We start from the raw sequence: 56184 nt of genomic DNA, 5'->3' as shown, positions 1-56184 counted from the left end.
GCAGGCCGAGCTTGGTCAGCGCCTGGCGCAGGCGGCGCTCAATCGCTATCCCGACCCGCAGGGCGGTGGTCTGAAGGAAAAGCTCAAGTCGGCGTTTGCGATTCCGGCTGCGGCCAGTGTGATCCTCGGCAATGGCTCGGACGAGCTGATTACCCTGATCTGCCAGGCCCTGGCCCGGCCCGGCGCCAAGGTCGTGGCGGCCGAGCCGTCCTTCGTCATGTACAAGCTGAATGCCGTGTTTAGCAAGCTTGCCTATGTGGGCGTGCCCTTGAAGGCCGACTTCAGCCTGGACCTCGATGCCATACTGGCCGCGATTGCAGCCGAGCAGCCGGCTGTGGTCTTCCTCGCCTATCCAAACAACCCGACCGGCCCGCTGTACCAGCGCGCGGAACTCGAGGCGATTCTGGCCGCTGCGCCCGGCATGGTGGTGGTCGATGAGGCGTATACCGCCTTTGCCAGCGATAGCTTCATGGGTCTGGCCGGCAGCCACCCCAAGTTGGTGGTTATGCGCACGCTGTCCAAGCTTGGCCTGGCGGGCATTCGCCTGGGCTATGCGGCGGGCCCGGCGCACTGGATCAATGAGCTCGACAAGGTGCGCCCACCGTATAACGTCAATGTGCTGACCCAGGCCGCCGCGCTGTTCGCGCTCGATCACCTTGCGGTGTTCGATCAGCAGGCTGCCTTGCTGCGCAGCGAGCGCAGCCGCGTGCAGCGGGCCCTGGCGGTCTTGCCGGGGGTGACGGTATTCCCCTCGGAAGCCAACTTCCTGACCGCGCGGGTGCCCGATGCGGACAAGACCTTTGCCGCCCTGAAAGCGGCCGGCATCCTGATCAAACGCTTGCACGGCAGCCATCCGCTGCTGGAAGATTGCCTGCGCTTCACCATTGGTAGCCCCGCCGAGAATGATGCGGTGCTGGCTGCCTTGCCGAACTGCCTCTGAGACCTGCCATGCGCCAAGTTACCGTTACCCGTAACACCCTGGAAACCCAGATCACCGTCACGCTCAATCTCGATGGTTCGGGCAAGAGCCGCTTCGATACCGGCGTACCGTTTCTCGATCACATGATGGATCAGATCGCCCGCCATGGTCTGATCGATCTCGACATCGTGGCCAAGGGCGACTTGCATATCGATGCCCATCACACGGTGGAAGATATCGGCATCACCCTGGGCCAGGCCTTGGCCAAGGCGCTCGGTGATAAGAAGGGCATTCGTCGCTACGGCCACGCCTATGTGCCGCTCGACGAGGCCTTGAGCCGCGTGGTGATCGACCTGTCCGGTCGGCCCGGCCTTGATTACGGCGTGGAATACACGCGCGCCAGCATTGGCCAGTTCGATGTCGATCTGTTCAGTGAGTTCTTCCATGGCTTCGTCAACCACGGCATGGTGACCCTGCATATCGACAATCTGAAGGGCAAGAACGCCCACCATCAGGCCGAGACCATCTTCAAGGCCTTTGGCCGCGCGCTGCGCATGGCGGTCGAATACGATGAGCGTGCCGCTGGCGCGATGCCTTCCACCAAGGGCACCCTGACCGCCTGAGCCAACCAGCGAAAGCCAATATCATGCAAATCGCCGTCATTGATTACGGCATGGGTAATCTGCGTTCGGTCATGAATGCTCTGCAGCAGGTTGCCCCGGATCACACCCTGACCCTCACCAGCGATCCAGCCGTGATTGCCGCCGCCGACAAGGTGGTCTTCCCCGGCCAGGGCGCCATGCGTGACTGCATGCGCGAACTGACCGAACGGGGTCTGCGCGAGGTGGTGTTGGACACCGCCAGCAAGAAGCCCTTCCTTGGCATCTGCGTGGGCGCCCAGCTCTTGTTCGAGATGAGCGAGGAGGGCGGTAATACGCCGGCGCTGGGCGTGTTCCCTGGCCAGGTGCTGCGCTTCCCGGCCGAGCGCATGCAGCTTGAGGGCGAGCGTCTGAAGGTGCCGCATATGGGCTGGAACGAGGTCCACCAGACTCGCGCACATCCGCTCTGGGCGGGCATCCCGTCCGGCGAGCGTTTCTACTTCGTGCATAGCTACTATATGCATACCCCGGATACGTCACTGATCGTGGGCGAGAGTGCCTATCCGTTTGCCTTCACGGTGGCGGTGGCCCGCGCTAATATCTTCGCCACCCAGTTCCACCCGGAAAAAAGTCATGCCGCCGGGCTGAAATTGCTGAGCAATTTCGTCGCCTGGAATGGCGTCGCCTAAGCTGATTCCTTTACCCCAACCAAACAACCGCCATGCTGATCATTCCCGCCATCGACCTGAAAGACGGTCAGTGCGTCCGCCTCAAACAAGGTGAAATGGATTCCGCCGATATCTTCGGTGACCCGGCCCAGATGGCCCAGCGCTGGCTCGATGCCGGCGCGCGTCGCCTGCATCTGGTCGACCTGAACGGCGCCTTTGCCGGCAAGCCAAAGAATCTGGCCGCCGTGAAGGCGATTCTCGAAGTGGTCGGTACCGAGATTCCCGTCCAGCTCGGCGGGGGTATCCGCGATCTGGAAACCATCGAGCAGTATCTGGATGCCGGCTTGCGCTATGTAATCCTTGGCACCGCCGCGGTGAAGAACCCGGGCTTTCTGCATGAAGCCTGCGATGCCTTCCCCGGCGCCGTCATCGTGGGTCTGGATGCCAAGGACGGCAAGGTGGCCATCGATGGCTGGAGCAAGATTACCGGTCACGATGTGGTCGATCTGGCCAAGCGCTTCGAGGACTACGGCGTCGAGTCGGTCATCTACACCGATATCGGCCGCGACGGCATGCTCAGCGGCATCAATATCGAGGCCACCGTGCGCCTGGCACAGGCACTGACCGTGCCGGTGATCGCCTCGGGCGGGCTGACCAATCTGAATGACGTCAAGCAGCTGTGCGAAGTGGAGCGCGAGGGCGTGGCGGGCGTGATCGCTGGTCGCTCGATCTACGAAGGCACGCTGGATTTCGCCGCCGCGCAGACCCTGGCCGACGAGCTGGGCGCCTGATCGCCTTGGGTGAAACGTGAACAGCGAGTGGTGGAACGCGCTGCATCGCGCGTGACCGCCAATCGCCACATTTCATCCTTCACGTTTCACTTTTCACTAGGCTTCCCCGTGCTTGCCAAACGCATCATCCCCTGTCTCGATGTCACCGATGGCCGCGTGGTCAAGGGCGTCAATTTCGTCGGTCTGCGTGATGCGGGCGACCCGGTCGAAATCGCGCGCCGCTACGATCAGCAGGGCGCCGATGAGCTGACCTTCCTCGATATCACCGCGAGCTCGGACAACCGCGACCTGATCCTGCACATCATTGAGGCGGTGGCCGAGCAGGTATTCATTCCGCTGACCGTGGGTGGCGGCGTGCGCAAGGTGGAGGATGTGCGTCGACTGCTGAATGCTGGCGCTGATAAGGTCGGCATCAATACCACCGCGGTGACCAATCCGCAGGTGGTGGAGGACGCGGCCGGCTACTTCGGCTCGCAGGCCATCGTGGTGGCCATCGATGCCAAGCGCGTCAGCCAGCCGGGCGAAGCACCGCGCTGGCAGGTATTCACCCATGGTGGCCGCAATGCCACCGGCCTGGATGCGGTGGAGTGGGCGCTGGAAATGCAAAGGCGCGGCGCGGGCGAGATTCTGCTGACCAGCATGGACAAGGACGGTACGCGCTCGGGCTTCGATCTGGCGCTGACCCGGGCGGTCAGTGATGCGGTGCAGATTCCGGTCATCGCTTCGGGCGGCGTGGGCAAATTGCAGGACCTGGCCGATGGCATCAAGCTCGGCCATGCCGATGCGGTGCTGGCTGCCAGCATCTTCCATTTCGGCGACCACACCGTGGGTGAGGCCAAGCAGCTGATGCGCGAGCAGGGCATCGAGGTGCGGCTATGAACTGGCTGGATGAAGTGCGCTGGGACGAGAAGGGCCTAGTGACCGCGATCGCCCAGGATGCCAAGACCCAGCGCGTGCTGATGGTCGCGTACATGAATCGCGAAGCGCTGACCCTGACCGCACAGAGCGGCATTGCCCATTACTTCTCGCGTTCGCGCCAGAAACTGTGGAAGAAGGGTGAGGAGTCCGGGCATCTGCAAACCGTCAGCGAACTACGCCTCGACTGCGACGGTGATGTGATCGTGCTGCAGATCGAGCAGGCCGGCGGTATCGCCTGCCATACCGGGCGGGAAAGCTGCCTGTATCGCAAGCTGGTGGGCGAGGCCTGGCAGATCACCGACCCAGTGCTGAAGGACCCCGCCGCCATTTACCAGGCTGGGCACGGGCACTGAGACGCGCGCTTGCGCACAAATTGCCCACGCTCTGCGTGCGCATGCAAGACTTGTAACCCAACTGTCTTTTTCCCCGCCTATAATCGCCCGTCTTTCCAGAGCCCTGACCATGGTCAACGCCGATATCCTTGCCCGACTTGCCGATACCATCGAAGCCCGTAAAGGGGCCGATCCGAGCACGTCCTATACCGCCAAGCTCATGCACAAGGGCCTGGACAGCATACTGAAGAAGGTGGGCGAGGAGGCGGTGGAGACGGTGATGGCCGCCAAGGATGGGGACAAGCTGCACCTGGTGCGCGAAGTGGCCGATCTGTGGTTCCACACCCTGGTGCTGCTGGCGCAACAGGGCCTGGGGCCGAACGATGTGCTGGCCGAGCTGGCCCGGCGCGAGGGCATCTCGGGTATCGACGAAAAGAATGCACGTCCGGAGTAAGCTGCCATGAGTGATAACTGCATTTTCTGCAAGATCGTCGCCGGGCAAATTCCGGCCAAGAAGATTTACGAGGATGAGGACGTGATTGCCTTTCACGATATTCATCCGATTGCGAACGTTCATTTCCTGATCGTGCCCAAGCGACATATTGAGTCGCTGCTCACCGCGCAGGAGGCCGATCAGGCCCTATTGGGCAAGCTGCTGGCCAAGGCGCCGGCACTGGCGCGCGAGCAGGGCCTGGGCGAGGGTTTCCGCACCATGATCAATACCGGTGCGCAGGGCGGTCAGTCGGTCTTCCATCTGCATCTGCATGTGTTCGGCGGCGGCGGCAAGGCGGAAACCATGATGGCGCAGCTGATCCAGTAAGGGTCACTTCATTTTCCGCGGCCTGCACGGCAGGCCGCTTTATCTTCAGGAGTTATGGCAATGGGTTCCTTCAGTATCTGGCATTGGCTGATTGTTCTGGTGATTGTGGCGCTGGTATTTGGCACCAAGAAGCTGGGCAATATTGGCAAGGATCTTGGCTCGGCAGTGAAGGGCTTCAAGGAAGGCATGAAGTCGGAAGAAGAGCAGCCCAAGATCGCCGAAAAGCAGGTGGATGGCGCGCGCGTATTCGACAACGACACGGCCAAGGACAAGCGCTAAGCCGTGTTCGACATCAGCTTTGGTGAACTGATGGTGGTAGGGGCCGTCGCGCTGGTCGTGATCGGCCCCGAACGTTTGCCCAAGGTGGCCCGCACCGTGGGTGCTTTGCTCGGGCGTCTGCAGCGCTATGTGGCCAATGTGAAGGCCGACATCAAGCGCGAGGTGGAACTCGATGGCCTGCGTCAGCTGGAAGCTGAAATGAATGAGGCTGGCCGCAAGCTCGGTGATGACCTGCAGGGCGGCGTGGCGCCGATCGAGTCTGGCGTCGCGCAGGCGGTGCAGGACACGCAGGCGGCCTTGGCCGAGCCCGCTCCCCCTCGCCCGGATGAAAAGCAGTTCGACCTGTTCTCTCCGTCTGCCGGCCCCCGCCCTGAGCGCGATCAGCGCTAGTTAGGTTTTCCCCGTGTCCATGAATGCCGACCTGCAACCGCTGATCGAGCACCTGATCGAGTTGCGCAGCCGCGTAGTGCGCGCAGCCGGTCTGCTCTTGCTGGTCTTCCTGATCCTGTTTCACTGGTCGGGCGATATCTACCATCTGCTCGCCCTGCCCATGCTCAAGGTGCTGCCGGCCGGTAGCAGCATGATCGCGACCGATGTGACCGCCACCTTCTTCGTGCCGCTGAAGATCACCGGCATGGTGGCCTTCCTGATTACCTTGCCGCACACGCTGTACCAGGCCTGGGCCTTTGTGGCGCCTGGCCTGTATCAGCATGAAAAACGCCTGGTTATCCCGCTGATCATTTCCAGCGTGCTGCTGTTCGCGGTTGGCATGGCCTTCGCCTACTTCCTGGTCTTCCCGGTGGTGTTCGGCTTTATGGCCGCCGCTACGCCGGAAGGGGTGGCCATGATGACCGATATCGATAAATACCTGTCCTTCGTGCTGGGTATGTTCATCGCGTTCGGGGTGACTTTCGAAACCCCGGTCATTGTGATGGTGCTTGTGCGCATGGGCCTGGTCAGCATCGCCAAGCTGCGCGAGATTCGCCCCTATGTGATTGTCGGTGCCTTTGTGATTGCCGCCGTGGTGACGCCGCCCGATGTGCTGTCTCAGATCATGCTGGCTGTGCCGCTCTGGCTGCTGTATGAATTGGGCGTGGTGCTGTCGGCCTGGTTGATCGTCCCCAAGCCCTTGGCTAGCGAAGAGGGCTGAACCGTACCTCTGCGCAGCAGACAATAAAAAACGCCATCGTTACGATGGCGTTTTTTATTGTGCGTGCTGACCTACTCTTCCTCATCCGGCTGCACCTGCGCAGCCAGCTTGGGGCGCTTGCCTATGGTGACCGCCAGCGCCAACGGCTTGCCACCGCGCACCAGTGCGATCTGCGTGCTGCTGCCTGGCGCCTGAGCGGCGATCTGGTTGAGCATATCGGTGAAGTCGACCACCGCCTTATTGTTCACCGCCACCAGTACGTCGCCTGGCTTCACGCCGGCCTTATCGGCCGGACCGCCACGCACCACGCCATTGATCAATACGCCATCCGTGCTGTCGAGCTTGAAGCTGCTAGCCAGTTCCGGCGTCAGGTCCTGGGTCTCCACGCCTATCCAGCCACGCGTGACGGCGCCATCCTTGATGATCTGCTCCATCACGTTCTTCACGGTGCTGGCCGGAATCGCGAAACCGATGCCCATGCTGCCGCCGGTGCGTGAATAGATCGCGCTATTGATGCCGACCAGGCTGCCCTGGCTGTCCACCAGCGCGCCGCCCGAATTGCCAGGGTTGATGGCGGCATCGGTCTGGATGAAGTTCTCGAAGGTATTGATACCGAAGCCGGTGCGACCGAGCGCCGAGACGATGCCCATGGTCACCGTTTGGCCCACGCCGAAGGGGTTGCCGATGGCCAGTACCACATCGCCCACATTCAGCGTATCGACCTGGCCGAAGGTGATGGCGGGCAGTTGGTCGAGCTCGATCTTGATCACGGCCAGATCGGTTTCCGGGTCGGTGCCGACCACCTTGGCCTCGGCCGAGCGGCCATCGGACAGCGCCACCTGGATCTCATCGGCCGACTCGACCACATGGTTATTTGTGACGATATAGCCCTGCGCGCTGACGATGACGCCGGAACCGAGGCTGGAGGTGCGCTGGCTCTCATTGCCCTCGAAGCGGTCGCCGAAGAAGCGTCGGAACAGCGGATCGTCGAGCAGCGGGTGGCGTTTGCTGCGCACTGCCTTGCTGGTATAGATATTCACCACGCTGGGCATGGCATGCTGAACCGCATCGCGGTAACTGCCGGTTTTGGCCAATTGCTTGGGCGGAACGGCTGGCGTCTGGGTCAGGGTGACAACTTCGGCCATGCGCTGCGGCAGCCAGGCAGGCTTGAGCAAGGTGGCGAGAAACCAGAGCGCCAAACCCACGGTAGTGGTTTGTGCGAAAATCAGCCAAAGTCTTTTCATGGATGGGGCGCTTGCGAGAGAGCCTTAGAAAACTGCGCTATGTTATTGCGTGAACTGGAAAATTATACCGGACAACTGCTGGCAATCGACCGTTTCAAGGACTATGCCCCCAATGGGGTGCAAGTCGAGGGTCGTACCGAGCTGCGCCGGCTGCTCTGCGGTGTTACCGCCAGTGAGGCCTTGATCGATGCCGCGATAGCCTGGCGGGCCGATGCGATCCTCGTGCATCACGGCTATTTCTGGAAAAACGAGGATCCGCGCCTGATTGGCATGAAGAAGCGCCGCCTGGCCAAGCTGCTGCAGCACGATATCAGCCTGCTCGCCTATCATCTGCCGCTGGATGCCCATCCTGAGCTCGGCAATAACGCCCAGCTGGGGGCGAAGCTTGGCCTGCAGGCGGATGGCCGTACCGGCGAGCAGGACATGGTTTGGTTAGGCACGCCCACACCGGGCGAGACGCTGGCCAGCTTTGCCGCGCGGGTCGAGCGGGCGCTAGGGCGCAAGCCTACTGTGATCGGCAACCCAGACCTGCGCTTGGGCCGCGTAGGCTGGTGCAGCGGCGGCGCGCAAGGCTATTTCCAGGCCGCGCTGGATGCCGGTTGCCATTGCTATCTGACTGGCGAAGCGTCGGAACACAACTACCATGCTGCAGTGGAGCTGGGTGCGGGCTTTATCGCGGCCGGCCATCATGCCAGCGAGCGCTATGGCGTGCAGGCGCTGGGCGCCCATCTGGCCGAGCGTTTCGATCTCGACTGGCGCTATGTCGAAATCGACAACCCGCTTTGAGCCTGATCAGAGCAGGCGCGCCGCTTAGCCGGCATGCTTGATCGTGAAGGTGGGCTGCGCTTCGATCCAGATTCGCTGCCTAGGCACCATGCAGCCGGCTCGCAGCGAATAACCCCATGCCGGTAAAGGCTTATGCAAGCGGGGGGAATCGGTTAAAATCGCGCAGTTTTGGTTAGACCATTATTTAAAAAGTCAGAAAGTCAGGGACTGGGTATGACGAATCAAGTGGACAACAGCAAGCGGCGCTTCCTGACGCTCGCGACCGGCGCCGTGGGTGGCGTTGCCGTGGTCGGGGTCGCTACGCCCTTCATTGCCAGCTTCTTCCCGTCCGAGCGCGCCAAGGCTGCCGGCGCACCGGTTGAGGTCGATATCAGCAAGCTCGAACCCGGTCAGAAGATCGACGTCGAGTGGCGTGGCAAGCCGGTGTGGGTAGTCAACCGCACCAAGGAAATGCTCGACAATATGGCCAAGATCGAGGGCCAATTGACCGACCCGAATTCGGATGGCAGCGACCAGCCCGAATACGCGAAGAACAAGACCCGTGCACGTGCCGACAAGGCCAATGTGCTGGTGGCGCTCGGTGTATGTACCCACCTGGGCTGCTCGCCAACCTTCCGCCCGGATCTGGCACCGGCCGACCTCGGCCCGGAATGGGTTGGCGGTTTCTACTGCCCCTGCCACGGCTCCAAGTTCGACCTTGCCGGCCGGGTGTACTCCGGCGTACCGGCCCCGAAGAACCTCGATATCCCGCCCTACAAATACGTCAGCGAAGGCGTACTGCTGGTCGGCGAAGATAAATAAGCGGGAAGGCCTGAGATGAGCAAGCTACAAGCCCTGGCGGGCAACGTGATGAACTGGGTGGATGATCGCTTCCCGGCGACCAAGATGTACAAGGAGCATCTGTCCGAGTACTACGCCCCGAAAAACTTCAACTTCTGGTACTTCTTTGGTTCGCTGGCCCTGCTGGTGCTGGTGATCCAGATCGTGACCGGTATCTTCCTGACCATGAACTACAAGCCGGACGGCAACCTGATTCCAGGTACCAATGTCTCGGTGGCTTTCATGTCGGTTGAATACATCATGCGCGATGTCGCAGGTGGCTGGCTGATCCGCTATATGCACTCGACCGGCGCCTCGATGTTCTTCGTGGTCGTCTATCTGCATATGTTCCGCGGTCTGATCTACGGCTCCTACAAGCAGCCGCGCGAGCTGATCTGGATCTTCGGCATGCTGATCTTCCTGTGCCTGATGGCCGAAGCCTTCCTTGGCTATCTGCTGCCATGGGGCCAGATGTCCTTCTGGGGCGCCCAGGTGATCGTGAACCTGTTCGCTTCCATCCCGGTGATCGGCCCGGACCTGTCGGTGTGGATCCGTGGTGACTTCGTGGTGTCCGACGCGACGTTGAACCGCTTCTTTGCCCTGCACGTGATTGCCGTGCCGCTGGTGCTGCTGGCCCTGGTGGTCGCGCACATCGTGGCGCTGCACGAAGTGGGTTCGAACAATCCGGATGGCGTCGAGATCAAGAAGAACAAGGATCCGAAGACCGGTATTCCGCTGGATGGCATTCCCTTCCACCCGTATTACACAGTGAAGGACATCCTCGGTGTGGCCGTCTTCCTGGTGGCGTTCAGCTATGTGGTGTTCTTCGCACCGGAGATGGGCGGCTTCTTCCTCGAATACCCGAACTTCGACCCGGCTGACCCGCTGAAGACGCCGGCGCATATTGCACCGGTCTGGTATTTCACCCCCTTCTACGCGATTCTGCGTGCGATCCCGTCCTTCCTGGGTACCCAGGTCTGGGGTGTGATCGGCATGGGTGCCGCCGTGGTCATCATCGCCTTCCTGCCTTGGCTCGATCGCAGCCCGGTTAAGTCGATCCGCTACCGTGGTCGTAACTTCAAGATCGCCCTGGTGCTGTTCATCATCTCCTTCATCTGCCTGGGGATCTTGGGCGCCAAGCCGGCCACCAATCTGCGCACCATCCTGTCGCAGGTGTTCAGCGTGATCTACTTCGGCTTCTTCCTGTTCATGCCGCTGTACACCAAGAACGATGTGGGTACGACGCCGGTTCCGGCCCGTACCACCGACACCAACACCCAGCGTCAGATCGGCTTTGCCGTATATGCGCTGCTGGCCGTGCTGGGCGCCTTCGTGTTCGGCAAGCTGGTCTGATCGGGAGAGACAAGAAGATGAAAAACAAGATCGTCAAAATCCTCGCCGCTTGCAGCCTGCTGCTGCCCCTGGCTACGCCGGCTCTGGCGGCCGGTGCCTCTGTTGCGCTCGACCATTCGCCCAGCAATGTGCGCGATGTCGAGTCGCTGCAGCGCGGCGCGCAGCTGTTCGCTAACTACTGCCTGTCCTGTCACGGTGCCAGCGCCATGCGCTACAACCGACTGCAGGACCTTGGCCTGAGCGAAGAGCAGATTCGTACCAATCTGATGTTCGCTTCCGAGAAGGTGGGTGAGCCGATGCGCGTGGCCATGCAGGCCAAGGACGGCAAGGTCTGGTTCGGCGCTACGCCGCCCGACCTGTCGCTGATCGCCCGCTCGCGTGGTGCCGACTGGCTGTACACCTATCTGCGCAGCTTCTACCGCGACCCTAGCCGTCCTACCGGCTGGAACAATACCGTGTTCGACAAGGTTGGCATGCCGCATGTGCTGTGGCAGCTGCAGGGCGACCTGGAACTGAAGGTGTTGGATGGCAAGGTGGAAGCCAAGGGCCCGGTCGTGCGTTCCTGGGAAACCGTTGAGCACGTGAACGGCAAGGAAAAAGTCAGCACCCATCAACTGGTGCTGACCCGCGCTGGCGAGCTGACCCGTCTGACCGATGGCAAGGCCAATACCTTTGATTACGACAACAAGGTGGCGGACCTGACCAACTACATCGTCTGGATGGGTGAGCCGGCTCAGGTGACGCGCGAGCGCATCGGCTACGGCGTGCTGCTGTTCCTGATCTTCCTCTTGGTGCCGATGGCCTATCTGCTGAAGAAGGAATACTGGCGCGATATTCACTAAGCGCTGCCAGCTGCCAGAAAACGGAGGGTAAAGCCCTCCGTTTTCTTTTTAAAATCATTGACTTATGCATGTTTTCTGGCTTTTGCCTAGGGCAAAATGCTAAAATCACGCCTTATCTGACCTGTATTGCTGATGGAGACCCCGTTCTTATGATGACTTTGTACTCAGGCACTTCCTGCCCCTTCAGCCACCGCTGCCGTATTGTCCTGTTCGAAAAGGGCATGGACTTCCAGATCGTTGACGTGGACATCCACAACAAGCCCGAAGATCTGGCCGTGATGAACCCGTACAACGAAGTGCCGGTGCTGGTCGAGCGAGATCTGGTGCTGTACGAGTCGAACATCATCAATGAATACATCGATGAGCGTTTCCCGCACCCGCAGCTGATGCCGGCCGACCCGATCATGCGCGGCCGTGCCCGTCTGATGTTGTTCAACTTCGAGCGCGAGCTGTTCGTGCATGTGAAGACGTTGGAAACCAGCGGCACCAGCAAGAAAGATATGGAGAAGGCGCGCAACACGATTCGCGACAATCTGGGCCAGATCGCCCCGATCTTCTCCAAGCAGAAGTTCATGCTGGGTGACGAGTTCTCCATGCTGGATGTGGCGATTGCCCCGCTGCTGTGGCGCCTTGAGCACTACGGCGTGGAAGTGAGCAAGCCGATGGCGCCTATCCTCAAGTACGCCGAGCGCCTGTTCGCCCGTCCGGCTTTCATCGATTCGATGACGCCGAACGAAAAGGCCATGCGCAAGTAAGCCCGTCCAGCCGGCTGCTTGCGCGGTCGGCAGCGGCCACCTGCTTGTTCACCTTCCCACTTTCTTTGCGTAAAGCGTATGAACTCTGCCCCGATCAAGCCTTACCTGATGCGCGCCATTCACGAATGGTGCTCCGACCATGGCCACACGCCTTACTTGGTCGCGGCCGTGAAAGGCAAGATGCAGGTGCCGATGGAGTTCGTGAAGAACGGCGAGATCGTGCTCAATATCAGCTACAATGCCACGCGCAATCTGCAGCTTGGCGATGACTATGTGCGCTTCTCGGCCCGCTTTGGTGGCGTGTCGCGCGACATCATTGTGCCGATTGGTGCGGTGGTATCGCTGTTCTCGCGCGAGACGGGCGAGGGCATGGCCTGGGAGCCCGAGTTTGCCGAGGGGGGGGGGTCGGAGGGCGAGCGTGGTGGCCTGCGTGCCGTGTCGCTGGAGCCGGTGGCCTCTGAAGTCGTGGATGCGCCCGAATCGGCACCCGAGCCGGTCGCCGCGCAAGCTGAGCCTGAGGATGAGCCGCCCGTGCCGCCAGCGGCCGGTCGTAGCCATCTGCGCGTGATCAAGTAGCGCGCAGATCGCCAGCATGCAAAACGGCACCCTCGGGTGCCGTTTTGTTTGGCCGTCTGCAGCTTACGCTGCCGTGCCGTCCTCAGTCGGGGCGCTTGCTGTGCGTGGCTTGCGCTGCAGCACTGCGGCAAAGAAGCCGTCGCAACCCTGGGCTTGCGGGCTCAGTTGCAGATAGTCACCGGTATTGAGTGCCACGCGCTGCTCGGCCAGCACGGTATGGGCGGGCAGCAACTCGAAGTCCGGGTGGCTGGCCAGGAAAGCTTCCACAATCCCCTGGTTCTCGCGTGGCAGGATGGAGCAGGTTGCATAGACCAGACGGCCGCCCGGCTTCACCAGGCGCGAGGCGGAGGCGAGGATGGCGGCCTGCTTCACATTCAACTCATCGACCGATTGCGCGCTCTGGCGGAACTTCAGATCAGGGTTGCGGCGCAGGGTGCCCAGGCCCGAGCACGGTGCATCGACCAGCACCCGGTCCAGCTTGCCGGCCAGGCGTTTGACCCGCGCGTCGTTCTCGCTCTCGATGCGCTGTGGCTGCACATTCGACAGGCCCGAGCGGGCCAGACGCGGCTTCAGATTGGCCAAGCGCTTCTCGGACACATCGAAGGCGTACAGGCGGCCGCTGGACGCCATCAGCATGCCAAGCAGCAAGGTCTTGCCACCGGCGCCGGCACAGAAGTCGGCCACCATCTCGCCGCGCTTAGGCGCGACCAAGAGGCCGAGCAGCTGGCTGCCTTCGTCCTGCACCTCGATGGCGCCTTCGTTGAATAGCGTGTGCTTGTTCACGGCAGGCCGACCTTCTAGGCGCAGGCCGAAGGGTGAATAGGGTGTTTCACTGGCTGTCAGGCCCAGGGCAGCCAGTTCGCGCTGGACGGCCTCGCGCTTCATCTTCTGGGTATTCACGCGCAGATCGAGCGGCGCGGGCTGGGCCAGCGACTGGCCCAGGGCCAGCACGGCTTCATCCGACATACCGCTCGCTTGCAGCTCGCTGGCTACCCACTCGGGCAACTCGGCGCGCTCGGCCAGGGTCAGTGTTTCCAGCTTGAAAGCCTTGACGCTGGCCAGGAAGGCACGCTCGTCCTCGCGCGATACGATGGGTTCGAACTCGCGCAGATTGCGTCCGCCGCGGATCAGCCAGGCCAGCAGCATGCGGCGCGGCGAATTGTCGCTGCCGCAGATGCGGTCGAGCACGAATTTCTGGCGCAGCACGCCAAATACCGCCTCGGCGATAAAGGCGCGGTTCTGGCTGCCCAGCTTGGGGTTTTCGCGGAAGTAGCGCGACAGCACGGCGTCGGCGGGCGCGCCAAAAGACAGCGCGGCGCGCAGTGCGTCGAGGGCGGCGTGGAAAGCGTCTTGATTAAGCGGTGGCATTTACGGGTCCAGTTGGTATTCGATGTTCTTAGCGACAAGCTGCAACTCGCCCTTGTCGTCGTGGCGGATGATTTTCACCGGCAGATTGCCCAGTGCTGGCGCGAGCCAGATTTCAGTCGATTCCTCGCCCTCCGGGGCAATCCACACTCGTGCGGGTTGCGATTTGCCCATCAGGGTCAGCTTGCTCTGCGGGCCTTCGGCAAACTTGTCCTGGCGCAGCTTGCGCCCGGTCATGATCTGCATGCTGGGCACTGGCTTGCCGGCCAGCCAGCTGAGCTGGAAGGGCAGCGCATTCAGGTCCTGGGCGCCGGGGGCCAGCTTGCCGGTCTGCTGCGCTTCGCTGCGCCCGTAGCTGACTTCCAGCTTGTTCCAGTCAAAGCGCGCGCGCGTCTTGGGCTGGCTATTGCTGCCGCGATATTCGGCATATTCCTGCGGCCGCAGGCCCTGCTCGGTCAGACTGCCGCTGCTCTGGTAGCGGATGCGCGGGCCGAGTATGGGCTTGAGCTCGGTGCTCAGCTGGTATTGGCCGGCACGGATGCTCCAGCGCTGGACCGCTTCCCCAACCGGCAGGCCACCCAGGCGCGCCTGGTAGACGATGGTGGCCTGGGCCGGCAAGGGGGCGGCCTGCGCAGACAAGGTCATGGCCAGGGCCAGCAGGGTGATCGACTTCAGCATGCGCAACTCCTGTGTTCAATCATAGCCGCCAGTCTGCCCGGCGCCGCCTGAGCGTGCGCTGAACCCGGTTTGAGGCGGCGGCGCATCAGCGGTCTCGCTGCAGGCGCTGCGGCTGGGCCAGCACCAGCTCACCATCAATGCGGATTTGCTGGGCGCGCAGATCGATGACACGGTCGCCATCGCTCATGCGGATGCGGACGGGCAGATTGTGCCAACCGGGCGCCAGATAAAACTCGAAGCGACGTTGCTTATGGCTACCGGCCAGCACCAGCGTGGTCACGCTTTGATTGGACAGCTTGAGCTCGGTTTCGCCCTTGAGTTCAAACGGCACCTGGTAGCTGTGCCGCCCGCTCAGCACCTGCATGGTGAAGCTAGGTAGCTGGTCGCCCTGCAGGGCGAACTGGTAAGCGGCGGAAAACATATCCTGCGCGCCGTCTTCGAGCGCCAGCTCGGTCTGCTTGCCTGGCTCGCCCAGGCGCACCGTCTTGCTGCCCCAGTCGAACTGCGCCTGCGAAGTCGGCTGAGGACGGTTATCCCGCTTGTCGCTGAACAGCGCCGGGCGCAGTCCATAGCGGCCGATCTCACCCACACTGCGCAGCTCACGTTCCTCGAGCTTGATGCGCGTACTGATCTCATAGTGCTTGCCCTTGGCGCGCCAGCGATGTTCGGCCTCGACAATGCCGAAGGCCACATAGTCGATGTCCACGCTGCGCGGAAAGCGCGTATCGACCTCGGGTCGGGCCGGCGCGGTTTCGCTGCTCGGTTCGGTAGCTGCAGGAGCGGGGGCTGCCTCGCTGCTGGCTTGGTTGTCCAGCAGCTGAGCCAGCGCGGCGGCCTCGTCTAGCGGTGCGTCCTCGGCCAGTGGCGATTGAGCGGCTGCGCCCAGCTGCGCGCCAGCGGGCGCGGTGTTGCGGCGCTTGGGGCTGGGGTGGCCCAATTGCACGCTTAGCACCCCATCGGGTAGGCGGTCCGCGCTGTGCTGCTCGTCCAGCGCCTGCGCCTTCAGGGCCAGACTGGTCGCCTTGGCCGGCCCTTCATCCTCGATGCGCTCAGCCAGCCACCACTGCCAGGCGCTATCGCCAAAACCAATCAGCAGATGCAGCAGCAGGGAGAAAGACAGCGCCCAGAACAGGCGACCGGCGAAACGCGGCATCGTGGGCGGTTCAGTCCTGGATCTGCACGCGCAGGCCGTTGATCTGCAGCTTGCCGGCGACAAAGGCGGCCACCACGGCCGGGTAGATGCGATGTTCTTCCTGCACCACGCGGGCGGCCAGGCTGTCCGGCGTGTCGTTATCCAGCACGGGCACGGCAGCTTGAGCGGCGATCGGGCCGTGGTCCAGTTCGGCAGTCACGAAGTGGACGGTACAGCCGGCCAGCTTGCAGCCCGCCTCGATGGCGCGCTGATGCGTGTGCAGGCCAGGGAAGGCCGGCAGCAGCGAGGGATGGATATTCAGCATGCGCCCCGCGTAATGGCGCGTGAAGGCCGGGGTCAGGATGCGCATGAAGCCGGCCAGCACGACCAGATCGGGCTGGAAGGCATCGATAGCGGCCTGCATGGCGGCATCGAAGTCCTCGCGGCTTGCGTATTGCTTGTGGTCGAGCGCCAGTGTGGCGATGCCCCGTGCCTTGGCCCAGGCCAAGCCGGCGGCATCCGGGCGGTTGGAGATCACGGCGGCGATCTGCGCGCCAGCAATCCGGGCTTCAACAATCGCCTGCATATTCGAGCCGCGGCCCGAAATCAGGATCACGATCTGCTTCACAACATTCTGCTCCTGGGCACCTGGCCCGGCTTGGAAATTACAAAGGACACGAAGCGGTCAGCTCCGTGTCCTTTGCGGGGCAGGCTGAAACTCAGGCGACCTGGGTCTGGTGTTCGTCGCCGACGCGGGCGCGGATGCTGCCCAGCGTGTAGACGGTCTCGCCTTCGGCGCGCAGCAGTGCGGTAGCGGCTTCGGCGTGCTCGGCCGCTACGATCACCACCATGCCCACACCGCAGTTGAAGGTGCGGTACATCTCCTGCGCGGCCACATTGCCTTCTGCCTGCAGCCATTGGAACAGCTTGGGCAGCTGCCAGGACTTGGCATCGATCTGCGCCACGACGTTGTCGGGCAGCACGCGCGGCACATTCTCGGTGATGCCGCCGCCAGTGATATGGGCCATGCCCTTCACGGTGAGGGTTTCCATCAGCTTGAGCATGGGCTTCACGTAGAGGCGGGTCGGCGCCATCACCACATCGGCCAGCGAGCGGCCTTCCTCGAAGGCAGCGTTATAGTCGGCATTGGTCAGATGCAGAATCTTGCGGATCAGCGAGTAACCGTTCGAATGCGCGCCATTCGAGGCGAGGCCTAGCACCACGTCGCCGGCCACGATGCTGTCGCCGGTGATGATCTTGCTCTTTTCCACCACGCCAACCGCGAAGCCGGCCAGATCGTATTCACCGGCCGGATACATGCCGGGCATCTCGGCGGTTTCGCCGCCGATCAACGCGCAACCGGAGTCCTCACAACCCTTGGCGATGCCCTTGATCACCTCGGTGGCGCTGGTCACATCGAGCTTGCCGCAGGCGAAGTAGTCAAGGAAGAACAGCGGCTCGGCACCCTGCACCAGGATGTCGTTCACGCTCATGGCCACCAGGTCGATGCCTACCGTGTCGTGACGGTTCAGCTCGAAAGCGAGCTTGAGTTTGGTGCCCACGCCATCGGTGCCCGAGACCAGCACCGGCTCCTTGAACTTCTTGCTGATTTCCACCAGGCCGCCGAAGCCGCCGATGCCGGACAGGACTTCGGGACGCATGGTGCGCTTGGCAAACGGTTTGATGTTTTCGACCAGCTGATCGCCGGCGTCGATATCTACACCGGCGTCGCGGTAGGAAAGGCTTTGGCGCGGGGTTTGGGTCATGGTGCCAACTCTTGGTATGGAAAGCAGCGCTGAGGCGCTGGCGATGCGGTTACAATGCGGCGCTTGAACCTGATCCGGCTGGCTTGTGGCCAGGCGGAAAACCGTAAGCACCGGAATTCGCGCGCATTTTACCCGAAATGAAACGCTATCGCCCGAACAAAGCCCGCTGGATGCAGTATTGGCCGCTCGCCCTTGCCGTGCTGGGCCTGGCGCTGCTGTATCTGCTCGCGCCGGTGCTGACTCCCTTTGTCACCGCCGCTGTGCTGGCCTATATCCTCGAGCCCCTGGTGGCCAAGCTGTGCCGCCGCGGTTGCTCGCCCGCCTTTGCCACCAGCCTGGTGCTGCTGGCAGCCACCCTGCTGCTGATTGCGCTGGTGCTGGTCATCGTGCCGCTCTTCGTACAGCAGCTAACGGCGCTGGCCGGCTATTTGCCTGCCTTGCTGACCTGGTTACGCGATTCGGCCGGCCCCTGGCTGAATGAGCGCTTTGGCCTGCAGCTGGTGCTGGATGTCGACTACGCCAAGACCTGGCTGACCGAGCATGGCGAGCAGGCTGGCAAGCTGGTGCAGGCGCTGCTGCCCTCACTCACTTCGGGTGGCTTGGCGCTGATCGCCCTGGTGGGCAATCTGGTGCTGATTCCGCTTGTGCTGTTCTATTTCCTGCGCGATTGGGACGATCTGCTCGCCCGCTTGGCGGTGCTAATTCCGCGCCGCTGGCTGGGTAAGGTGGACGAGCTGGTGCGCGAATCGGATGCGGTGCTCGGCCAGTTCCTGCGCGGCCAGCTGTCGGTGATCGTGATCATGGCGCTGTTCTACAGCATCGGCCTGTGGATGACCGGCCTGAAGTCGGCGCTGCCGATCGGTATCGTGGCTGGCCTCTTGGTATTCATTCCCTATCTGGGCGTCATTGTTGGCGTACTACTGGCCAGTCTGGCGGCGCTGTTGCAGTTCCAGTCGCTGGGCGGCCTCTTGCCGGTCTGGGGGGTGTTCCTGCTAGGCCAGTTGATCGAAGGTTTCTATGTAACGCCGCGCCTGGTTGGCGAGCGTATTGGCCTGCATCCGGTCGCCGTCGTGTTTGCGCTGATGGCCTTTGGTCAGCTGTTCGGCTTTGTCGGTGTGCTGCTGGCCCTGCCGCTGGCCGCCATGCTGCTGGTTGGCCTGCGCCATCTGAAACGTCACTATCTCGATAGCGCGCTCTATCGCAAAAGCGCATGAAGCAGCTGGCCCTCGATCTGCAACTGCCCGAGTCCTTCGATTTCGACGATTTCCTGATCGGCCCGAATCTGGAGGCTTTCCTGGCGCTGAAGGCGGCGGCTGAGCGCGAGGCCAGCGATAGCTGCATCTATCTATGGGGCGCGCAGGCGGTCGGTAAATCGCACCTGCTGCATGCCACCATCAGCCGTGCGGCCAGTCTGGGTCTGTTTGCCCGTTACTGGGATGCGGCGCAGAGCGCGCTGGATGAGAGTGCACATGGTTATGAGCTGCTGGCAGTCGACCATGTGGACGCGCTGGATGCCGACGGTCAGATCGTCTTGTTCGGCCTGATCAATGCGCAGCGCGAAGCAGGCCGCGTCATCGTCAGCGCCGGCAGCTTGCCGCCCGCGCAGATGCCGGTGCGGGAAGACCTGAGTACGCGGCTCGGTTGGGGCCTGGTATTCGAGATCGGCGAGCCGGCCGACGAGGACAAGGCCATTCTGCTGCGCCATCGTGCCCGCGCGCGCGGCTGCGATATTGATGAGTCGGTCTGCCGCTGGCTGGTCACCCACCAGAGTCGCGACCTTGGCTCCTTGACGGCCTTGCTCGACCGGCTGGACCGGGCTGCGCTGGCCGCGAGCCGACCGCTGACCTTGCCCTTTGTGCGCGAAACCCTGCAAGCCGGCGAATAGCGCCGGGCGGGTATCGCGATAATAAAAACGGCCGCATAGCGGCCGTTTCTTTTTGGGGGAGCGGGCTGGGGCGGGCGCTAGGCGATATCGCCCTGGAAGGACACGCGCTCGAAGTCCTGGCCGCGATCGACCAGCTGCTCGAGCCGGGCTTTCTTGATCTGCCCCTCGATATGCACCTCAATGATCTTGCCGGCCTTGAACCAACCCGTGGGCAGCAAGAGGCTGGCCGTGGTATTGAGCGCCGGCATGGCCGGCAGCAGCAGTGCCTGCGAGAAGCGGCTGCTGAAGCTGTTCACCCCGGTGGTGCGCACGGCTACCGCGCGCGGCTACCGCGCGCGGCATGCCGGTCAGGAGGCGCACGCCGATAATGATCTCGCCATTCGCACCTTCTTCCAGCCAGCGCACGCTGCCGGTCACGATAGGTTGCTCGGGGCGCGGGCGTACCGCCACCAGCTGACCGTGCGACAGCCGACCACCTGGCACGCTGCGCTGCAGGCGGAAGCCCATCGCGCTTTCGTTCTCCATCGCCCATTGCTCCAGCTCGGGCACCGGCTCCAATTCCTTGAATACACCGGTATTGCTCAGATGCTGGGCCTGGCCGCCGAATAACTGAAAGTCGGCAATCGCGCGCCCGCGTATCTCGTGCTTTTCTTCCGGCTGCGTGAAGTGGCTGCCGCTGATGGCCATATGCGCGGCATTCAGCCCCAGGGCCACCATGGCTGGCGCCGCGTCGCCGCGCGCCTGGCGGCGTGGCATGCCTCTTTCCTGCGGCGTATCGCACCATTCCTGGAACAGGCCGACCAGAAAGCCCTCGGCCGTGCTGGCTGCGTACTCTTCACCCAGGCCCAGCTGGACTGGCGATTCACCGGCACGCAGGTATTTGATGCGCTTCTTGATGCGCTTGCCGACCGGATCGATATCGATATAGCGCCAGCTGACACCGACCGGAATCGGGTCATAGCGCTTGAGCTCGCCCGGATGTTCGAAGTCCAGCGCCAGCGCGCCGCGCTCGGCCGGGTGGGGCGGTTCGACCAGCAGGGAGGTCTGGTTCGACCAGCGATCGAGCAGGCGGTCGGTCCACAGAATCTGCCGCACCGACATGCCGCTTGGATTGGCACCCGCCAGCAGCACGCCTTGCAGGAAGCTGGCCATGCAGGACGACAGCTCGGTCTGCTTGTTCAGGCTGTCCTTGACGATCTTGCTGGCCACGCCGGCATCGGCGGCGATCTGGTACAGCGCATTCAAGTCGGCCCAGCGTTCGTTCGGCACGGTGCGGTAGGCGAGATGATGTTCGCGGATGGCCAGCGCTGCGTAGCGGATCGCGCGTTGGCCGATCAGTGCGCAGTGTTCGGCCACGGTGACATCCTGCTTGAGCGCGGCCTGCCAGCAATGCCGGTAGGCGAGGCTCATCGCGCTCCATAGCTGCACATTCGACAGCCAGACCGTGTCTTCATTGAGCGAGAGCGGGAAGGGCTTACCGAAGTAACGCTTGGCGTTTTCTTCCTGCAGCATGCTGACCGGCTCGCGCAGCAGCTCGAGCATCTTAAGCCGTTCGATCGGCAGCACGGGCGAGACATTCAGGCGCGCCAGCGCATCCAGCACCTCGCCATGGGCCTGGCGCACATTGATCATCGGTACCAGCTTGAGCCAGTCCTTGAATCCGCGCGCATCGGCAAATTCCAGTGCCTGCTCGAGGTTGAATGGGGGTAATTCCAGGGCGTGCACGTGCTACTCCTTGGCAAAGGACTCCAGCATCAAAAGCTTGGATGCCAGCGCGGCCTTGAGCCAATTCAAATCGGTGATGCGGGATGCGCTTTCGCGCACCGGCGTGGCCCAGATCGGGGCCGGGAAATGCGGGTCGTCCTGCCAGCGCGGGATGATGTGCCAGTGCAGATGCGGCACCACATTCCCGAGGCTGGCCAGATTGATCTTGTGCGGTTTCAGCTCCGCGCGCAGGACTTCTTCCACCGCCCAGACGGCATTCATCAGCCCCATGCGTTCCTCCGGGCTCAGCTCGGTCATTTCGGCCTGGTGCTGGTTCAGGATCACGCGGCAAAAGCCCGGATAACCGGCTTCATTGACCAGCACAACGCGATAGAGCGCGGATTGCCAGATCAGTTCGCCGCCGGCTTCGGCGCATAGCGGGCAGGTGGGGCTAGTCATGGGTGGCTTTGTTGGCTGAGTATTACATTGGCATTGTGGCGGCAGCGGCCGCTTTACTCAAGCCTTGCCGACCGAGGGGGCGCTGCAGCGCCACAAATAACAACGCCCCGCTTGTGCCGGGGCGTTGTGGATGCTGTCTCGACCGGATGGATCGGAGCAGCTCCCGCAGGGTAGGGGAGGGAACCCTACGGGAAATTTGTCTTGCCAGGATGATAGCCGAGAAGTGCGCCGCCGACAGCCCCATCTTGCAGACTGTCGCGCGGCGCCACGCACCTTACAGCAGTACGCGCTCGATGCCGCCGTTGCGGGCGGTTTCCACATACTCGGGCAGCCAGTTTTCGCCCAGTACCTTGCGCGCCATTTCCACCACGATGTAGTCGGCGGTCGTGCCGGCGTCGTCGTCGTAGCGGCTCAGACCCTGCAGGCAGCTCGGGCAGGAGGTGAGGATCTTGACCTGGTCCTGCGTGCCGGCGCGCGCCTTGTCGGCGCCCTTGCGCATTTCCTCTTCCTTGCGAAAGCGCACCTGGGTCGATACATCCGGGCGGGTAGCAGCCAGGGTGCCGCTTTCGCCGCAGCAGCGCTCGTTCAGGTCCACCTGCTGGCCCATCAGCTCATTGGCCAGCTTGATCGGGCTCATGGTCTTGATCGGCGTATGGCAGGGGTCGTGGTACATATAACGCGTACCTGCGACGCCATTGAGCTTCACGCCCTTCTCGAGCAGGTATTCGTGGATGTCCAGCAGCCGGCAGCCAGGGAAGATCTGCTCGAACTGGTATTTCTGCAGCTGATCCATGCACGTGCCGCAGGACACGATCACCGTCTTGATATCGAGATAGTTGAGCGTATTGGCCAGGCGGTGGAACAGTACACGGTTCTCGGTGGTGATCTGGTCGCCCTTGTCCTTGAAGCCGGACGAGGTTTGCGGATAGCCGCAGCAAAGATAGCCGGGCGGCAGTACCGTGGTGGTGCCCACATGCCAGAGCATGGCCTGGGTGGCCAGCCCGACCTGCGAGAACAGGCGCTCCGAGCCGCAACCTGGGAAGTAGAACACCGACTCGGCATCCTCGGCGGCCAGCTTGGGGTTGCGGATCACCGGGATGATCTCGGCGTCTTCCACGTCCAACAGCGCACGCGCAGTCTTCTTGGGCAGATTGCCCGGCATCTTTTTATTGATGAAGTGGATGATCTGCGTCTTCACCGTCGGCTTGCCCACGGTGGAAGGTGGTGCGGCGGTCTGCGCCTTGGCCGCCACCTTCAGCACATCGTGACCTAGGCGTTGCAGCTTGTAGCCGATGCCCATCATGCCGGTACGCAGGGTCTTGATGGTGGTCGGGTCCTTGGCGGTCAGGAAGGCCATGGCCGCGGCGGTGCCCGGGTTGAACTTGCGCTGCCCGGCCTTGCGCAGGAAGTTGCGCATGGCAATCGTCACATCGCCGAAGTCGATCTTGACCGGGCAGGGGTTCACGCATTTGTGGCAGACCGTGCAGTGGTCGGCTACATCGCCCAGTTCCTCGAAGTGCTTGAAGCTCACGCCACGGCGGGTCTGCTCCTCGTACAGGAAGGCCTCGGTCAACAGGCCAACGCCGAGGATCTTGTTGCGCGGCGAATAGAGCAAATTGGCGCGCGGCACATGGGTCGCGCACACCGGCTTGCATTTGCCGCAGCGCAGGCAGTCCTTGATGCTGTCCGAGATGGCGCCCAGATCGCTCTGTTCGAGGATTAGCGACTCGGCGCCCAAGAGGCCGAAGGACGGCGTGTAGGCATTGCGCAGATCGGCGCCCTGCAAGAGCTTGCCCTTGTTGAAGTGGCCCGCGGGGTCGACGCGCTGCTTATAGGCGCGGAAGGGGCCGATCTCGTCCTCAGTCAGGAATTCCAGCTTGGTGATGCCGATGCCGTGTTCGCCCGAGATTACCCCGTTCAGGCCGCGCGCCAGCGCCATGATGCGCGCCACGGCCTGGTGGGCCGTCTGCAGCATCGCGTAGTCATCCGAGTTGACCGGCAGATTGGTGTGCACATTGCCGTCGCCGGCGTGCATATGCAGGGCCACGAAGACCCGACCCTTCAGCGTCTTCTGGTGAATCGCACGCACCGCCTCGCGGATAGGCGCATCGGCCGCGCCGGAGAACAGCGCATCCAGATCGGCCAGCAGCTCGCGTTTCCAAGAGATGCGTAGCGCGAAATCGCGCAGCGCATGGAACACCGACTGGGGCGGATCGATATCGCTGGCCGGTTCGAGCGGCGCATCCGGGTAGTTGCTGGTGTATTGCTCGAAAGCATCGTCGAGATGATGGAGCAGCCAGGCCCAGCGCTGCTGGACCGCGGCGATGGCGGCGAGCGCGGCTTCGCGTCGGTCGCCGATCAACTCTTCGTGGCTGATACCCTGGTCCTCGTTGTCCAGCAACAGGCGGCCTTCACGGAAGAAGGTGTGCAGGCGCTCGAGCAGCTGCAGCTTGTTCTGGGTGGACAGCTCGATATTGATGCGCTCGATGCCGTCCGAGTAATCGCCGAGGCGCGGCAGTGGAATCACCACGTCCTCGTTGATCTTGAAGGCATTGGTGTGGCGTGCGATCGCGGCGGTACGGCTGCGGTCGAGCCAGAACTTCTTGCGTGCCTCGGCGGTGACGGCGATAAAGCCCTCGCCATGGCGCGCATTGGCAATGCGCACCACTTGCGAGGCGGCTTCGCCGACCGCGTTTTCATCGTCCGAGACGATGTCTGCCAGCAGCACCATCTTCGGGCGGCCCTTGGACTTGGCCTTGGTCGCGTAGCCCACCGCGCGCACATAGCGCCAGTCCAGGTGTTCGAGACCAGCCAGCAGCACGCCGGGCTTGGCATCCAGATAATTCTTGATCTCGACAATGGCCGGCGTGGCCTGGGCGACGGTGCCGAAAAACTCCAGGCAGACCGTGCGGCTGTGCGCAGGCAGGCGATGCAGGATGAAGCGCGCCGAGGTGATGATGCCGTCGGTGCCCTCCTTCTGCACGCCGGGCAGGCCGGCCAGGAATTTGTCGGTGACATCTTTACCGAGGCCGACCTTGCGGAAGGCTGGGCCGGGGATGTTCAGCGTCTGTTCCGAGATCAGCGTCTTGCCATCCGGCTGCAGCTTGCGCACCTGGAAGGTGGCCAGCTCGGCATCGTGGATCTTGCTGCGGTTGTGGTTGATGCGCTCGATGAATAGCCAGTTGCCGTCCGGGTCGACCATCTTCCAGGACGCGAGGTTGTCGAGCGCCGTGCCCCACAGCACGGCCTTCTTGCCTCCGGCATTCATGGCCACATTGCCGCCGATGCAGCTGGCTTCGGCTGAGGTCGGGTCGACGGCGAACACGAGGCCCTCGGCTTCGGCCGCTTCCATCACCCGCTTGGTTACCACGCCGGCGCCGCAGTTGATGGTGGCGACCTGGCCATCCACGCCGGGCAGGTTCAGGTATTCCACCCCGTGGTGGCGGTCGAGCTTTTCAGTATTGATAACCGCCGACATGGGGGTGAGCGGCACGGCACCGCCGGTGTAACCGGTGCCACCGCCGCGCGGAATGATGGTCAGATCGAGTTCGATACAGGCCTTCACCAGGCCAGCCATCTCGTCTTCGGAATCCGGATTCAGCACCACGAATGGGTATTCGACGCGCCAGTCGGTGGCATCGGTCACGTGCGAGACGCGCGCCAAGCCATCGAAGCAGATATTGTCCTTGCGGGTCAGCCCCTGCATGCGCTTGAGCACGCGCTTACGCAGCTCGGCGGTTTGCGGGAAGAAGCGCTCGAAGGCGTCGACGGCGGCGCGCGCGCGCGCCAGCAGCTCGTCCACCTGGGCATTGTCGCCGCGACGCTTTTCCACCTCGCCCAGGCGGTGGCGCATGGCGCCAACCAGGGCCGACAGGCGCTCCGGATTGTCGAGCAGATCGTCCTGCAGATAGGGGTTGCGCTGCACCACCCAGATATCGCCGAGCACTTCGAACAGCATGCGGGCGGAACGGCCGGTCTTGCGCTCGGCGCGCAGGGTATTCAGCACCTGCCAACTGTCTTCGCCCAGCAGGCGCATGACAATTTCGCGGTCGGAAAACGAGGTGTAGTTATAGGGTATTTCGCGCAGGCGAGGCGTATCTGCCATGGTGGCGGGCATCCAGAAACGGCTGAGATCGGGGGCATTGATTCTAGCCGATTTGTTGCGCCGCATCGAACGCTACAACGACAATTTCTTGGCTTGTGGTGTGGATAAAACCTTATATAAAACAGGGTTTTATGCTTATTCCATTGACGTAAGCGTTAGTCGCAGGTCTGGCGAGGCATGTGGCGGCACATCGGGCTGGGGTCGCCCGGCGCGCATACGCCGCTGACATCGTTGTGCTTGAGCAGGCGCTGCAAATGCTTGAAGCCACGCCCCTGCACATAGAAGCCGAAGCCATCGTTGAGCGACCAGCGCACGCCACCGCCGGTCGAGTCGCCACCGGCCCGGTTCAGGCATAGCCCGCTATCGCTGTCATACAGGCGTGCCTGCTGCTCGAGCTGGCGTGCCAGCAGCTCTTTTTCCAGCTCGGCCGGATCGCTGCGCAGGCTGGCGCGCGGGCCGGCTTGCGGTGCCACATAGCTGCGGAAGATAGGCGAGATGACCTGGGCGGGGACCTTTTCTTGCATGCCATATGGCAGATCGAGCGCCAGCGGCGCCGCTGGCGCGCTCGGGGGCACGGGCGGCGTGCCGGCCAGACTGCAGGCACACAGGATGGAGCTGACGATGCAGCGCAACATGATCAATGCTCGCCGAACAAGGGGTGCGGCAAGATAAGCCGGGGTTACCGATTTGCCAAGCCACTCCACTTGGAGTGGCCGGCTCGGCACAGGTTCAGCCTAGAAACAGCTTATAGGCGGGGTTGTCGCGCTCGTCGGTGTAGTCGTAGCCGAGCTCGGCCAGAAAGGTCTGCAGCTTGCTTTCATCCTGTGGCGGCACCTGCATGCCGACCAGTACCCGGCCAAAATCGGCGCCGTGGTTGCGGTAGTGGAACAGGCTGATATTCCAGCCGCGCCCCATATGGTTGAGGAAGTTGAGCAGGGCGCCCGGCTTTTCCGGGAACTCGAAACGATAGACGAGCTCATGCTCGACCTGGGGGGCGCGCCCGCCAACCAGATGGCGGATATGCAGCTTGGCCATCTCGTTGTCGGTCAGGTCGAGCGCCTTCAGACCGGCCGCATTCAGTTGGGCGACCAGGGCGGAGGCTTCCTGGCGGGTGCTGATCTTCACCCCGACGAAGATATGCGCCTCTTGTGGGTCGGCGGCGCGGTAGTTGAATTCGGTGATGGCACGATTGCCCAGTTGCTCGCAAAACGCGCGGAAGCTGCCCGGCTGCTCGGGTATGGTCACCGCCAGGATGGCCTCGCGCGCTTCGCCGATCTCGGCCCGCTCGCTCACATGGCGCAGGCGATCGAAATTCATATTGGCGCCGCTGGCGATGGCGATCAGCGTCTGATCACGGCAGCCTTCACGCGCCGCCCAGGCCTTCAGGCCGGCCAGCGCCAAGGCGCCGCTCGGTTCCAGAATCGAGCGGGTGTCCTCGAACACATCCTTGATCGCTGCGCACATCGCATCGGTATCGACTAGGATGATCTCGTCCAGATACTGGCGGCACAGGCGGAAGGTTTCCTCGCCGACCTGCTTGACCGCCACGCCATCGGCGAACAGGCCGACATGCTCGAGCACCACCCGTTCGCCCGCTTCGATCGAACGCTTCATGGCCGCGCTGTCGATGGGTTCCACGCCGATCACGCGGATCTCCGGGCGCAGGCGTTTCACATAGGCGGCCAGGCCAGCCGCCAGGCCGCCACCGCCGATCGGTACGAAGATGGCGTGGATGGCATCCGGGTGCTGGCGCAGGATCTCCATACCCACCGTGCCCTGGCCGGCGATCACTTCCGGGTCATCGAACGGCGACACATAGGTGCCGCCCGTCTGTTCGACCAGCTGCATCGCGTGCGCATAGGCATCGCTGAAGGAGTCGCCATGCAGCACCACTTCGGCGCCACGGCGCTTCACGCCGTTGATCTTGATGCTGGGGGTGGTGACAGGCATGACAATGGTGGCATGGCAGCCGAGCTTCTGCGCCGACATGGCCACGCCTTGTGCATGGTTGCCGGCCGAGGCGGTGATCACACCCTTGTCGCGCGCCGCCTGGCTCAGGCTGGCCAACTTGTTGTAGGCGCCGCGCAGCTTGTAGGTGAACACCGGCTGCATGTCCTCGCGCTTGATCAGTACCCGGTTGCCAATCCGCTCGGCCAGATTGGGCATGGCGTCGAGATGGGTTTCCACCGCCACATCGTAGACGCGGGCGGTGAGGATACGTTCGAGATAGTCAGGCGTGGACATGATGCGGGGCTTGGGCTGGAAGACGGCCGGTAAACCTAGCAGGATTCCGGCGCGCGGGCGAGTTGCCGCGCGCGTCAGCCGGCCGTTCAGCCCTTGCTGCGCGCGGACCAGCCGATCAGGGCCACGCCGAGCAGGATGATGCTCATGCCGGCCAGCAGCGGCCAGCTGACCGTTTCGCCGGCCAGTAGCCAGCCAAGGAAGAGCGCCACCACCGGGTTCACATAGCTGGAGCTGGTGGCCAGGGCAGGACGCGCATTGCGCAAGAGCCAGACAAAGGCCGAGTAGGCGATCACCGAGCCAAACAGCACCAGATAGAGCAGGGCGGCGATTGCGCCGGCCGTGGGCGCGGCAGGAAAGCGCTCGCCCCCCAACAGGGCCAGCGGCAGGGAAATCAGCCCGCCCGCCAGCATCTGGATGGTGGAAGACATGCTGCCCTGGGGTAGATCCAGGCGCGGGATCAGTACCGAGGCGAGCGCCCAGGCTAGGCAGGCAATGATCATCAGCATCACCCCATGCGGGTCGCTTGCCAGACGTGCATCCAGATTCATCAGCACGATGCCGAGCAGGCCGAGGCCGATGCCGCACCATTCAAGCGCGCGCGCGCGGCTGCCCATCATCTGGCTGAGCAGCACGGTCAAGAGCGGCGTGGCGGCCACGATCAGCGCGGTGGCGCCCGAGTCCAGCGTCTGCTCGGCCACGCAGGTCAGGCCATTACCGACGGTCAGCATCAGAAAGCCGATCAGGCTGGCATTGCGTACCTGGCGCCAGCTGGGCCAGGTGCTGCGCTGCCAGATCAGCCAGGCCAGCAAGAGGCCGCCGGCCAGCAGATAGCGCGTGCCGGACAATACATAGGGCGGAAAGCTGATCAGGGCGAACTTGATGGCCAGATAGGTCGAGCCCCACACCAGCCAGGTGGCGGCAAGGCAGAGCGGCAGCAGGAGAGCGGGGTGTTTTGACAGCATAGCCAGCGAGATTAGCATGCAGCCCCCTGCCCAAGCCGCGCCAAGCCGGATATAAAGTCGCCATGCCCGATACCCCGCAATCCGCTCCCGACGCCTTCTGGCGCTCCGCCAAGATCTTCAATCTGTTCCGCGCCACTATGGTGGCCGCGCTGGCGGTGGCTAACTGGTCGCTGGAAAAAGGCCTGTCCTTCGAACTGCAGGACCGGGTCAGCATCAGCTGGGTATCGATCTCTTATCTGGGTCTGATTGCGCTTTACACCGTCTGCCTGCGCCTGCGCTGGCCCAACTTCCGCCTGCTGCTCAGCGTACAGGTAGGCAGCGATATCCTGTTCATCGTCGGCCTTATGCATATCAGCGGCGGCTTCCAGTCCGGCATTGCCCTGCTGCTCTTGCCCTATCTGGCGGCTGCCGGGCTGATCAGCCGCGGGCGCACCACCCTGTTCCATGCCGCCATGGCCAGCATCGCCCTGCTCGCTCAGCAGGGTTATCTGATGGTATTCGATAGCGCCAAGAGCTCGGACTGGTTCCAGGTCAGCATGGTGTCGATCGCCTGTTTCGCCACCGCCTGGCTCGCGCACCGGCTGGCCAGCTATGCGACCGAGTCGGAACGGCTGGCGGCCAGACGTGGTAATGAGCTGGCCAATATGGCGCAGATCAACCGCCTGGTGATCCAGGACGTGTCGGACGGCGTGCTGGTCATCGACGAGCTGGGCGTGGTACGCCAGTTCAATCAGCAGGCCGAACGTCTACTCGGGGTGGGCATGGTGGCCGGGCGCACCAAGCTGAGCGAGTTCTCGCCGGCCCTGTCGCGGGCGCTGAATGGCTGGCGCGAAGGCGATTCCACGCTGGCGCCCGACCCGAACAACAGCAACCAGCGCGTGCGGCCGCGCTTCATGCCGGTGCAGGTAGGCAGTTCGGCCACCGGTACGGTGATTTTTCTGGAAGACATCGAACGCCTGCGCCGCGAGGCGCAGCAGATCAAGTTGGCGGCGCTGGGGCGGCTGACGGCCAATATCGCCCACGAGATCCGCAACCCGCTCTCGGCCATCGGCCATGCCGCCCAGCTCCTGGCCGAGGATGCCAGCGATGCGGCCAGCAAGCGCATGACCCAGATCATCATCGACAACACCAAGCGGCTCGACCGCATGGTGCGCGAGGTGCTCGACTTGAACCGGCGCGACCGTGCTGAGCCGGTGGATATTCGCCTGTATGAATGGCTTGAGCGCTTTGTGGCCGAGTTCCGCGCCACCGAAGGCATCGCGGCCGAGATCGCCCTCGATTGCCCGCAGGGCGCCATCGCCCGCTTCGACGAGGGACAGTTGCACCAGGTGGTGTGGAATCTGTGTCGCAATGGCTGGCGCTATTGCTCGCAGCAGGATGGCGCGCTGAGCCTGAAAGTGGCGCCGCTCGGCGATGCTTGGGCGCTGCAGGTGCGCGATGATGGGGCCGGCGTGCCGCTTGAGGATGTGGGTAAGCTGTTCGAGCCCTTCTTCACCACCGATAGCAAGGGCACGGGTTTAGGCCTGTATATTGCGCGAGAGATTTGCGCCGGAAATGACAGCGTGCTGGAATACGTGCCTGTTTCACTCGGTGCCTGCTTTCGCATCACCTTTTCCGGTCGCCCCGCATGAGCAAGAAAAACTCCAAGCCCGCCCGCGTTCTCGTCGTCGACGATGAGCCGCACCTGCGCGAACTGCTCGAACTGACCCTGCTCAAGATGGGCCTGGATGTCGAGCTGGCCGATGGTGTGGCCGCCGCCGTGGCGCGTCTCGATCAGGGAGGCATCGATCTTTGCCTGACCGATATGCGCATGCAGGACGGCAATGGTCTCGATGTGGTGCGCCATATCGACACCCAGGGCTACGATATTCCGGTTGCGGTAATCACTGCCTATGGCAGCCTGGACAATGCGGTCGAGGCCTTGAAGGCCGGCGCATTCGACTATCTGGCCAAGCCGGTATCGCTCGACCAGCTGCGCACCCTGGTGCGCTCGGCGCTGAATCTGGACAAGCCGGCCAGCGCGGCGCGCGCCGTGCCCGGTACTGACAAGGTCTTCATCGGCGAATCGCCGGCCATTCGCGAGGCGCTGGCCCTGATCGACAAGCTGGCCAAGAGCCAGGCGCCGGTCTACATCACCGGCGAGTCGGGTAGCGGCAAGGAGCGCGCGGCACGGCTGATCCACGGCCAGTCGCTGCGTGCCGAGCAGCCCTTTGTGCCGGTCAACTGCGGTGCGATCCCCGAAAACCTGATGGAGAGCGAGTTCTTCGGCTACAAGAAGGGCGCGTTCACCGGGGCCGATGGCGAGCGCGATGGCTTCTTCCAGGCGGCCGATGGCGGCACGCTGTTTCTGGACGAGGTGGCCGATCTGCCCTTGGCCATGCAGGTCAAGCTGCTGCGCGTGATTCAGGAAAAGAAGGTGCGCAAGATCGGCGAGACGCGCGAGGAGGCAGTCGATGTGCGCATCATCTGCGCGACCCACCAGGACCTGGCCAAATGCGTGGAAGAGGGGCGTTTCCGCCAGGATCTCTATTACCGTCTGAATGTGATCGAGCTGCGCATGCCCTCGCTGCGCGATATGCGCGACGATATTCCGGTCATTGCCCATGGCGTGCTGGCGCGCCTAGCGAGCCAGAATGGCATGGACGAGCCGCGCCTGTCGCCCGATGCCCTGGCCGCGCTGACCGCTTACGACTTCGCCGGCAATGTGCGCGAGCTGGAAAACATCCTCGAACGTGCGTTGGCGCTCTGCGATGGCCGGGTCATCCAGCCGGATGATCTGCAGCTCAAGCGCATGGACGCGGAGGAAATGCCGGTCGACCGTGGCGAGATCGGTCTGCTGCAGGATTATCTGGACCGGGTCGAGAAGGAGGCCATCCTGTCCGCGCTGGACAAGACCCGTTTCAATCGCACCCAGGCGGCCAAATTGCTTGGCGTGACCTTCCGTTCCTTGCGTTACCGCATGGAGCGGCTCGGCATCAATTGAGCTGCCGGCAACGCGAAGCAAAAAGCCCCGCAGTGCGGGGCTTTTGTTTGGCTGCTGGCGGGTGGATCAGAACGCGAAGGTGATGAAGACGCCAGCGTGCGAGGCATCGACCTTCTCGTTCAGCCCCTGGATGCTGGCATTGCCCACGCTGGCACTCTTCAGCGTGTAGCTTTCGTCCACATAGCGGGCCGATAGCCAGGCCGAGGGGCTCAGCGCATAGCCGGCTTCCAGGATCAGCGCCGGGTCCGATTCCAGCGTGCCGCGTACGGTGGCGTAGCCATCCTGCTTCACATTGAACTTGGCCGAGCCGGACTTGCGCACCCCGGCGCCCAGACGCCAGTTCTCGATGCCGGTGTAGAAGAAGGTCAGCTCGATAGGCTGGCGATGGTAGCTGGTGCTGCCGTTTTCATAGCTGTCGCCGTCGGCGTGATAGTTGTAGGTCAGCTGTGCAGCCAGCGGCAGCGTGCCAGCCTGGGCCAGGATGCCGGCCCCTACCTGAAACAGGCCGCCAGCCTTGATCTTGTCCTTGCCATCATCGGTCTGCACGGTGCTGAGATTGTCACCGCCCATGGTCAGACCGCCGTGCACGACAAAGCGGATTTGCTGGGCATCGCTGCCCATGGTGTCGGCCAGGGCCGGGGCGGCCACGGCGAGCAGGCCGGCCAGGGACAGGGTACGGAATAGGGCGGTGCGCATGATCAGAATCCTTATAAATAATGGGGCCACAGCGCGCAGCCACACGAAGGCGGGCTGCGGAGGGCGGCGGATTATATCGATGTGCGCGCTTTACCCTACCTGAACGAGTGGGCGCTGTGGCCCTTGAACCACAACGCTTAGTGGCCGTAGCGGCGCAGGGCTTCCACGGCAAGGCCGGCGCCGATGCTGCCGAACAGATCACCTTCCACCGCACGCGCATTGGGCAACAAGGCGGCAATGCGCTGGCGCAGGAGCGGCACGCCGCTGGAGCCTCCGGTGAAGAACACCGTATCGATCTGATGTGCGCCGAGGTTGGCGTCCTGCAGCAGCTGGCTGACCGTGCCGGCCACGCCATCGACCAGATGGCTGACTGCGGCATCGAAATCGCTGCGCAGGATGTCGTGGCTGAGTCCGGCATGGATGCGGTCGAGCTGCAGGGTGACCTTTTCGCTCGACGAGAGGCCGATCTTGGCTTCCTCGGCGCGTAGCGCCAGCCAGTGGCCTTCGCGATGCTCGATCAGGCGCAAGAGGCGATCGAGCTTGTCCTGCTCGCGCGCGTCGCGGTACACCTCCTGCAGCTCCATCCAGATCTTGCGCGTGTAATTGAAATTGATGGTGTGCCAGGTAGCCAGATTGAAGTAATAGCTGGAAGGCACTTCCGAGTTATTGCGCAGGCGGGTCTTGTAGCCGAGCAGGGGCAGGATATTGCCCAGGCTCAGGTATTTGTCGAAGTCGGTCCCGCCGATATGGATGCCGCCATTGGCGAGCAGATCGTCGCGGCGCTCGACCAGGCCAGCCCGCTCGGGCGACAGGCGCACCAGCGAGAAGTCCGAGGTGCCGCCGCCGATATCCACGATCAGCACCAGCTCTTCTGCACGAATATCCTGCTCGTAATGAAAGGCCGCCGCGATCGGTTCGAACTGGAAGCTGATCTCCTTGAAACCCACTGCGCGGGCGGTCTCCTCCAGGGTGCGCTGCGCCTGCTGGTCGGCGGCCAGATTGTCGTCCACGAAATGCACGGGGCGGCCGAACACCGCGGTATCGAAGGCGCGCCCGGCGCTCCGTTCGGCACGTTGCTTGAGTTCGCCGATAAAGTGGGCGAGCAGCTCGCGAAACGGCAGCGCGCGGCCGAGCACCTCGGTCTGGCCATCGATCAGGCTGGAGCCGAGCAGGCTCTTCAGCGAACGCATCAGCCGGCCTTCATAGCCTTCCAGATAGTCGGACAGGCCGGCGCGGCCATAGCTGATGCTGTCTTCCTCGGCATTGAAAAACACCACCGAGGGCAGGGTGGGCTTGCCGTCTTCCAGGCTCAGCAGCGTCGACTGCCTTGGGCGCAGCCAGCCGGCGGTGGAATTGGACGTACCGAAATCGATACCACAGGCGCGCGCGTAGGGGGCGGGGGAAGACATCGAGCAACGCTCCGGCGAGGCAAAAGGGCGCGCGATGCTACGCAAGTCGCTGGGTAGTGTCTAGTGGAATCAGTGACTTGGCTGGTGTGGGGGGAGGGGGCGCTTAGGCGCTTGGGGCAGGCGGCACGCACAGCGGCGGCCCCGGTGTGCCGAGGCCGCGCGCTGTCTCAGGCGCCGCTGTATTCGTGCTGTTTGAAGTAGTCGCGGTAGACATCCATCAGCGCGTCCGGCTCGCCCACGCTCATACCCAGGTCGTGCAGCAGACCGTCGTTGATGCGATAAGCCCAGCCATGCACGGTCACGTTTTGGCCACGCGCCCAGGCATCCTGCACCACCGTGGTCTGGGTGGCATTGACCACCTGTTCGACCACGTTCAGCTCGCACAGCATGTCGGTACGCAATTCGGGCGGAAATTTGTCCAGCCAGCGGTCGTGCACGCGGCGGATGTCTTGGATATGGCGCAGCCAGTTGTCGGCCAGGCCCACGCGGGTGTCGTTGTAAGCAGCCTTTACGCCGCCGCAGCCATAGTGGCCGCAGACGATGATGTGCTTGACCTTGAGCACATCGACCGCGAACTGGATGGTGGACAGGCAGTTGAGGTCGGAGTGCACGATCAGATTGGCCACATTGCGGTGCACGAACACTTCGCCGGGCAAGAGGCCGATCAGCTCATTGGCCGGCACCCGGCTGTCCGCGCAGCCTATCCACATGTACTCGGGGTTCTGTTGATGGGAGAGCTGCTCGAAAAAGGTCGGCTCCTGCGCCTTGACCTCTTCCGACCAGCGCCGGTTGTTCGCGAACAGATTGTCCAGTTTATGGTTTTGCATGCGCCATCCTACGTGGTTTGGGTGCGCGCTCAGCCCGCTTGCGGGCGGTCGAGCGCGTGGGCGACCAGTGTTTCTAATGACACCAGTTCGAGTACATCTTCATGGGTCGAGGCCAGCCGGATCGCCGGTGCTTGGCCGGCCAGCAGGGCTTCCACCCAGCGGCCCGCACACAAGCACCAGAAATCACCGGGCTTGAGTCCGGCAAAGCCATATTCCGGGCGCGGCGTGCTCAGATCATTGCCCTGCGCGGCCGAGAAGCTCAGGAAGTCGGCGCTCATCTGCGCACAGACCGTGTGGCGGCCGGCATCGTCGGCGCTGGTATTGCAGCAACCATCGCGAAAGAAGCCGGTCAGCGGGCTCGTGCTGCAGCTGATCAGCGTCTGGCCCAGCACATTGACCGAGTCATACATGGGCGGGTCTCCCGCTGGCAAAGAAGCTGATTATCCGTGTTGCCCGCCCAGCTCGCCAAGAACTCAAACGTCTATCTGTGTGTAAAATCGCGGGCAAAGCCCGCATTACCCTCCTCCCAAGCACTCCGGAACTGACCATGAACCACGCTGAATCGCTCGCCCAATACCAGGCCTTCAAGCAGCAAGGCCTCAAGCTCGATATGTCGCGCGGCAAGCCCGCCCCTGAGCAACTCGATTTGTCCCTGCCGCTGCTGGACGCCGTGGATGGCTATAAGGCCGCCGATGGCACCGATACCCGCAACTATGGCGGCGCGGTTGGCCTGCCGGAGGCACGCGCCCTGTTCGCCGAGATCCTCGATCTGCCCGCCGCCCAAGTGGTGGTCGATGGCAATTCCAGCCTGGCCCTGATGCACGACAGTATCGTGTTCGGTCTCTTGTATGGCGTGCCCGGCGGCAGCAAGCCCTGGGGCCAGCAAGGCCAGATCACTTTCCTGTGCCCGGTGCCCGGTTACGACCGCCACTTCGCCATCTGCGAAGCGCTCGGTATCAAGATGATCAATATCCCGATGAGCGACGCTGGTCCCGATATGGACCTGGTGGAACAGCTGGTCAAGGACGATGCCAGCATCAAGGGCATGTGGTGCGTGCCCAAGTACAGCAATCCGGGCGGCGTGGTGTACTCGGACGAAGTCGTGGCCCGCCTCGCCGCCATGCAGACCGCGGCACCCGATTTCCGCATCATCTGGGACGATGCCTACCGCGTGCACCACCTGAGCACCGAGCATGTGCTGGTGGCTAATCTGGTCGATGCCTGCGCCAAGGCCGGCAATGCCGATCGCGCCCTGGTGTTCGCCTCCACTAGCAAGATCACCCTGGCGGGTGCTGGCCTCGCCGCGCTGGCTTCCTCGCCGGCCAATATCGCCGCCTGGACCCGCGCTGTGTCCACCCGCACCATCGGTTCGGACAAGGTCAACCAGCTGCGCCATGTGCGTTTCCTGAAGAACAAGGCCGGCGTGGAAGCGCTGATGGAAAAGCACCGCCTGATCCTCAAGCCCAAGTTCGACGTGGTGCTCGAGCAATTCGAAGCGCTGCTGGGCGGTATCGAAGGCGTGAGCTGGACCTATCCGAAGGGCGGTTACTTCATCGACCTGCTGACCCCGGCCGGCAAGGCCCGCCGCACGGTGGAGCTGGCTAAGGAAGCCGGCATCACCCTGACGCCGGCCGGCGCTGCCTTCCCCTATGGCAAGGACCCGCAGGACCGCCATATCCGTATTGCACCGAGCTTCCCCTCGCTGCCGGAAATCAAGGAAGCCGCGCGCGGCATCTCGCTGGCCCTGCGTGTGGCCATCGGCGAATAAGCGCTTCTCTGCCCTGCCAAGCCCCCGCCAGTCGGGGGCTTTTTCATGCCTTGTGACAAATTACCCAAGCGCTTCCAGTCCTTCAAATTAGGTATGACATTGGGTTTTCCGTTGACTAGACTCAGTCGCAATTGGCTGCCTACAAGGCAGCCTTCTCGTTACGAACAGGCTGCAGCCGGCGCGGGCTACCCGATCGCGCCCGGTAGGCGAGCCGAGTCCTGGAGATGCGGTGATGACCAATCTGCACGAGGCGGCGCAGGCGCTCAAGGCCATGCTGGAAGGCCGTCAGTACGCGCGTTTGCTGCGGCTGAGCTTTCCGAATGGCGATGGCCCGAAGGCGATGCTGGTTGCCAATCGGCTGGATGGCTTCGAAGCGCTGTCGCGCGACTTTCAGTACACGGTCGAGGTGCTGGCGGACGACGCGCGGATTCCGCTCAAGGATGTGCTGGGCAAAATGGTCACGCTCAGCCTGGTGCGCGAGGATGGTAGCCTGCGCTACTTCAATGGCTATGTATTCGAGTTCCGCCTCAGCCGCGTCGATGGCGGCTTTGCCTTCTACCAGATGACCTTGGCGCCCTGGCTGGCCTTTCTGCGCCAGCGGCGCGACAACTATCTATTCCATGGCAAAACCCTGCTCGACTGCACGCGCGAGACCTTTGCCGATTATCCGCAGCAGTCGGTCGCCTTCCGCATCAGCGGTCCCGATCCGCTATTCACCGATGCCTGCCAGTATGAGGAGTCGGACTACAACCATCTGCATCGGCGCTGGGAAGCGCAGGGTTGGTTCTATTTCTATGAGCACCATGCCAAGGGCCACACCCTCGTGCTGTGCGATGACTCGACCCAGCTGGCGCCCATCGATGGCACGGCCAGCATTCCCTTCCAGGATATGGCCGGCTCACTCGAGGACGACGGCATCCACGAATGGGTGCCGGTGCGGCGCTTCGTGCCCGGCAAGGTCGCGCTGAGCAGCTTCGACTTCAAGCAGCCGCGCCCCATGCAGGCCGAGCTGCCCACCTTGAATCAGCAGGGCGACGTGCCGCAGCTGGAAATCTATGACTACGCGGGCGCCTATGCCTATGCGAACCAGGCCGAGGGCGATGCGCAAGCCAGACTGCGCATGGAGGAGTTCGAGGCGCAGGGTAAGTGCTTCGAAGCCGCCGGCAATGACCGCGCGGTGCAGCCGGGGCGCTGCTTTACGCTGAGCGAGCATTTCGATATCGGCGATGAGGCCTTCCTGGTGGTTGAGGCCCAGCATCAGGCCAACAACAACTATCTGATGGACAGCGGTGAGCCGGCCCAGTACCGCAATCGCCTCCGTTGCGTGCGCAAGGCCGTGCCCTGGCGACCGGGGCGCGGGCTGAACAGCCAGCAGCCGCGCATCTACGGCGTGCAGACCGCCATCGTGGTTGGCCCGCCTGGCGAGGAAATTCTCACCGATGAATATGGCCGCGTGCGCGTGCAGTTCCACTGGGACCGCGTGGGCGGCTACGACGAGAAGAGCTCGGCCTGGGTGCGGGTGGCCAGTACCTGGGCGGGGTCGAACTTCGGCTTCGTCGCCATTCCGCGCATCGGCCAGGAAGTGCTGGTGCAGTTCCTGGATGGCAACCCCGATAGGCCGCTGATCACTGGTCGTGTCTACAACCAGGACAATATGCCGCCTTGGGATCTGCCCGCCAACAAGACGCAGACCGGCATCTTGACGCGCTCCAGCAGCGGTGGTGGCTACGACAATGCCAATGCGATCCGCTTCGAGGACAAGAAAGGCCAGGAGGAACTCTGGCTGCATGCCGAGAAAGATCAGCGCATCGAGGTGGAAAACGATGAGTCGCACTGGGTCGGGCGTGATCGGCAGAAGACCGTCGACCACGATGAAACCGTGCATGTGAAGCACAACCGTACCGAGACGGTGGATAACGATGAAACCATCACGGTGCGCAACAACCGCAGCGAGCGGGTTGATCACAACGAAACCATCAGCATCGGTGACAACCGCAGCGAGACGGTGGGTCAGAACGAAACCATCAGCATCGGCCAGAACCAGACCGTGCAGATTGGCGACAACAGCTCGGTGAGCGTAGGCGGCTGCAAGACCGAGACGGTGGCCATCGCCAAGGCACTGACTGTGGGGGCGGGCTACGCAGTGACGGTGGGTGGCGCGATGAATACCGCAGTGGGGCTGGCGCAGCTCGAGCAAGTCGGGCTCTCAAAAAGCACCACGGTCGGCAAGAAGTACAGTATCAGTGCCGGAGATGAACTGGAGATCACGGTCGGCCAGGCCAGCCTGATCATGAAGTCCGACGGCACCGTACTCATCAACGGCACGCGTTTTGACTTCAGCGCCAGCGGGGCGGTCCAGATCAGCGGCAAAGACGTTGACATCAACTGAGGCGGCCATGGAGTTTCGTAACCTGACGCCTTTCGATGCGCTCTGCTTTGCTTCGCTCGACGCCCACGACACGCCGCACCGGACGATCGTGATGCGGGTGGTCTACCGCATCACGCGCGATGCACAAGGTGCCACCGTGCTCGCCCCGATGGATGAGGACGCGGTGCCGCTATGCCTTGAGGACGAATGCTTCGACGCACTCAACACCAGCAGTCCGCGCCAAGAGAGCGATCTGGCACCGTACAAGCCGGCTTGCGACGTGATGGTGATCGGCAGTGCGCATGCGCCGCAGGGCCGCCCGCAGCCCAAGGTGCGCGTCAATTGCCGGATTCAACGCCCTGATGGCGCCATGCCTTTACCGGAGCGACCGCTCGGCCTTAATCCTTTTATGGCGCCTTCGCTCGATGCATTGAATGCCTGGCAGGCAGCCACGCAACGCGCCCAAGGCACCAGCAAGCCCGGTGAAGTGCTACTCGACAAAACCCTGATCGTGACCGGCGAACGCCACTTCCGCCGCTTGCCCTGGCCACTGGTGCCGTTAGGCAAACTCGTGCAGCTACTGAGCCTGGGGGGCGTGAAGCCCAAGCCTTGGCGTCTGACTGCGCCGGTGCCTTTCACGACCTTGCCGTTGCGCTATGAATACGCCTGGGGTGGCCAGAGCCGCATCAATGCCGGCGAGGCGGCGGCCAAGCGTGTCCCGAAAGCGGCCCGCCTGACGCGCCCGCAGCGTGCCGAACATCCAGACGCTCAGCTTCCCGAGACTGAGCAGGCGGTGGCACACGATGTGTGTGAGTACAACCCGCTAGGGCGGGGTGCTGTCAGTGGCTGGTGGCTGAAGGCCACGCGCGCCAAATCGGTGCCTGCGCCACGGATCGAGCGGCCCAATGCTCGGGTCAGTGCCAAGGACTTCTGGCGTAACGCACAAAAGCCAGCCGAACTCGCGTCTGCCAGCTGCCTACCAGCGGGCTTCGGCGCCCTGGCGCGGGCCTGGCAGCCGCGCCGCGCGCTGGCCGGCACCTACGATCAGCACTGGCTCGACACGCGCCATCCGTGGCTGCCCGAGGATTTTGACTTCGCTTACTGGAACTGCGCCCCCAGCGATCAGCAAGTGCCTTATCTCGTGGGGGACGAGTGGCTCAGCTTCACCAACCTCTGTGCAGCCGATGCGCCGGGCGTACAAACCGATCAGGACGGCAACCATGTGCTGCGTTTCGCGCTGCCACGGCACCGCGCCTTTGTGCTGACGCGCTGGCACGACGGCCTCTTGCTACCGCTGCCCATGCGCATCGATACGCTGATCGCGGATCTGGATGCCCATCGCATTGATCTGGTCTGGCGCCTGGTCTTGCCGGAATCCTTGCCGATTCGGGTGGCTGAGGCCCGCTATGAGATGAACCCTGATGCGCCGCTGGTACGCATGGCCCATCCTCCTGCCGAAGAAAACGTCCATGGCTGATCAAGTCATCGCACGCAAGGACAAGCAATGGCTGGTCGTCAGCCTTGCGCCCGACGTCTGCAAGACACCCATGGGCAATAGCACGCCGCCCATTCCCTATCCGGTGATTGCCAAGCTGAATGATGCCGTGGCGGTGGTCCCCAATGTGCGCGCCAATGGTGAGCCACTGGTGGTCTTTGACCAAAGCAAGGTGCCCAGCACGATCGGCGATGCCGCAGGTGCTGCGAAGGGCATCAAGAGCGGTACGGTGGGTGGCACCTGTTACCCGAAAGCGCACTCCGGCACGGTCAGAGTCAACGGCAAGCCGATTTTGCGTCATGACGACGAATTCTGGATGAACGGCGCATGAGCAAGGGCAATACGGTTGGCAAGATTGTAGGCACACCCAGTGCGCCCAAAGTGCCGGCAGCGGAGGCTAACCCGCCGGTCAAAGCCGAAACCGCCGCCGAGGCCAGCACGGGCGCCAAAGTCATGGATGGCGTGCAGCTCGGGCTGGATGTGGTTGGGCTGATCCCCGGCGTGGGTGAGATCGCCGATCTGGCCAACGCTGGCATCAGTGCCGCTCGGGGCGATTGGGTCGGTGCGAGTCTGTCGCTCGCCTCGGCCATCCCGTTCGCTGGCTGGGGCGCCTCGGCGGCCAAGGTTGGCCGGCGCGGTGCGCAAATGGCCACTGAAGCCAGTGCTAAAGCGGCCAAGGAGGCTGCGGATCGGGCTGCGAAGGAAGCGGCGGAGAAGGCAGCCAAGGAAGCCGCCGAGAAGGCGGAGAAAGAAGCCGCGGAGCGGGCAGGCAAAGGCAAGGATGGGGGGAAGGTAAAAGCACAGCGAATGAAGGAGCATCAGGTCAAGTGCTTCAAGAAGAACTCAAGAGGCGACCCCGCCGAATATGATCGGCAACTCCTTGATCAGGAGCGCGGCCTCAATAACTTGAGTGTCAAGGAGTACCTGGAAGGTCGGGCGAAGTACCAAGAGATTGGGCGGCATGGGACAGGGGCCGCACAAGCAGAGGCCAGGGCAAAGTATGCCAAGGAGCTGGCGAACGGGTTCGAGAAACAGCTCCGGAAGCAAGGCGTTCGAGGCACAGAGGCGCAACAGCAAGCAGCCCAAATCGCCGCAGACCGCATGAGCACCTTGGCTGCACTGCACAATCCAGACATGATCGCGGGCGGCAAGGACGTTGTGACCTCGATGGGTGATCGGGGCGTTAATTCGTCGATTGGTTCGCAGTGGAAAGATCGTGTCGCCGGGCTTGATAAGGCCGCGAAAGAAATCCCAGAGGCCGAACGCGGCGACACCAAGATGAACGCAAAATTGAAACGATGCAAACAGTGAGGTGTCAGTAATGGATGAATTCATGGAAGATTTCTTGGAGTTCAAGGAATTTGGCCCACCTTTTGCATGCCGCAGCGTGCCTCCCGAGAAACTTGCAAAATTCAAAGGCAAGCTACCAGACAAATTATTGGAGTACTGGCAGGAATACGGTTGGTGCGGCTACGCCAAAGGGCTTTTTTGGACCGTTGATCCCGATGAGTGGGAAGACGAACTCGACGCGTGGATCGGCGAGACCGAGTTCGCGGAGCGTGATGCTTATTACGTGATCGCCCGTACGGCCTTCGGAGAACTGATTCTCTGGGGTGAGAAGACCGGCCAGTCCCTCAAAGTCGTGACGGCATGGGGAATGATCTTTCCGTCGTTCAATGACGAAGAATTCCGGGAGGATGGACCCGACCTGACGCTTCAGCTCTTTTTCAGTGTTTCGTCCCGCGACTCATACGACACAAATGACAAAGACGGCCGGCCGCTATTCGAGCGGGCTCTGGAAAAGCTCGGCCCCCTCGACCACGACACGATGTACGGTTACGTGCCTGCGCTTGCACTGGGTGGCGAACCGATGCTTGACCGCCTTCAGAAGCTCGACGCCCATGTGCATTTGGACATTCTGTCGCAGGTGACGGAAGTACAGATCATGCGTGACATTGGACAGGACGCTCGCGACGCGGGCTTGATGTAAGCATCGGATCTGCGTTGGGGCGCTCGGAGGTGGGAAAGCGACTGAGATGAGAGATGAGGCATTTGAAGTATTCGTTGAGGAGTTCGGAGAAGCAACGCATCGCGTCGATGTGCCGTTTGCGGCCATCGAGAAGTGGCGAGGCAAGCTACCGAATCAACTACTAACCTATTGGCAAGCGGAAGGCTGGTGCGGCTACGCCAATGGTTTGTTCTGGATAGTCAATCCCGATGAGTATGAGGACCTGGTTGATGAGTGGCTGGAGGACTCACCGCTTGAGCAAATTGATTCATTTCATGCGATTGGTCGAACAGCATTCGGGAAGATCTATCTATGCGGTGAAACTACTGGGCAGAGTGTCTCCATAAACTGCGCAACGCACGCAGTATTTGCCCTGCAACGCGATCTCAAGAGAAAGACAGATACGCGATCTCTAGACATCTCTATTCAGGCTTTTCTAGGTCTCGAACTCAATGAATGTGACCTTGATGACGAGGCTGGTCAGCCTCTTTTCGAACATGCCTTGAAATCGCTTGGTCCGCTTGCAGCGGATGAGATGTATGGCTTTGAACCGGCCATTGCTCTCGGTGGCAAAATGCATCTGGAAAACTTGCGCAAGGTAAAACTTGATCAGCACCTGACCATCCTGCGCCAACTCGCGGCGCCCACGATGCCGTTCTCAAAGATCGACATGGATAAGTTACTGAATCTGTAGCAATTCTGCGCTTTCTTAGCGGGCTTTACTTGCGCTGCGTGTTCTCCTGCACTGACTGATACGTCCTGGCGCTCGCATTAAGTAGCGACCCGAGCGACGCTGCAAGCCACCCTTCCGCCGATCCGATGACTTGGCCTACGCAGGGAGGGCGGCCGGTCCAGCTGAATACGATGCCTGGGCGCCGTAACGTCCATTCCTGATGCACTCAGGATTCTTGCAACGAAGGTGTTAAGCCACTTGTTAAGCCGCCGAGAAGGCGGAGAAAGAAGTCGCGGAGCGGGCGGCTAAGGGTGGCGGTGACGGTGGAAAGGTCAAGACACGCCAGAAGCGCAGACCCAAGCGACGCTGCGAGCTGGTGCCTTATGACGAGCTTGAGTGCGCGCCCGGACAGGAAGCTCACCACGTTGTGCCCGACTGGATGCTGCGTATGGGCAAACGTGGCGGGCCCGAGCGGATACCTGACATGCCGAGCTTGGGCAGCGGCCCGGCCATTTGCCTGGAAGGCGGCAGCGGCAAGGAGCAAAACACGGCCCATAAGCACACGGACCGCCCTGCACAGCGCATTGCCAAGAACGGTACCTCCACTGGCGTGGCCGGCACGCTTAAACTCGGCCAGGCCAAGGGGATATCAGCCCGCGCAATCGAGAAGGCCACGGGTGGCAAGAAAGGCGGCGGCTGTGACCGCAAAGATATCCAGAAGCAACTCGACGAGTTGTTCAAGGCGCATAACGACACCTTGGTGCGAGGGGTGAAGGATGCGAGGAAGGTGACCGATGTGATTCGAGACATACTGAACGGTGGCAAGGACTAATTTATGAATCGTGACATCTTTCGTAGTACCCAGTCTGCTTGCCTTGTCGAGAGCGACCTGCCTTTGCTCGTCGAAGTGCTAGATGCATTTGAAGACAATGGGGTGATCTCGACGTATGCACCAAGGCTTCGGCCCGGGAGGCCTTGGCGGAGCCAAATGGTTGAGGGTTGGTATCTTGTCTCGGCGTACTTCTGGGCGCAGTCCGAATTGAGATGTATCTTGGGGCGTGAAGGGCAGGTGAACATCTATGGCCCCGGTGGCAAACCCGACCACATTTACCAGATACCCGAAGCCGGCGTGTTCGGCGATGCCGCGATCGGCTTAGGCTACGTCAATCGCATCCGTGCCGTCGGCGATCAACTTTACGTATGCGGTCAGTCCCGCCAGGTTTATCGCTTCGAGTGGGATGGCAAGGATCTCGCGACAGGGCGATGGGTGGATATGGCCGGCAGCATGCGCCAGCCCCCCATGCCGGCGCCCCCGGAGGGCGACAACGAAGATGCCTTTGACGCATGGCTCGATGACAACAACGCGATTGACCTGGTCGATATCAAGGGCCCGGACATCAATGACCTCTACGCAGTAGGTGACGAGACCTGGCACTGGAACGGCGAGACCTGGCGGCAACTGTCCTTACCTACCGATGAGCCTTTTGCTGCGATCAAGGTCCTGAATGCGGACGAGATCGTGTTGGTCGGGTACAACGGCAGCGTGCTGTGGGGGAACGCACGCGATGGGTTCCGAGATCTCTCGGGCATCGAAGACAACCAGAATTACACTGCGGTTGAATGGTTCGATGGGCGGCTCTTCCTGGCTTCCAATGTCGGATTCTTCACCTACGACCTCACGACCCGGCGCATCGCACCTTACCGCACCAGCTTGAGCCCGGACTTGGTGGATACCCATCACTTAGAAGCCAAGGATGGCATTTTGTGGTCATTCGGTTTCAAGGATCTGGCCTACTTCGACGGCACGATCTGGACGCGGGTAGATCATCCGGACAACCCACCGATCCGATAACTTGGATTGTGCAAGATGGCCGATCAGTGTGGGGCTCTATAGTGCTACGTGTTGGGTTGTCTCGTGAAGGCGAGGTCCGCCTTTCTGGCCCCGGCGGCAAGCCCGACTACACTTACCAGTAGCATTGGTTAAAGGACATGATGCTTTCCAGGCAGATCCTGGCGCCCCATCTGGGCGGCTTCAATATCATCGGCTGCGCAGTGCGCAATAAGGACATCGTGTATTTCCTGGCGCGCGAGGACTATCAGCAGGCCGAGCGCTTCCAGGGCCAGGCAGACGCACCCGACGAGCTGGACCTGGAAAAGCGGGCCGTGTCCTACTTCCGTGACGAGACGCCGGCCAAGGCATTCGGCCATACCGCCTTGCATGACTTCGATCTGCTCTGGTGCGCGATCAGCCTGGCGCCTAAAGAGCAGTTCGTCTGCCTCACCCTGGATGGTCTGCCCTTCGCCATCGGCAGTGGCGATGCCGGCATTGAGGATGAGCTGGCGGCGCGCGGTGCGCTGACCCGCATCCGCCTGGTGGGTGAGCATGCCTATGCGGTTGGCACGCGGCGCGTGGTGTACCGGCGCGATGGCAAGAACCAATGGCATAACTTCAGCAATGCAATCCCGCTTGCCAAGCGCGATGAGGCACTCGGTTTTCACGATATCGCCGGCTTCAGCGCGCAGGACATCTATGCCGTCGGTGGGGCGGGAGATGTCTGGCAGTTCGATGGCAGCCGCTGGCGCCAGTGCGCTTTCCCCAGCAATCGCCTGCTGTCCACCGTCTGCTGTGGTGACGATGGCCAGGTGTATATCAGCGGCCAGCTCGGCAGCACCTATATGGGGCGCAACGATAGCTGGAAACAGATCAATGACGAGACCTTGTCACTGCCCTTCAAGGACATGGTCTGGTTCCAGGACCGTGTTTGGTGCACCTCGGATTACGGCCTGTGGTGGATTAAGGATGGTCAACTGAGCGAGGCCGATGTATCGGCCGAAATCAAAGTCTGCGCCGGTTATTTGTCGGCACGTGATGGCGTGCTGCTATTGGCTGGCTACGGTGGCGCAGCGGTGCTGGATGCCCAGGGCTGGCGGGTGCTGTTCCATGCCTAGCCAGATGCAAGCGGCGGCCGCCCTTGCTGGCGCGGGGCGGATATACATGCGCGAAGCTCGTTACCGCAACTGACCAAACGTTGGCTCCTCCCTGCCGTGCCATCTGTGTGGGTCAGAGGGTGTCGTGGCGGCAAGTGGCGCGTAGAGGGATGGGTGCGCCACTTCCTTTCACAATTGGATTTACAACGCGATCCTCTCTCCCATCCGCTCGCGTACCAGGCGGCTAAACCAGGCCTCAAAGCTTGGTGCGATGACATCACGATCATCGAGGTCGTGCCATACCCGTATCACCTGGCCCACGATGCCGCCCTCTGCCGGGTCCATATCCACGCAGAGGTGATCGCCCATGCCATCGTGGCTGAAGGGAATCCACTTCAGATTGAACCAGTCATCCTTGACGCCAGGCCCTGGTGCCCCTTTGCAGGCGATCAGATCCTCATCCAAGCTCAGCGCCTTCCAATTGCGCCACTCCCCCCGTATCCCTGCGCAGCCCAGAAAGCGCTCGCCGTCGTACAAGTGGTCGATATCCTCTTGCCCGTCATGGCGTAGCAAGGTGGCACGCAGGGCGCTGGGCAGGCTGACTCCCAGCTCCGCTTCCAGCGCAGCGACCTGCTCCTCACTGGCTGGAGGCTGCAAGCTGGCCAAGGCATCGGGGTCCTCCTGAGCCAGGTAGGTCTCCAAGCGTGACCAGGCCGCATCAATGGCGAGTACCGGCAAGGCAGCCTTTGCGGCCTCCCGCGCTTGGGCCGCCAGCCACTCCGCCTGCGCCGCCTCAATGATGGCTTCATCCGCAGCGGTCAGCCGTGGCAGTGCGCCGTCGTGTAGGGGGATCACATTCAGCTCCTGCCCTGCCGGCAGGGCAAAGACGCCGATTGGCAGCTCGATGATGACATTGGCTTCAGCGGCCGGGCTGAGTGCGGTCGGGATGTCCTTACTGATCGGGAACAATAGCTTTTCGCCGTCCTTCCGCTCCTTCAGCACACCCCCGATCAAGCAAATCGTCTGCAGATTGGATTCCCTCATGCCTTTGGGGCGCTGGACGGGTATGGCCAGACGGTATTGCGCCTGGTCGTGGCCATGCAGCGTGGCGCGCTCCATGGCATCCAGCACATGGCGCAGCATCAGCGCCACCACCAGCATGGCAGAGGCTTGATACGCCTTAAGTGATAAGGTCACGCAATGATCTTCAAAATGATAGGTTTCGTGTCCACGGTTACTGCCATCCGGCCGCACCAGCGGTATATGTTCCGAATAGCTCGGCGTGCGCGCACGTGAACTTCCAAGCCAGGCCTCGTAGGGATAGAGCCTCTGGTGATCGGATCGACCCGACCCGCGAGCAGGTTCGCAGTTCATATCTGGTGTCTGCAAGAGGATCAATAGATCATGGGCTTGTTCCAGTTCCCAGTACGCCTCGCCAAATGCCTGGTGCTGCGGCCTACCATCCGCTAGCTTCAATGGCAACTCATGCACGGTAGGCTGGTCATAGCCCTGTTGCACCAGCCACAGACAGAGCGCCTGCTTGAAGCCCTGCCAGTCTGGTAGCACGCTCGACGCCGTTCTGGAGCCGACCACCGACACCAAGCCTATGCGTGGCTGGCGGCACACCGTCACCTCCTTCACGCCCGCCTGCATCAAGACTGCCAATTGGCGCCAGGTGAGCCGCGTACCGCCACTGACCAGCACACTGCCGATGGCATGATCGGCGCCCGTCGTTGCCACATACCAATCGGGTGGGATGGGCCGTTTAACCTTGACGGTGTAAAGATCGGTGTACCAGTGCGACAGGCGGGCATCGTAGCTGGGCAGCACGGCATCGGCCCCGGCGGGCAGCGGGTCACCAATATTGACCTGCATATAGCAATCCTTCGCCAAGACCAAGGCTTGCGGATCGGCATCACGCAGGGTGTCGGGCGGGCGTTTCTGCTTTGTTGGTAGCCAGGGTTGCAAAGGCGTGGCGAGCAAGGTATCGCTGCTACGAATGGCATTCCCAGCAACTTTGGCGTGTGGCCAAGGCGGTATGGGGGTGGGGGCTAGGGCATCGCTCCCCAGCACCCGCCCCAAGGCCCGCTCTACCGGTATGGTTTCCGTATGTTTACCCGCCGGGCACGCACTGAATGGCTTGGCGTTTTTAGCGAGCCCCCCGTGGGATGAACGACTGCGCAGCGAACTTGATATCGATCCAAAAAACATGCGAGCTTAAATCCTTGCTTATTGCGTTGGGTGGGGCCGGACTGTCGACCCCACCTAAGTCCTTACCGCGGGCCCAGCGCTATGCATGCCCTGCGGCGGTCGTGGTCGCCAACCACAGCATCAATTGCTGCTGACATCTACAAAGAACTTATCGTCGTTAATCACACGCTCCCTCAAGAAAAAGGAGCCCAGCAGCGCACCGGCTTTGCGATGGTCGCCACTAAAAATGCTGATTTGATAGGGCTTATTTTGAAATGCGCCAGTTGAGTGAGGCAACACAATAGGCGGCGGCAGCGTAAGTAAGTCAGATGGCTGCGGTCAATAAAATTGATGAATATATTTCCTGAATAAAATATTCAGTGCTGAATTAATAAGATAATTAATATCTAACTTGTAATTTAAAACAGACGGTTAGCTGGGCATTATTTTGTGGGGCTGCACTTTGGGAGGTATTTCTCGATCGCGTGTAAAGCGGCTGCCTGCTAAATTTATGATGATTATCGTGCTGCCAATGGCATATTTATCGCGTGGCTTATGGTGTGTATTTGTCATTTAGTACTGGGCGGCATGGCGCCCGCTTCTTAACGAACATCCTTGGTGGCGATCATTAGGCTTACGTGCCGAGTCTGACCCCGAGATCGGACAGGTGGGCTAGCCATGGCGACAGCATGGGGCTGGCTGAGGATTAGTTGCGCTTCTACGATGCATTGGCCAGTAACGAATCAGATTTACGCGAGCCGAGTGACGAAACCCTGAAGAAGATCGGGCATGAACTAACGGAGAATCTGCGTCAATTCGATGACCCCGTCAGCCTTGTCCGCCGGGAGGGGGCGACTGATGACCATCCTGGATAAGTTGAATCGGGAAATAGGACCCGGCACTTTGCGACTAGCCGGCAATGGTCTCGATCCTGTCTGAAAGGTGCGGCAGGGCAGAAAGTCGCTGAGTTACACCACGCGGTGGCGTGAGCTAGTTACTGCGAGGTTGTCATAGTAACTGACATAGAAGAGCGGGCGAGGGCCTTAGGCGGCGGAATCTGCGGCCGCTCACCTATTCACCTTTTGCAGGCTGAACGACAGCAATGGGATCTTCGCAAATCGTCGCGCCGTTCTGCGGGACATAAGTGCCGGGGGCGGGCCGCAGAACTGATGATTGCGAAGTGATCAGTACTCTATATGGCGCTTTTGGGTTGGGGCAATCCGACTAGGGGCTGAGGTCTGCAAGCCAGAAATGCCTACATGGCGCCTACACGAACGCCAAAAAGCACTTAGCCCAGCGCAATGGCTGGGCTAAGTGCTTGTATTGCTTGGGGTGGCTGATGGGACTCGAACCCACGACAACAGGAATCACAATCCTGGACTCTACCAACTGAGCTACAGCCACCACCGATAAAACTGCTTAACTTGCTTTGGCCAGATGTGGCATCTGGCGCGCCCGACAGGAATCGAACCTGTAACCTACGGCTTAGAAGGCCGTTGCTCTATCCGGTTGAGCTACGGGCGCATCTTCAATCGTACTGCCGGGAAAAACTATGGTCGGGGCGGTGGGATTCGAACTCACGACCACCTGGTCCCAAACCAGGTGCGCTACCGGGCTGCGCTACGCCCCGACGAGCCCGGCATATTATGGGCGGGGTGCAGGGCTGTCAAGTCTTTGCTTGGGCACACGCCCGAAAAATGAGAGAATTCGCTCCTTTGCATTCTGTACGGAGCTGGGGCATGGGCGCGCAATTACTTGATGGCAAACTGATTTCCGCGGAAATCATCGCAGAGGTGGGCGCCAAGGTGGCCGCGCGCGTGGCGGCCGGGCGGCGTGCGCCGGCGCTGGCGGTGGTGCTGGTGGGTGATGATCCGGCCTCGGCGGTCTATGTGCGCAACAAGAAGCTGGCCTGCGAGAAGGCCGGTTTCCGCTCCCTGTCTTATGAATTGCCTGCCTCGCTGACGGAGACCGAGCTGCTGGACCTCGTGCGCAAGCTGAACGAGGACCCAGAGGTGGACGGCATCCTGGTGCAACTGCCGCTGCCCAAGCATATCGATGCCGACCGGGTGATCGAGACCATCAATCCGCTCAAGGATGTGGATGGCTTTCATCCCTATAACTTTGGTCGCCTGGCGCTGAAGATGCCGCTGCTGCGTCCCTGCACCCCGCATGGCGTGATGGTGATGCTGGAAAAGACTGGCGTGGATCTGGTGGGTAAGGATGCGGTGGTGGTCGGCGCCTCGAATATCGTGGGCCGCCCGGCGGCGCTGGAGCTGCTGTTGGCGCGCGCCACGGTGACGGTCTGTCACAGCAAGACGCGCGATCTGGCCGACAAGGTGCGTGCAGCCGATGTGGTGGTGGCCGGCGTCGGCATCCCCAACTTCGTCAAGGGCGATTGGATCAAGCCGGGCGCCATCGTGATCGATGTGGGCATCAACCGCCTGGACAATGGCAAGCTGTGCGGCGATGTGGAGTTCGATGTGGCGCGCGAACGTGCGAGCTGGATCACGCCGGTGCCGGGCGGAGTAGGGCCGATGACCATTGCCATGCTGATGCGCAATACCCTGGATGCCTGCCTGAATCTGAATCCCTGAGCGAGAGATCCCATGCTTTATCCCCTGCTGCGTCCGCTGCTGTTTTCGCTGGAGCCGGAAAAGGCGCACAAGCTGACCTTTGCCGGTCTGGAAGCGCTGCATGCGCTCGGTTTTGCCACCGTGCTGGGCAGCCGTGAAGAGGCGCTGCCCACCGAGTGCATGGGCCTGCATTTCCCGAATCCGGTCGGTCTATCGGCCGGCCTGGACAAAAATGGCGAGCATATCGATGCGCTGGCCGACCTCGGTTTCGGCTTTATCGAAATCGGCACCGTCACGCCGCGGCCGCAGCCGGGTAATCCGCAGCCGCGCATGTTCCGCCTGCCCGGTGCCGAGGGCATCATCAACCGGCTTGGCTTCAATAATGGCGGGCTGGATGAGCTGGTGAAGAATGTGGAGGCCAGCCAGTATCGCGGCATTCTCGGCATCAATATCGGCAAGAACTTCGATACGCCGATCGAGAATGCCAATGACGATTACCTGGCCTGCCTGACGCGTGTCTATCCCTATGCTAGCTATATCACCGTCAATATCTCCTCGCCCAATACCAAGAATCTGCGCCAGCTGCAGCAAAGTGATGAGCTGGAGCGACTCCTGTCGGCACTGAAGGATGAGCAGGCGCGCCTGACCGTGCGTCATGGCCGTTATGTGCCGCTGGCCTTGAAGATTGCGCCGGATCTGGAAGCCGACCAAGTGCTGGAAATTGCCCGTCTACTGGTTGAATACCGCTTCGACGGCGTGATCGCCACCAATACCACGCTGTCCCGCGTCGGCGTCGAGCATATCCGCCACGGCAAGGAAACTGGTGGCCTGTCCGGTACGCCGGTGCGCGCCAAGTCCACGGCGGTGATCCGCGCACTGTCGGCCGCGCTGGCCGGCCGGGTGCCCATCATTGGGGTGGGCGGCATTCTGGAAGGCAGCCACGCGGCCGAGAAGATCGAGGCGGGTGCGACCCTGGTGCAGCTGTATAGCGGCCTTATTTACCGCGGCCCGGCCCTGGTGGGCGAGTCTATCCGCGCGATTGCGGAGCTGCGCCGCTAAGGCCTGCCCAGCATGAGCGAATTGCTTATCGCGCGCATCGACGCGATTCTGCCGCAGACCCAGTGCACGCAATGCGGCTATCCGGATTGCCGTGGCTATGCCGAGGCGCTGGCGGCGGGTAGTGCGGATATCGACCAATGCCCGCCCGGCGGTGAGGCGGGGTTGGCTGAGTTGGCGGCCTTGCTGGGGCGGCCGCTCAAGCCACTTAATCCGCAGCATGGTGAACACAAGCCGCGCGTGCTGGCCTGGATCGATGAGGCGAATTGCATCGGTTGCACGCTGTGCATCCAGGCCTGCCCGGTGGATGCGATTATCGGTGCCAGCAAGCAGATGCATACCGTGATCGCGGCCGAATGTACGGGCTGCGAGCTGTGCATCCCGGCCTGTCCGGTTGATTGCATCGAGTTGCTGCCCGCTGTGGAGCCGGCGCTAACGGCGGAGCGCCAGGCGCTGGCGGGTTTGTGGCGCAAGCGGCATGCTTATCGTCTGTTCCGGCTTGGGCGTGAGAAGCGCGAGCGTAGCGAGCGGCTGGCGGCCAAGGCGCTGGCCAAGAAGGCTGAGGCACAGTTCGCCGCCCCCGAAGTACAAGCCAGTCTGGATGCTGCGCTGCAACGCCACCAGGCACGCCTGGCCGGCGAGCCGGTGCCGCCACCCGCCCCGCTGGCGGATGCGAAGGCGGCGCGGATTGCCGAGATGATGGCGCGGGCCAAGCGCTTGCGCGAGGGCGGCTAAGGCCGCACGGAGGAGAGACAATGAGCTGGATGGCCAAACTTGCTTATGTGATCGGCACGCTGCTGTTTGTGCTGTTTCTGAAAGACGGCCATTTCGGCCTGGCGTTCGCCGTGATCGCACTGGGCGTGCTGGGCGGCCTGTGGGCGATTTGGCGCCATATCCAGGCCGCGCGCGAACGCGAGGCGCAGCAGTGGCAGGTGGATGTCACTATCCCGATGAAGCTGCGCCATCCCAAGGATGGGCGGGCAGGCAAGTCGAGCAAATGAGTTTTCCCCGCACAGAACACGCTGCCCTGCCGGCAGCCGCGCCCCTGCCCGCACGCCTGCGCGTGAAGACATGGGCCAAGATCTTGAGCGGGCTGGGTGCCGGCCTGCTTGGCCATGTGGAGGCGCTGTCCCGTCAAGGGCTGGGGCTCTTGCATAACCAGCCACTGCCGCTGGGTGGCGTGTGCGAACTGTATTTCATGCTGACCGTGGCCGGGCGCGAGCACATCCTGCACGCGCGCTGCCGTGTCGATAGCTGCAGCCCCGCCGAGGGCGGCTACGGGCTGATGCTGAGCTTTGTGGACTGCTTGTCTGATGCGCCAGCCAGCCTGTTGCTGATCGACGCGTTTCTCGCCCAGGCCGCCGCGGGTGGCCAGCATGCCGAGGTGGCAGCGTGAACAAGGAAAGCCGGCTGGCCTTCTTCACCCGGCTGCGCGAGCAGAACCCCGCGCCGCGCACCGAGCTTGAGTACAGCACGCCGTTCGAGTTGCTGATCGCAGTGGTGCTGTCGGCCCAGGCCACCGATGTGGGTGTGAACAAGGCCACACGCAAGCTCTACCCGGTGGCAAATACCCCGGCCGCCATTTATGCGCTCGGCCAGGCTGGGCTGGAAAGCTATATCGCCACCATTGGCCTGTATCGCAGCAAAGCCAAGCATGTGATCGAGCTATGCCGCATGTTGATGGAGCTGCACGACGGCCAGGTGCCGCAGACCCGCGAAGCGCTAGAAGCGCTGCCTGGCGTGGGGCGCAAGACCGCGAATGTGGTGCTCAATACCGCCTTCGGTCAGCCCGCCATGGCGGTCGATACGCATATCTTCCGCGTGTCCAACCGCACGGGCCTGGCGCCCGGCAAGGATGTGCGCGCGGTGGAGGACAAGCTGATGAAGGTGATCCCCAAGCCCTTCCTGCTCGATGCGCACCATTGGCTGATCCTGCATGGCCGCTATGTGTGCAAGGCGCGCAAGCCCGATTGCCCGACCTGCATCGTGCGTGATCTGTGCGACTTCCGGGGTAAGACGGCATGATGATCGATGCGGCGGGCTGGTTGGTCGGCGTCAGGCAGATTGCTTCGCCTAATTGCGATGCGCGCCCCGACGGTCAAGTGCCGGATATGGTGGTCATCCATTCGATTTCGCTGCCGCCCGGTCAGTTCGGTGGTGATGGGGTAGAGCGGCTGTTTACCAATCGCTGCGATCCGAACCAGCATGCCTGCTTCGAAGAACTCCAGCATTTCCGCGTGTCGGCGCATTTCTTTCTGCGCCGCGATGGCGAGCTGATCCAGTTCGTCTCCTGCAATGCGCGCGCCTGGCATGCTGGGGTGTCGCAATGGCAGGGGCGTGAGCGCTGCAACGACTTTTCCATCGGCATCGAACTTGAGGGTGGCGACGACTGGCCGTACGAGCCGATCCAGTATGCGCGTCTCGATGCGCTGCTGGCCGCCATCCGTGCGCGTTACCCTATCCGCCATCTGCTTGGGCACTGCCATATCGCGCCCGAACGCAAGACTGACCCCGGCCCTTTCTTCGATTGGTCGCGCTATCCCGAAGCGCCCACGTAGTTGGGGTTTGTCTGATCTACACCCGTTCGCTATTGCAGCGCACCATGCGCAGGCAGCAGGCGGACTATAATCCGCGGCCACGCCCCAAACTGGTTCACGAAAGCATCGCGATATGCATGCCAGCGCCACCCAAAACGATCCCAAGAAACTCGCCGGACTGACCCTCGCTGCCCTTGGCGTGGTGTATGGCGATATCGGCACCAGCCCGCTCTACGCAATGGCCGCCTGCTTCAGCCCCAAGCATGGCTTGGCGGCGACGCCCGACAATGTGCTTGGCATCCTGTCGCTGATTACCTGGGCGCTGCTGCTGGTGATCTCGCTTAAATACGTGCTGTTCATGCTGCGCGCCGACAATAACGGCGAGGGTGGCATCCTGTCGCTGATGGCCTTGGCGCTGCGCAACTCGCAACGCAAGCGCGGCCAGTTCTCGGTCTTCATCCTGCTCGGCATCACCGGCGCGGCGCTGTTCTATGGCGATGGCGCGCTGACCCCAGCTATTTCGGTGCTGTCAGCGGTGGAAGGCCTGAAGGTCATCGATCCGTCCTTCGGCCGCTTCGTGATTCCGCTCACCATCCTCATCATCATCGGCATCTTCGCAGTCCAAAAGCATGGCACGGGCGGGGTGGGGCGTTTCTTTGGCCCCATCGTGGTGCTGTGGTTCCTGTCGCTGGGTGCCTTGGGCATCAATAGCATTGCCAATGACCCAAGCGTGCTGAAGGCCTTGTCACCGACCTATGCGGTCAGCTTCTTCCTCGCCCAGCCGCTGCTGGCCTTTCTCTCGCTCGGCGCCGTGGTGCTGGTGGTCACCGGGGGCGAGGCGATTTATGCCGACATGGGGCACTTCGGGCGCAAGCCGATCCAGATCGGCTGGTTCGTGCTGGTACTGCCCGGCCTGCTGCTCAATTACTACGGCCAGGGCGCGCTGATCCTGCACGATCCGAGCGCTGCCGATCATCCCTTCTTCATGCTGGCGCCTGAGTCGCTGGTTTTCCCGCTGGTGCTGCTGGCCACCGCCGCCACCGTGATTGCCTCCCAGGCGCTGATTTCGGGGGTGTTCTCCATCACCCGCCAGGCGGTGCAGCTTGGCTATATGCCGCGCATGAGCATCATCCATACCTCGGACAACGAGATCGGTCAGATCTATATCCCCGGCGTGAACTGGGCGCTGTGTGTGGCGGTGTTGGTGCTGGTGCTGACCTTCAAGACCTCGGGCAATCTGGAAGCCGCTTACGGCTTTTCCATCTGCGGCATCATGGTGATGACCACCATGACCGCCTTCGTGGCCTTGAAGAAGCCGGGTAATCCGCGCCGTACGCTGTTGATCCGCACGCTGCTGGTCGGCTTTATCACGATCGACCTGGCCCTGTTGGCGGCCAATATTCCCAAGATTCCTGAGGGCGGCTGGTTCCCGGTCGTGGTGGGCGTGATCATGCTGATCATGATGTTCACCTGGAAGCGTGGCCGTCGCCAGCTATTCCACCGCATCCATGATGGCGAGCTG

The 56184-nt window shown here is 62.3% G+C and carries 58 protein-coding genes and 3 tRNA genes (2 of these 61 running past the window's edge); 40 read left to right on the top strand and 21 right to left on the bottom strand.

Annotated elements, in window-relative coordinates:
* The 11 genes from hisC to tatC form a co-directional block, all read left to right on the top strand.
* Positions 1-940 carry the 3' portion of a histidinol-phosphate transaminase gene (gene hisC, locus BT173_RS11230; RefSeq protein ID WP_072428750.1) on the top strand. 122 nt of this gene lie to the left of the window's left edge, so the window shows 940 of its 1062 coding nt (coding positions 123-1062); its start codon lies off the left edge, out of view; its stop codon occupies positions 938-940.
* 8 nt (positions 941-948) lie between these two features.
* Entirely contained in the window at positions 949-1542 is a 594-nt protein-coding gene (gene hisB, locus BT173_RS11225; RefSeq protein ID WP_072428749.1) for an imidazoleglycerol-phosphate dehydratase HisB, read from the top strand.
* A 23-nt stretch (positions 1543-1565) separates the two neighbouring features.
* Positions 1566-2207 (top strand): imidazole glycerol phosphate synthase subunit HisH, encoded by a 642-nt coding sequence (hisH, locus tag BT173_RS11220; protein ID WP_072428748.1) that lies wholly within the window; start codon positions 1566-1568, stop codon positions 2205-2207.
* Between the two features lie 32 nt (positions 2208-2239).
* Positions 2240-2977 carry a 1-(5-phosphoribosyl)-5-[(5-phosphoribosylamino)methylideneamino]imidazole-4-carboxamide isomerase gene (gene hisA / locus BT173_RS11215; RefSeq protein ID WP_072428747.1) on the top strand — a complete coding sequence of 246 codons (738 nt, stop codon included), beginning with the start codon at positions 2240-2242 and terminating at the stop codon, positions 2975-2977.
* 108 nt (positions 2978-3085) lie between these two features.
* Positions 3086-3856, top strand: coding sequence for an imidazole glycerol phosphate synthase subunit HisF (gene hisF / locus BT173_RS11210; RefSeq protein ID WP_072428746.1), 771 nt, complete (start codon positions 3086-3088; stop codon positions 3854-3856).
* A complete protein-coding gene (gene hisI / locus BT173_RS11205; protein WP_072428745.1) occupies positions 3853-4248 on the top strand; it encodes a phosphoribosyl-AMP cyclohydrolase in 396 nt (131 codons plus the stop codon). The genes hisF and hisI overlap by 4 nt, the downstream gene beginning before the upstream one ends.
* A gap of 109 nt (positions 4249-4357) precedes the next feature.
* Positions 4358-4681, top strand: coding sequence for a phosphoribosyl-ATP diphosphatase (locus BT173_RS11200; protein WP_072428744.1), 324 nt, complete (start codon positions 4358-4360; stop codon positions 4679-4681).
* Positions 4682-4687: 6 nt separating this feature from the next.
* Positions 4688-5047, top strand: a complete 360-nt coding sequence (locus BT173_RS11195) for a histidine triad nucleotide-binding protein (protein ID WP_072428743.1) — start codon at positions 4688-4690, stop codon at positions 5045-5047.
* A gap of 60 nt (positions 5048-5107) precedes the next feature.
* Entirely contained in the window at positions 5108-5326 is a 219-nt protein-coding gene (tatA, locus tag BT173_RS11190) for a Sec-independent protein translocase subunit TatA (RefSeq protein WP_072428742.1), read from the top strand.
* Positions 5327-5329: 3 nt separating this feature from the next.
* Complete coding sequence (gene tatB / locus BT173_RS11185) at positions 5330-5716, top strand: Sec-independent protein translocase protein TatB (RefSeq protein WP_072428741.1); 387 nt, start codon at positions 5330-5332, stop codon at positions 5714-5716.
* Between the two features lie 19 nt (positions 5717-5735).
* Complete coding sequence (gene tatC / locus BT173_RS11180; RefSeq protein WP_072428740.1) at positions 5736-6476, top strand: twin-arginine translocase subunit TatC; 741 nt, start codon at positions 5736-5738, stop codon at positions 6474-6476.
* A 71-nt stretch (positions 6477-6547) separates the two neighbouring features.
* On the opposite strand, the gene BT173_RS11175 is transcribed toward tatC, so the two are convergent.
* Positions 6548-7720 (bottom strand): Do family serine endopeptidase, encoded by a 1173-nt coding sequence (locus tag BT173_RS11175; protein WP_072428739.1) that lies wholly within the window; start codon positions 7718-7720, stop codon positions 6548-6550.
* Between the two features lie 39 nt (positions 7721-7759).
* Between BT173_RS11175 and BT173_RS11170 the strand changes: the two genes are divergently transcribed.
* From BT173_RS11170 to BT173_RS11145, 6 genes are all read left to right on the top strand, one after another.
* Positions 7760-8506: a Nif3-like dinuclear metal center hexameric protein gene (locus BT173_RS11170; RefSeq protein WP_072428738.1), complete on the top strand. Its 747-nt coding sequence runs from the start codon at positions 7760-7762 to the stop codon at positions 8504-8506.
* Between the two features lie 213 nt (positions 8507-8719).
* A complete protein-coding gene (gene petA, locus BT173_RS11165) occupies positions 8720-9307 on the top strand; it encodes a ubiquinol-cytochrome c reductase iron-sulfur subunit (protein ID WP_072428737.1) in 588 nt (195 codons plus the stop codon).
* A gap of 15 nt (positions 9308-9322) precedes the next feature.
* Positions 9323-10678, top strand: a complete 1356-nt coding sequence (locus tag BT173_RS11160; protein WP_072428736.1) for a cytochrome b — start codon at positions 9323-9325, stop codon at positions 10676-10678.
* A 17-nt stretch (positions 10679-10695) separates the two neighbouring features.
* Complete coding sequence (locus BT173_RS11155; protein ID WP_072428735.1) at positions 10696-11520, top strand: cytochrome c1; 825 nt, start codon at positions 10696-10698, stop codon at positions 11518-11520.
* 149 nt (positions 11521-11669) lie between these two features.
* Entirely contained in the window at positions 11670-12275 is a 606-nt protein-coding gene (locus BT173_RS11150; RefSeq protein WP_072428734.1) for a glutathione S-transferase N-terminal domain-containing protein, read from the top strand.
* A gap of 78 nt (positions 12276-12353) precedes the next feature.
* Positions 12354-12851, top strand: a complete 498-nt coding sequence (locus BT173_RS11145) for a ClpXP protease specificity-enhancing factor (RefSeq protein ID WP_072428733.1) — start codon at positions 12354-12356, stop codon at positions 12849-12851.
* A 63-nt stretch (positions 12852-12914) separates the two neighbouring features.
* Here the strand turns inward: BT173_RS11145 and BT173_RS11140 are convergent, their stop codons facing one another.
* The 5 genes from BT173_RS11140 to purM form a co-directional block, all read right to left on the bottom strand.
* Entirely contained in the window at positions 12915-14219 is a 1305-nt protein-coding gene (locus BT173_RS11140) for an RsmB/NOP family class I SAM-dependent RNA methyltransferase (RefSeq protein WP_072428732.1), read from the bottom strand.
* The gene (locus BT173_RS11135; protein WP_072428731.1) at positions 14220-14894 is read right to left on the bottom strand and encodes a DUF3108 domain-containing protein; all 675 of its coding nucleotides are present in this window, start codon (positions 14892-14894) and stop codon (positions 14220-14222) included.
* 85 nt (positions 14895-14979) lie between these two features.
* A complete protein-coding gene (locus tag BT173_RS11130; RefSeq protein WP_072428730.1) occupies positions 14980-16047 on the bottom strand; it encodes a DUF3108 domain-containing protein in 1068 nt (355 codons plus the stop codon).
* 10 nt (positions 16048-16057) lie between these two features.
* Positions 16058-16654 carry a phosphoribosylglycinamide formyltransferase gene (gene purN / locus BT173_RS11125; protein ID WP_072428729.1) on the bottom strand — a complete coding sequence of 199 codons (597 nt, stop codon included), beginning with the start codon at positions 16652-16654 and terminating at the stop codon, positions 16058-16060.
* 91 nt (positions 16655-16745) lie between these two features.
* Positions 16746-17792: a phosphoribosylformylglycinamidine cyclo-ligase gene (gene purM, locus BT173_RS11120; protein WP_072428728.1), complete on the bottom strand. Its 1047-nt coding sequence runs from the start codon at positions 17790-17792 to the stop codon at positions 16746-16748.
* Positions 17793-17929: 137 nt separating this feature from the next.
* On the opposite strand from purM, the gene BT173_RS11115 reads away from it, so the two are divergent.
* The gene (locus BT173_RS11115) at positions 17930-19006 is read left to right on the top strand and encodes an AI-2E family transporter (RefSeq protein WP_072428727.1); all 1077 of its coding nucleotides are present in this window, start codon (positions 17930-17932) and stop codon (positions 19004-19006) included.
* Positions 19003-19677, top strand: coding sequence for a DnaA regulatory inactivator Hda (gene hda / locus BT173_RS11110; protein ID WP_072428726.1), 675 nt, complete (start codon positions 19003-19005; stop codon positions 19675-19677). Before BT173_RS11115 ends, hda begins: the two co-directional genes overlap by 4 nt.
* Before the next feature lie 77 nt (positions 19678-19754).
* On the opposite strand, the gene BT173_RS19645 is transcribed toward hda, so the two are convergent.
* The 7 genes from BT173_RS19645 to yedA all read right to left on the bottom strand — a co-directional run bounded on the left by BT173_RS19645 (position 19755) and on the right by yedA (position 29151).
* Positions 19755-19934: a cyclic-di-GMP receptor FimW-related protein gene (locus tag BT173_RS19645; protein WP_505625215.1), complete on the bottom strand. Its 180-nt coding sequence runs from the start codon at positions 19932-19934 to the stop codon at positions 19755-19757.
* Positions 19855-21402, bottom strand: coding sequence for a cyclic-di-GMP receptor FimW-related protein (locus BT173_RS11105; RefSeq protein ID WP_072428725.1), 1548 nt, complete (start codon positions 21400-21402; stop codon positions 19855-19857). Before BT173_RS11105 ends, BT173_RS19645 begins: the two co-directional genes overlap by 80 nt.
* Before the next feature lie 3 nt (positions 21403-21405).
* On the bottom strand, positions 21406-21840 hold the full coding sequence (locus BT173_RS11100; protein WP_072428724.1) for an HIT family protein: 435 nt from the start codon (positions 21838-21840) through the stop codon (positions 21406-21408).
* A gap of 274 nt (positions 21841-22114) precedes the next feature.
* The gene (locus tag BT173_RS11095; protein ID WP_139256126.1) at positions 22115-25945 is read right to left on the bottom strand and encodes a DUF3683 domain-containing protein; all 3831 of its coding nucleotides are present in this window, start codon (positions 25943-25945) and stop codon (positions 22115-22117) included.
* Positions 25946-26100: 155 nt separating this feature from the next.
* Entirely contained in the window at positions 26101-26580 is a 480-nt protein-coding gene (locus BT173_RS11090) for a hypothetical protein (protein ID WP_072428723.1), read from the bottom strand.
* 94 nt (positions 26581-26674) lie between these two features.
* Entirely contained in the window at positions 26675-28189 is a 1515-nt protein-coding gene (gene ilvA / locus BT173_RS11085) for a threonine ammonia-lyase, biosynthetic (RefSeq protein ID WP_072428722.1), read from the bottom strand.
* Positions 28190-28275: 86 nt separating this feature from the next.
* Positions 28276-29151 (bottom strand): drug/metabolite exporter YedA, encoded by an 876-nt coding sequence (yedA, locus tag BT173_RS11080; RefSeq protein ID WP_072428865.1) that lies wholly within the window; start codon positions 29149-29151, stop codon positions 28276-28278.
* 62 nt (positions 29152-29213) lie between these two features.
* On the opposite strand from yedA, the gene BT173_RS11075 reads away from it, so the two are divergent.
* Positions 29214-30782, top strand: coding sequence for a two-component system sensor histidine kinase NtrB (locus BT173_RS11075; protein WP_072428721.1), 1569 nt, complete (start codon positions 29214-29216; stop codon positions 30780-30782).
* Positions 30779-32134: a sigma-54-dependent transcriptional regulator gene (locus BT173_RS11070; protein WP_072428720.1), complete on the top strand. Its 1356-nt coding sequence runs from the start codon at positions 30779-30781 to the stop codon at positions 32132-32134. The genes BT173_RS11075 and BT173_RS11070 overlap by 4 nt, the downstream gene beginning before the upstream one ends.
* A 66-nt stretch (positions 32135-32200) precedes the next feature.
* On the opposite strand, the gene BT173_RS11065 is transcribed toward BT173_RS11070, so the two are convergent.
* From BT173_RS11065 to BT173_RS11050, 4 genes are all read right to left on the bottom strand, one after another.
* Complete coding sequence (locus tag BT173_RS11065; RefSeq protein ID WP_072428719.1) at positions 32201-32830, bottom strand: hypothetical protein; 630 nt, start codon at positions 32828-32830, stop codon at positions 32201-32203.
* Positions 32831-32967: 137 nt separating this feature from the next.
* The gene (locus tag BT173_RS11060; protein WP_072428718.1) at positions 32968-34239 is read right to left on the bottom strand and encodes an Hsp70 family protein; all 1272 of its coding nucleotides are present in this window, start codon (positions 34237-34239) and stop codon (positions 32968-32970) included.
* A gap of 167 nt (positions 34240-34406) precedes the next feature.
* On the bottom strand, positions 34407-35066 hold the full coding sequence (can, locus tag BT173_RS11055; RefSeq protein WP_072428717.1) for a carbonate dehydratase: 660 nt from the start codon (positions 35064-35066) through the stop codon (positions 34407-34409).
* A gap of 29 nt (positions 35067-35095) precedes the next feature.
* Positions 35096-35476, bottom strand: a complete 381-nt coding sequence (locus BT173_RS11050) for a DUF2237 family protein (RefSeq protein WP_072428716.1) — start codon at positions 35474-35476, stop codon at positions 35096-35098.
* A 137-nt stretch (positions 35477-35613) separates the two neighbouring features.
* Here BT173_RS11050 and BT173_RS11045 point away from each other — a divergent pair, with 137 nt between their 5' ends.
* The 10 genes from BT173_RS11045 (at position 35614) to BT173_RS19845 (ending at position 46327) form a co-directional block, all read left to right on the top strand.
* On the top strand, positions 35614-36834 hold the full coding sequence (locus BT173_RS11045; RefSeq protein WP_072428715.1) for an aspartate aminotransferase type Ic: 1221 nt from the start codon (positions 35614-35616) through the stop codon (positions 36832-36834).
* Between the two features lie 232 nt (positions 36835-37066).
* On the top strand, positions 37067-39223 hold the full coding sequence (locus BT173_RS11040; protein WP_072428714.1) for a type VI secretion system Vgr family protein: 2157 nt from the start codon (positions 37067-37069) through the stop codon (positions 39221-39223).
* A gap of 7 nt (positions 39224-39230) precedes the next feature.
* Entirely contained in the window at positions 39231-40679 is a 1449-nt protein-coding gene (locus BT173_RS11035; RefSeq protein ID WP_072428713.1) for a DUF2169 family type VI secretion system accessory protein, read from the top strand.
* Positions 40672-41028: a DUF4150 domain-containing protein gene (locus BT173_RS11030; protein ID WP_072428712.1), complete on the top strand. Its 357-nt coding sequence runs from the start codon at positions 40672-40674 to the stop codon at positions 41026-41028. The genes BT173_RS11035 and BT173_RS11030 overlap by 8 nt, the downstream gene beginning before the upstream one ends.
* Positions 41025-42008 carry a polymorphic toxin type 15 domain-containing protein gene (locus BT173_RS11025; protein WP_072428711.1) on the top strand — a complete coding sequence of 328 codons (984 nt, stop codon included), beginning with the start codon at positions 41025-41027 and terminating at the stop codon, positions 42006-42008. Before BT173_RS11030 ends, BT173_RS11025 begins: the two co-directional genes overlap by 4 nt.
* 10 nt (positions 42009-42018) lie before the next feature.
* On the top strand, positions 42019-42687 hold the full coding sequence (locus BT173_RS11020) for a GAD-like domain-containing protein (RefSeq protein ID WP_072428710.1): 669 nt from the start codon (positions 42019-42021) through the stop codon (positions 42685-42687).
* Between the two features lie 46 nt (positions 42688-42733).
* Entirely contained in the window at positions 42734-43399 is a 666-nt protein-coding gene (locus BT173_RS11015) for a GAD-like domain-containing protein (RefSeq protein ID WP_072428709.1), read from the top strand.
* Between the two features lie 406 nt (positions 43400-43805).
* Entirely contained in the window at positions 43806-44210 is a 405-nt protein-coding gene (locus BT173_RS11010) for a hypothetical protein (RefSeq protein WP_139256125.1), read from the top strand.
* A 3-nt stretch (positions 44211-44213) separates the two neighbouring features.
* Positions 44214-45230 carry a hypothetical protein gene (locus tag BT173_RS11005; RefSeq protein WP_072428707.1) on the top strand — a complete coding sequence of 339 codons (1017 nt, stop codon included), beginning with the start codon at positions 44214-44216 and terminating at the stop codon, positions 45228-45230.
* 137 nt (positions 45231-45367) lie between these two features.
* Positions 45368-46327: a WD40/YVTN/BNR-like repeat-containing protein gene (locus BT173_RS19845; protein ID WP_084658452.1), complete on the top strand. Its 960-nt coding sequence runs from the start codon at positions 45368-45370 to the stop codon at positions 46325-46327.
* Positions 46328-46507: 180 nt separating this feature from the next.
* Here the strand turns inward: BT173_RS19845 and BT173_RS19025 are convergent, their stop codons facing one another.
* Positions 46508-48517, bottom strand: coding sequence for an SMI1/KNR4 family protein (locus BT173_RS19025; RefSeq protein ID WP_084658449.1), 2010 nt, complete (start codon positions 48515-48517; stop codon positions 46508-46510).
* 798 nt (positions 48518-49315) lie between these two features.
* On the opposite strand from BT173_RS19025, the gene BT173_RS20065 reads away from it, so the two are divergent.
* Positions 49316-49435 carry a DUF4113 domain-containing protein gene (locus tag BT173_RS20065; protein WP_139256124.1) on the top strand — a complete coding sequence of 40 codons (120 nt, stop codon included), beginning with the start codon at positions 49316-49318 and terminating at the stop codon, positions 49433-49435.
* Positions 49436-49824: 389 nt separating this feature from the next.
* Here the strand turns inward: BT173_RS20065 and BT173_RS10980 are convergent.
* The 3 genes from BT173_RS10980 to BT173_RS10970 all read right to left on the bottom strand — a co-directional run bounded on the left by BT173_RS10980 (position 49825) and on the right by BT173_RS10970 (position 50126).
* Positions 49825-49900: transfer RNA gene (locus BT173_RS10980), tRNA-His, on the bottom strand.
* A gap of 43 nt (positions 49901-49943) precedes the next feature.
* Positions 49944-50020, bottom strand: a tRNA-Arg gene (locus tag BT173_RS10975).
* Positions 50021-50049: 29 nt separating this feature from the next.
* A tRNA-Pro gene (locus BT173_RS10970) sits at positions 50050-50126 on the bottom strand.
* 109 nt (positions 50127-50235) lie between these two features.
* Between BT173_RS10970 and folD the strand changes: the two genes are divergently transcribed.
* From folD to BT173_RS10930, 8 genes are all read left to right on the top strand, one after another.
* On the top strand, positions 50236-51090 hold the full coding sequence (gene folD / locus BT173_RS10965) for a bifunctional methylenetetrahydrofolate dehydrogenase/methenyltetrahydrofolate cyclohydrolase FolD (RefSeq protein WP_072428706.1): 855 nt from the start codon (positions 50236-50238) through the stop codon (positions 51088-51090).
* Between the two features lie 12 nt (positions 51091-51102).
* A complete protein-coding gene (locus BT173_RS10960; RefSeq protein ID WP_072428705.1) occupies positions 51103-52128 on the top strand; it encodes a quinone-dependent dihydroorotate dehydrogenase in 1026 nt (341 codons plus the stop codon).
* Positions 52129-52140: 12 nt separating this feature from the next.
* Positions 52141-52860: an RnfABCDGE type electron transport complex subunit B gene (locus tag BT173_RS10955; protein WP_072428704.1), complete on the top strand. Its 720-nt coding sequence runs from the start codon at positions 52141-52143 to the stop codon at positions 52858-52860.
* Between the two features lie 20 nt (positions 52861-52880).
* On the top strand, positions 52881-53126 hold the full coding sequence (locus BT173_RS10950) for a hypothetical protein (protein ID WP_072428703.1): 246 nt from the start codon (positions 52881-52883) through the stop codon (positions 53124-53126).
* A complete protein-coding gene (locus BT173_RS10945) occupies positions 53123-53521 on the top strand; it encodes a hypothetical protein (RefSeq protein WP_072428702.1) in 399 nt (132 codons plus the stop codon). The genes BT173_RS10950 and BT173_RS10945 overlap by 4 nt, the downstream gene beginning before the upstream one ends.
* Positions 53518-54150: an endonuclease III gene (gene nth, locus BT173_RS10940; protein ID WP_072428701.1), complete on the top strand. Its 633-nt coding sequence runs from the start codon at positions 53518-53520 to the stop codon at positions 54148-54150. Before BT173_RS10945 ends, nth begins: the two co-directional genes overlap by 4 nt.
* Positions 54147-54683, top strand: coding sequence for a 1,6-anhydro-N-acetylmuramyl-L-alanine amidase AmpD (gene ampD, locus BT173_RS10935; protein ID WP_072428700.1), 537 nt, complete (start codon positions 54147-54149; stop codon positions 54681-54683). The genes nth and ampD overlap by 4 nt, the downstream gene beginning before the upstream one ends.
* 112 nt (positions 54684-54795) lie before the next feature.
* Positions 54796-56184 carry the 5' portion of a potassium transporter Kup gene (locus tag BT173_RS10930; protein ID WP_072428699.1) on the top strand. The gene runs 504 nt beyond the window's last position, so 1389 of the gene's 1893 nt are visible here — the first part of the coding sequence; the start codon lies at positions 54796-54798; the stop codon falls past the right edge of the window.

This window comes from Chitinimonas taiwanensis DSM 18899 (genome assembly GCF_900119825.1).
Taxonomy (GTDB): Bacteria; Pseudomonadota; Gammaproteobacteria; order Burkholderiales; family Chitinimonadaceae; genus Chitinimonas; species Chitinimonas taiwanensis.
The sequence above is the reverse complement of the archived record's forward strand: the minus strand, read 5'-3'. Positions and strand labels throughout refer to the sequence as shown.

Coding starts and splice junctions, on each gene's coding strand:
- BT173_RS11090 (WP_072428723.1), bottom strand. CDS start 26,580: ATGTTGCGCTGCATCGTCAGCTCCATCCTGTGTGCCTGCAGTCTGGCC.
- BT173_RS11095 (WP_139256126.1), bottom strand. CDS start 25,945: ATGGCAGATACGCCTCGCCTGCGCGAAATACCCTATAACTACACCTCG.
- ilvA (WP_072428722.1), bottom strand. CDS start 28,189: ATGTCCACGCCTGACTATCTCGAACGTATCCTCACCGCCCGCGTCTAC.
- can (WP_072428717.1), bottom strand. CDS start 35,066: ATGCAAAACCATAAACTGGACAATCTGTTCGCGAACAACCGGCGCTGG.
- BT173_RS11155 (WP_072428735.1), top strand. CDS start 10,696: ATGAAAAACAAGATCGTCAAAATCCTCGCCGCTTGCAGCCTGCTGCTG.
- BT173_RS10955 (WP_072428704.1), top strand. CDS start 52,141: ATGAGCGAATTGCTTATCGCGCGCATCGACGCGATTCTGCCGCAGACC.
- folD (WP_072428706.1), top strand. CDS start 50,236: ATGGGCGCGCAATTACTTGATGGCAAACTGATTTCCGCGGAAATCATC.
- BT173_RS11015 (WP_072428709.1), top strand. CDS start 42,734: ATGAGAGATGAGGCATTTGAAGTATTCGTTGAGGAGTTCGGAGAAGCA.
- hisI (WP_072428745.1), top strand. CDS start 3,853: ATGAACTGGCTGGATGAAGTGCGCTGGGACGAGAAGGGCCTAGTGACC.
- BT173_RS11100 (WP_072428724.1), bottom strand. CDS start 21,840: ATGACTAGCCCCACCTGCCCGCTATGCGCCGAAGCCGGCGGCGAACTG.
- BT173_RS11150 (WP_072428734.1), top strand. CDS start 11,670: ATGATGACTTTGTACTCAGGCACTTCCTGCCCCTTCAGCCACCGCTGC.
- BT173_RS10950 (WP_072428703.1), top strand. CDS start 52,881: ATGAGCTGGATGGCCAAACTTGCTTATGTGATCGGCACGCTGCTGTTT.
- BT173_RS11145 (WP_072428733.1), top strand. CDS start 12,354: ATGAACTCTGCCCCGATCAAGCCTTACCTGATGCGCGCCATTCACGAA.
- BT173_RS20065 (WP_139256124.1), top strand. CDS start 49,316: ATGACCCCGTCAGCCTTGTCCGCCGGGAGGGGGCGACTGATGACCATC.
- BT173_RS11005 (WP_072428707.1), top strand. CDS start 44,214: ATGAATCGTGACATCTTTCGTAGTACCCAGTCTGCTTGCCTTGTCGAG.
- BT173_RS11045 (WP_072428715.1), top strand. CDS start 35,614: ATGAACCACGCTGAATCGCTCGCCCAATACCAGGCCTTCAAGCAGCAA.
- BT173_RS11040 (WP_072428714.1), top strand. CDS start 37,067: ATGACCAATCTGCACGAGGCGGCGCAGGCGCTCAAGGCCATGCTGGAA.
- BT173_RS11200 (WP_072428744.1), top strand. CDS start 4,358: ATGGTCAACGCCGATATCCTTGCCCGACTTGCCGATACCATCGAAGCC.
- BT173_RS11195 (WP_072428743.1), top strand. CDS start 4,688: ATGAGTGATAACTGCATTTTCTGCAAGATCGTCGCCGGGCAAATTCCG.
- yedA (WP_072428865.1), bottom strand. CDS start 29,151: ATGCTGTCAAAACACCCCGCTCTCCTGCTGCCGCTCTGCCTTGCCGCC.
- BT173_RS19025 (WP_084658449.1), bottom strand. CDS start 48,517: ATGTTTTTTGGATCGATATCAAGTTCGCTGCGCAGTCGTTCATCCCAC.
- BT173_RS11140 (WP_072428732.1), bottom strand. CDS start 14,219: ATGCCACCGCTTAATCAAGACGCTTTCCACGCCGCCCTCGACGCACTG.
- BT173_RS11175 (WP_072428739.1), bottom strand. CDS start 7,720: ATGAAAAGACTTTGGCTGATTTTCGCACAAACCACTACCGTGGGTTTG.
- BT173_RS11025 (WP_072428711.1), top strand. CDS start 41,025: ATGAGCAAGGGCAATACGGTTGGCAAGATTGTAGGCACACCCAGTGCG.
- BT173_RS11170 (WP_072428738.1), top strand. CDS start 7,760: ATGTTATTGCGTGAACTGGAAAATTATACCGGACAACTGCTGGCAATC.
- BT173_RS10960 (WP_072428705.1), top strand. CDS start 51,103: ATGCTTTATCCCCTGCTGCGTCCGCTGCTGTTTTCGCTGGAGCCGGAA.
- hisA (WP_072428747.1), top strand. CDS start 2,240: ATGCTGATCATTCCCGCCATCGACCTGAAAGACGGTCAGTGCGTCCGC.
- BT173_RS11030 (WP_072428712.1), top strand. CDS start 40,672: ATGGCTGATCAAGTCATCGCACGCAAGGACAAGCAATGGCTGGTCGTC.
- BT173_RS11035 (WP_072428713.1), top strand. CDS start 39,231: ATGGAGTTTCGTAACCTGACGCCTTTCGATGCGCTCTGCTTTGCTTCG.
- BT173_RS11060 (WP_072428718.1), bottom strand. CDS start 34,239: ATGTCTTCCCCCGCCCCCTACGCGCGCGCCTGTGGTATCGATTTCGGT.
- hisH (WP_072428748.1), top strand. CDS start 1,566: ATGCAAATCGCCGTCATTGATTACGGCATGGGTAATCTGCGTTCGGTC.
- tatA (WP_072428742.1), top strand. CDS start 5,108: ATGGGTTCCTTCAGTATCTGGCATTGGCTGATTGTTCTGGTGATTGTG.
- BT173_RS11065 (WP_072428719.1), bottom strand. CDS start 32,830: ATGCGCACCGCCCTATTCCGTACCCTGTCCCTGGCCGGCCTGCTCGCC.
- tatC (WP_072428740.1), top strand. CDS start 5,736: ATGAATGCCGACCTGCAACCGCTGATCGAGCACCTGATCGAGTTGCGC.
- BT173_RS11115 (WP_072428727.1), top strand. CDS start 17,930: ATGAAACGCTATCGCCCGAACAAAGCCCGCTGGATGCAGTATTGGCCG.
- hda (WP_072428726.1), top strand. CDS start 19,003: ATGAAGCAGCTGGCCCTCGATCTGCAACTGCCCGAGTCCTTCGATTTC.
- purM (WP_072428728.1), bottom strand. CDS start 17,792: ATGACCCAAACCCCGCGCCAAAGCCTTTCCTACCGCGACGCCGGTGTA.
- BT173_RS11130 (WP_072428730.1), bottom strand. CDS start 16,047: ATGCCGCGTTTCGCCGGTCGCCTGTTCTGGGCGCTGTCTTTCTCCCTG.
- ampD (WP_072428700.1), top strand. CDS start 54,147: ATGATGATCGATGCGGCGGGCTGGTTGGTCGGCGTCAGGCAGATTGCT.
- hisB (WP_072428749.1), top strand. CDS start 949: ATGCGCCAAGTTACCGTTACCCGTAACACCCTGGAAACCCAGATCACC.
- BT173_RS11020 (WP_072428710.1), top strand. CDS start 42,019: ATGGATGAATTCATGGAAGATTTCTTGGAGTTCAAGGAATTTGGCCCA.
- BT173_RS11160 (WP_072428736.1), top strand. CDS start 9,323: ATGAGCAAGCTACAAGCCCTGGCGGGCAACGTGATGAACTGGGTGGAT.
- BT173_RS19845 (WP_084658452.1), top strand. CDS start 45,368: ATGATGCTTTCCAGGCAGATCCTGGCGCCCCATCTGGGCGGCTTCAAT.
- BT173_RS11050 (WP_072428716.1), bottom strand. CDS start 35,476: ATGTATGACTCGGTCAATGTGCTGGGCCAGACGCTGATCAGCTGCAGC.
- petA (WP_072428737.1), top strand. CDS start 8,720: ATGACGAATCAAGTGGACAACAGCAAGCGGCGCTTCCTGACGCTCGCG.
- BT173_RS11070 (WP_072428720.1), top strand. CDS start 30,779: ATGAGCAAGAAAAACTCCAAGCCCGCCCGCGTTCTCGTCGTCGACGAT.
- BT173_RS11075 (WP_072428721.1), top strand. CDS start 29,214: ATGCCCGATACCCCGCAATCCGCTCCCGACGCCTTCTGGCGCTCCGCC.
- BT173_RS10945 (WP_072428702.1), top strand. CDS start 53,123: ATGAGTTTTCCCCGCACAGAACACGCTGCCCTGCCGGCAGCCGCGCCC.
- BT173_RS11135 (WP_072428731.1), bottom strand. CDS start 14,894: ATGCTGAAGTCGATCACCCTGCTGGCCCTGGCCATGACCTTGTCTGCG.